This is a genomic window from Niveispirillum sp. FG148 (assembly GCF_057809655.1).
On record NZ_JBMDKJ010000040.1, the window covers coordinates 1 to 44,606 of the forward strand.

General features: G+C 65.4%; 30 protein-coding genes and 1 rRNA gene. 15 read left to right on the forward strand and 16 right to left on the reverse strand.

All coding sequences use genetic code 11. From position 1 onward, the window contains the following. Nucleotides 1-285, reverse strand: a 16S ribosomal RNA gene (locus ACODTW_RS25700); the annotation flags it as partial. 804 nt (nucleotides 286-1,089) lie between these two features. Here ACODTW_RS25700 and ACODTW_RS25705 point away from each other — a divergent pair. The 3 genes from ACODTW_RS25705 (at nucleotide 1,090) to ACODTW_RS25715 (ending at nucleotide 4,161) form a co-directional block, all read left to right on the forward strand. After that, a complete protein-coding gene (locus tag ACODTW_RS25705) occupies nucleotides 1,090-3,105 on the forward strand; it encodes an oxidoreductase (protein ID WP_488948997.1) in 2,016 nt (671 codons plus the stop codon). 23 nt (nucleotides 3,106-3,128) lie between these two features. Then, nucleotides 3,129-3,566: a nuclear transport factor 2 family protein gene (locus ACODTW_RS25710; RefSeq protein WP_488948998.1), complete on the forward strand. Its 438-nt coding sequence runs from the start codon at nucleotides 3,129-3,131 to the stop codon at nucleotides 3,564-3,566. Between the two features lie 64 nt (nucleotides 3,567-3,630). Beyond that, nucleotides 3,631-4,161: a PadR family transcriptional regulator gene (locus tag ACODTW_RS25715; RefSeq protein WP_488948999.1), complete on the forward strand. Its 531-nt coding sequence runs from the start codon at nucleotides 3,631-3,633 to the stop codon at nucleotides 4,159-4,161. A 58-nt stretch (nucleotides 4,162-4,219) separates the two neighbouring features. On the opposite strand, the gene ACODTW_RS25720 is transcribed toward ACODTW_RS25715, so the two are convergent. The 7 genes from ACODTW_RS25720 to purT form a co-directional block, all read right to left on the reverse strand. Further along, nucleotides 4,220-5,842 carry a fumarate hydratase gene (locus tag ACODTW_RS25720; RefSeq protein ID WP_488949000.1) on the reverse strand — a complete coding sequence of 541 codons (1,623 nt, stop codon included), beginning with the start codon at nucleotides 5,840-5,842 and terminating at the stop codon, nucleotides 4,220-4,222. Nucleotides 5,843-5,995: 153 nt separating this feature from the next. Beyond that, nucleotides 5,996-6,343 (reverse strand): RidA family protein, encoded by a 348-nt coding sequence (locus ACODTW_RS25725; protein ID WP_488949001.1) that lies wholly within the window; start codon nucleotides 6,341-6,343, stop codon nucleotides 5,996-5,998. Between the two features lie 234 nt (nucleotides 6,344-6,577). Next, entirely contained in the window at nucleotides 6,578-9,667 is a 3,090-nt protein-coding gene (locus ACODTW_RS25730) for an efflux RND transporter permease subunit (RefSeq protein ID WP_488949002.1), read from the reverse strand. A 28-nt stretch (nucleotides 9,668-9,695) separates the two neighbouring features. Beyond that, the gene (locus ACODTW_RS25735) at nucleotides 9,696-10,973 is read right to left on the reverse strand and encodes an efflux RND transporter periplasmic adaptor subunit (protein WP_488949003.1); all 1,278 of its coding nucleotides are present in this window, start codon (nucleotides 10,971-10,973) and stop codon (nucleotides 9,696-9,698) included. Nucleotides 10,974-11,186: 213 nt separating this feature from the next. Continuing rightward, a complete protein-coding gene (locus tag ACODTW_RS25740) occupies nucleotides 11,187-12,128 on the reverse strand; it encodes an AEC family transporter (RefSeq protein WP_488949004.1) in 942 nt (313 codons plus the stop codon). A 1-nt stretch (nucleotide 12,129) separates the two neighbouring features. Beyond that, nucleotides 12,130-13,344 carry an MFS transporter gene (locus ACODTW_RS25745; RefSeq protein WP_488949005.1) on the reverse strand — a complete coding sequence of 405 codons (1,215 nt, stop codon included), beginning with the start codon at nucleotides 13,342-13,344 and terminating at the stop codon, nucleotides 12,130-12,132. Beyond that, the gene (purT, locus tag ACODTW_RS25750; protein ID WP_488949006.1) at nucleotides 13,341-14,513 is read right to left on the reverse strand and encodes a formate-dependent phosphoribosylglycinamide formyltransferase; all 1,173 of its coding nucleotides are present in this window, start codon (nucleotides 14,511-14,513) and stop codon (nucleotides 13,341-13,343) included. The genes ACODTW_RS25745 and purT overlap by 4 nt, the downstream gene beginning before the upstream one ends. A gap of 261 nt (nucleotides 14,514-14,774) precedes the next feature. On the opposite strand from purT, the gene ACODTW_RS25755 reads away from it, so the two are divergent. The 4 genes from ACODTW_RS25755 to ACODTW_RS25770 all read left to right on the forward strand — a co-directional run bounded on the left by ACODTW_RS25755 (nucleotide 14,775) and on the right by ACODTW_RS25770 (nucleotide 21,923). Then, on the forward strand, nucleotides 14,775-16,688 hold the full coding sequence (locus ACODTW_RS25755; protein ID WP_488949007.1) for a hypothetical protein: 1,914 nt from the start codon (nucleotides 14,775-14,777) through the stop codon (nucleotides 16,686-16,688). Between the two features lie 183 nt (nucleotides 16,689-16,871). After that, a complete protein-coding gene (locus tag ACODTW_RS25760) occupies nucleotides 16,872-19,121 on the forward strand; it encodes a TonB-dependent receptor (RefSeq protein WP_488949008.1) in 2,250 nt (749 codons plus the stop codon). A 16-nt stretch (nucleotides 19,122-19,137) separates the two neighbouring features. Beyond that, a complete protein-coding gene (locus tag ACODTW_RS25765; protein WP_488949009.1) occupies nucleotides 19,138-21,228 on the forward strand; it encodes an alkaline phosphatase D family protein in 2,091 nt (696 codons plus the stop codon). A 65-nt stretch (nucleotides 21,229-21,293) separates the two neighbouring features. Beyond that, nucleotides 21,294-21,923: a TIGR02466 family protein gene (locus ACODTW_RS25770; protein ID WP_488949010.1), complete on the forward strand. Its 630-nt coding sequence runs from the start codon at nucleotides 21,294-21,296 to the stop codon at nucleotides 21,921-21,923. Between the two features lie 8 nt (nucleotides 21,924-21,931). On the opposite strand, the gene ACODTW_RS25775 is transcribed toward ACODTW_RS25770, so the two are convergent. Next, nucleotides 21,932-28,642: a tetratricopeptide repeat protein gene (locus tag ACODTW_RS25775; protein WP_488949011.1), complete on the reverse strand. Its 6,711-nt coding sequence runs from the start codon at nucleotides 28,640-28,642 to the stop codon at nucleotides 21,932-21,934. Nucleotides 28,643-28,814: 172 nt separating this feature from the next. Between ACODTW_RS25775 and pseB the strand changes: the two genes are divergently transcribed. The 6 genes from pseB to ACODTW_RS25805 are packed head-to-tail and all read left to right on the forward strand — an operon-like array spanning nucleotide 28,815 to nucleotide 33,737. Then, nucleotides 28,815-29,840: a UDP-N-acetylglucosamine 4,6-dehydratase (inverting) gene (pseB, locus tag ACODTW_RS25780; protein ID WP_488949012.1), complete on the forward strand. Its 1,026-nt coding sequence runs from the start codon at nucleotides 28,815-28,817 to the stop codon at nucleotides 29,838-29,840. Next, a complete protein-coding gene (pseC, locus tag ACODTW_RS25785) occupies nucleotides 29,837-31,054 on the forward strand; it encodes a UDP-4-amino-4,6-dideoxy-N-acetyl-beta-L-altrosamine transaminase (protein WP_488949013.1) in 1,218 nt (405 codons plus the stop codon). Before pseB ends, pseC begins: the two co-directional genes overlap by 4 nt. Nucleotides 31,055-31,058: 4 nt before the next feature. Further along, nucleotides 31,059-31,823, forward strand: coding sequence for an SDR family NAD(P)-dependent oxidoreductase (locus tag ACODTW_RS25790; RefSeq protein ID WP_488949014.1), 765 nt, complete (start codon nucleotides 31,059-31,061; stop codon nucleotides 31,821-31,823). After that, nucleotides 31,820-32,299 carry an aromatic ring-hydroxylating oxygenase subunit alpha gene (locus ACODTW_RS25795; RefSeq protein ID WP_488949015.1) on the forward strand — a complete coding sequence of 160 codons (480 nt, stop codon included), beginning with the start codon at nucleotides 31,820-31,822 and terminating at the stop codon, nucleotides 32,297-32,299. The genes ACODTW_RS25790 and ACODTW_RS25795 overlap by 4 nt, the downstream gene beginning before the upstream one ends. Next, nucleotides 32,293-33,180, forward strand: a complete 888-nt coding sequence (locus ACODTW_RS25800; RefSeq protein WP_488949016.1) for an RHO alpha subunit C-terminal catalytic domain-containing protein — start codon at nucleotides 32,293-32,295, stop codon at nucleotides 33,178-33,180. Before ACODTW_RS25795 ends, ACODTW_RS25800 begins: the two co-directional genes overlap by 7 nt. Next, nucleotides 33,177-33,737, forward strand: a complete 561-nt coding sequence (locus ACODTW_RS25805; RefSeq protein ID WP_488949017.1) for a GNAT family N-acetyltransferase — start codon at nucleotides 33,177-33,179, stop codon at nucleotides 33,735-33,737. The genes ACODTW_RS25800 and ACODTW_RS25805 overlap by 4 nt, the downstream gene beginning before the upstream one ends. A 2-nt stretch (nucleotides 33,738-33,739) precedes the next feature. Here the strand turns inward: ACODTW_RS25805 and ACODTW_RS25810 are convergent, their stop codons facing one another. Beyond that, a complete protein-coding gene (locus ACODTW_RS25810) occupies nucleotides 33,740-34,627 on the reverse strand; it encodes a heme-dependent oxidative N-demethylase family protein (RefSeq protein WP_488949018.1) in 888 nt (295 codons plus the stop codon). 135 nt (nucleotides 34,628-34,762) lie between these two features. Between ACODTW_RS25810 and ACODTW_RS25815 the strand changes: the two genes are divergently transcribed. After that, complete coding sequence (locus tag ACODTW_RS25815) at nucleotides 34,763-35,416, forward strand: flavin reductase family protein (protein ID WP_488949019.1); 654 nt, start codon at nucleotides 34,763-34,765, stop codon at nucleotides 35,414-35,416. 1 nt (nucleotide 35,417) lies between these two features. Here ACODTW_RS25815 and ACODTW_RS25820 read toward each other — a convergent pair whose 3' ends face one another. Genes ACODTW_RS25820 through ACODTW_RS25835 form a run of 4 tightly spaced genes read right to left on the reverse strand, consistent with a single transcriptional unit; the run spans nucleotide 35,418 to nucleotide 42,645 of the window. Next, entirely contained in the window at nucleotides 35,418-36,323 is a 906-nt protein-coding gene (locus ACODTW_RS25820; protein ID WP_488949020.1) for a LysR family transcriptional regulator, read from the reverse strand. Between the two features lie 15 nt (nucleotides 36,324-36,338). Continuing rightward, on the reverse strand, nucleotides 36,339-38,192 hold the full coding sequence (locus ACODTW_RS25825) for a CocE/NonD family hydrolase (RefSeq protein WP_488949021.1): 1,854 nt from the start codon (nucleotides 38,190-38,192) through the stop codon (nucleotides 36,339-36,341). Then, the gene (locus ACODTW_RS25830) at nucleotides 38,189-39,745 is read right to left on the reverse strand and encodes an AbgT family transporter (RefSeq protein ID WP_488949022.1); all 1,557 of its coding nucleotides are present in this window, start codon (nucleotides 39,743-39,745) and stop codon (nucleotides 38,189-38,191) included. Before ACODTW_RS25830 ends, ACODTW_RS25825 begins: the two co-directional genes overlap by 4 nt. Nucleotides 39,746-39,804: 59 nt before the next feature. Next, nucleotides 39,805-42,645: a TonB-dependent receptor gene (locus ACODTW_RS25835; protein ID WP_488949023.1), complete on the reverse strand. Its 2,841-nt coding sequence runs from the start codon at nucleotides 42,643-42,645 to the stop codon at nucleotides 39,805-39,807. 129 nt (nucleotides 42,646-42,774) lie between these two features. On the opposite strand from ACODTW_RS25835, the gene ACODTW_RS25840 reads away from it, so the two are divergent. Further along, nucleotides 42,775-42,948 carry a hypothetical protein gene (locus tag ACODTW_RS25840; RefSeq protein ID WP_488949024.1) on the forward strand — a complete coding sequence of 58 codons (174 nt, stop codon included), beginning with the start codon at nucleotides 42,775-42,777 and terminating at the stop codon, nucleotides 42,946-42,948. Between the two features lie 10 nt (nucleotides 42,949-42,958). Here the strand turns inward: ACODTW_RS25840 and ACODTW_RS25845 are convergent, their stop codons facing one another. Both ACODTW_RS25845 and ACODTW_RS25850 read right to left on the reverse strand, forming a co-directional pair. Then, on the reverse strand, nucleotides 42,959-43,504 hold the full coding sequence (locus tag ACODTW_RS25845) for a DUF1697 domain-containing protein (protein WP_488949025.1): 546 nt from the start codon (nucleotides 43,502-43,504) through the stop codon (nucleotides 42,959-42,961). A 20-nt stretch (nucleotides 43,505-43,524) separates the two neighbouring features. Further along, nucleotides 43,525-44,373, reverse strand: coding sequence for an EamA family transporter (locus ACODTW_RS25850; protein WP_488949026.1), 849 nt, complete (start codon nucleotides 44,371-44,373; stop codon nucleotides 43,525-43,527). Between the last annotated feature and the right edge of the window lie 233 nt (nucleotides 44,374-44,606).

The window sequence follows — 44,606 nt, forward strand, 5'->3', positions numbered from 1 at the left end:
CCAGTGTGGCTGATCATCCTCTCAGACCAGCTACTGATCGTCGCCTTGGTAGGCCCTTACCCCACCAACTAGCTAATCAGACGCGGGCTGCTCCTTTGGCGATAAATCTTTCCCCCGCAGGGCTCATCCGGTATTAGCGTTCGTTTCCAAACGTTATTCCGAACCAAAGGGTACATTCCCACGTGTTACTCACCCGTGCGCCACTCACCTTGCGGTGCGTTCGACTTGCATGTGTTAGGCCTGCCGCCAGCGTTCGTTCTGAGCCAGGATCAAACTCTCAGGTTTTTTGCGGAATGCTCACTCACGTGAACAAACCTCTTTGACGGATACGAAAAAACGCCAAACTTCCCAATCGTCTGCCCTAACCCATCCACCATCCAGAGACCCGTGAAGGTCAATAGCGTGGATGGCGTATAGAGCAACATGTACCAGGATGCTCACGCCAACGTATCCTCACGAACCAGACCCTCCGGCTCAGCAAGATCCGCCGCCTGCGCATCCCTTCTCAACAGATTCACTTGTCAAAGATCCAGGGCCAAAAGGCCAAACGATACACCATCACCCGGTTTTAAACCCCGGGTCCAGAACAGCCAGACCGCAAAGCCAGGCTATTTCAGGGATCGTTCCACCATCGCCGCCGGAGCGTGTCCGGCGCGTCGGTGGGGCGCTTTCTAATCGCTCCACCAAACCCTGTCAACCGCTTTTTTCACCGCCCCATCTTTTTTTCCAGACCCGCCAGAAACAAGGCAAACCCAAAAAGACAAAGCCAAAAACCGACCAACAGCGGCAGGACCAACCCCGCCAAACGATGATGTCTATCCAACAATGTCAGAGGCTTATCACCCCAAGACCCACCACAACGCCACAACCACAAGGGCCGCCTCGCTGCGGGAGCCGGGATATAGACCCCCGCTCACACACAACGCAACCAGATTCTTCACAGCATCGTCACTTTCTTGAAATCAGACGGAACAGCCACCCCATGTGGGGAGCGCAGGCACGGCCACGGCACGCATGTTCTGAACCTGGTTGCATCTGGTCGGACCAGAGGGCATGCTTTATTCAACCCGTTGCATAAAGGATAATCACATGACGGCCTATCCCCACCTGTTGCAGCCGCTCGACCTTGGTTTCACCACCCTGCGCAACCGCGTGCTGATGGGGTCGATGCATGTGGGATTGGAGGAGGCGCCGAATGGGTTCGAACGGATGGCCGCCTTCTACGCCGAACGGGCGCGCGGCGAGGTCGGGCTGATCGTCACCGGCGGCATCGCCCCCAATGAGCGCGGCCGCCCCGCCCCGTTCGGCGCCGTGCTGGCGACGGAAGAGGAAGCGGCACATCACCGCGTCATCACCGACGCCGTTCATCAGGCGGGCGGCAAGATCGCGATGCAGATCCTGCATTTCGGCCGTTACTCCTATCAGCAGGATCTGGTGGCCCCGTCGGCGGTGCAGGCCCCCATCAATCCCTTCGTGCCCCATGCCCTGACGGGGGAGGAGGTGGAGGAGACCATCGGCGATTTCGTGCGCTGTGCCGCGCTGGCCCAGGCTGCCGGCTATGACGGTGTGGAGGTGATGGGGTCCGAGGGCTATCTGATCAACGAGTTCATTGCCGCCCGCACCAATCATCGCGACGATGAATGGGGCGGGTCTTACGAGAACCGCATCCGCCTGCCCGTGGAGATCGTCCGCCGCATCCGCGCGAAAGTTGGCCCCAACTTCATCATCATCTATCGCCTGTCCATGCTGGATCTGGTGGAAGGCGGATCGACGCTGGCGGAGGTGGTGCAGCTGGGTCAGGCCATTGAGGCCGCCGGCGCCACCATCCTGAATACCGGCATCGGCTGGCACGAGGCGCGCATCCCCACCATCGCCACCTCCGTCCCCCGTGCCGCCTTTGCCTGGGTGACCCGGGAGATGAAGGGCAAGGTGTCGATCCCGCTGATCGCCACCAACCGCATCAACACGCCCGAGGTGGCCGAAGGCCTGCTGGCCGAGGGTTATTGCGACATGGTGTCGATGGCCCGTCCCTTCCTGGCCGATGCGCAGTTTGTGCAGAAAGCGCGCGAGAACCGGGCCGACGAGATCAATAGCTGCATCGCCTGCAACCAGGCCTGCCTGGATCACACATTCAGCGGCAAGATCACCTCCTGTCTGGTCAACCCACGCGCCTGCCATGAGACCAAGCTGGTGATCGCCCCCACGGCGGCGCCCAAGAGCATCGCCGTGGTCGGGGCCGGCCCGGCCGGGCTGTCCTTCGCCGTGACGGCAGCGGAGCGCGGGCACAGGGTCACCCTGTTCGAGGCCTCCTCCCAGATCGGTGGGCAGTTCAACATCGCCCGCAAGATCCCCGGCAAGGAGGAGTTCAACGAGACCCTGCGCTATTTCCGCCGGCAACTGGAGTTGAAGGGGGTGACGGTGCGGCTCAATACCCGCGCCGATGCCGCGACGCTGGCCGAGGGCGGGTTTGATGAGGTGGTGCTGGCTACCGGCGTCGTGCCGCGCAAGCCGGCCATCGAGGGGATCGACCATCCCAAGGTGCTGGGTTATCTGGACGTGCTGCGCGATGAAGTGCCCGTGGGGCAGAAGGTGGCCGTCATCGGGGCCGGCGGCATCGGCTTTGATGTCAGCACCTATCTGGTGGAGCAGCACGCGGCGCCGTCGGCCGACCGCTTCTTCAAGCAATGGGGCGTCGATCCTGAGTACCGCCGGCCCGGCGGCTGTGCCAAGCCGGAGGTGGAGCATAATGGCAGGCAGGTCTTCCTGCTGCAGCGTACGGAGGGCAAGCTGGGCGAGAATCTGGGGAAGACGACCGGCTGGATCCATCGCAGCGTGCTGAAGATGCATGGCGTCGCCACCATCGGCGGCGTCACCTATCGCCGCATTGATGATGCCGGTCTGCATGTGACCATCGGCGGTCAGGAGAAGCTGCTGGAGGTCGACAATGTCGTCATCTGTGCCGGGCAGGAACCGCTGCGCGCCTTGCAGGCCGATCTGGAGACGCGCGGCGTCCGTGTCCACCTGATCGGCGGCGCCGATGTCGCGGCCGAACTGGACGCCAAGCGCGCCATCAACCAGGGCACGCGCCTGGCTGCCGCTCTCTGATGCCAATCAATAGGGAACACGCCATGAGCCCCCATCCCGGCCTGCACCCGGCCGCCGCCGCCTCTCTGACCGCTTGGCACGCCATCGTCGCCGACCGGTCCATCGCCGCCCTGCGCGCCATCACCCATGATGAGGCCGTGTTCCGGTCGCCCGTGGCCCATACGCCCTATCAGGGGGCCGATGCCCTGCTGATGGCGATTGGGGCCGTCATGCAGGTGTTCGGCGATTTCACCTATCACCGCACGACCGTGACGGCGGACGGGCTGAATGTCGTGCTGGAATTCAGTGCGACGGTGGAAGGCAAGGCGGTGAAGGGGATCGATTTCATCCGCTTCGACGAACAGGGCCTGATCCGGGAATTCGAGGTGATGATCCGGCCCTTGAGCGGCCTGCAGGCCCTGGCGGCGGAAATGGGTCGGCGCGTCGGTCAGGAGATGACGGCGTTCAAGGCGAAAGCCTGATCTGGCATTGCCGGCGGGGGTTCCTTATGAAGGCCCCTGCCCACCGCTGAAACGGATGCCCCGCATGTCCCTGCCGCACGCCCTGCTGACCGCCCTGATCGAACGCCCCGGCGCCGGTTCGGAACTGGCGGGGCGGTTCGACCGGTCGATCGGCTATTTCTGGCAGGCCACGCATCAGCAGATCTATCGGGAGCTGGCACGGCTGGAGGCTGCCGGATTGATCGAAGGCAGGCAGGTGGATGGGGCCCGGGGACGTAAACGCACCTATCGGGTGTTACCGGCGGGCCGCGATGAACTGGCCCGCTGGACGGCCGAGCGCCAGGAGCCGTTACCCATCCGCGACGAGATGATGGTGCGGCTGCGGGCCGAGGCCGTGGTCGGCCCGACCACCTTGCCGGACAATCTGGCCGAACTGGCGCGGCACCATCGCCAGCGGCTGGAAACCTATCAGGCTATCGAGAGGCGAGATTTCACGCCCGCCCCGACCGATCGGGCGCAACAGTTGCGTCATCTGGTACTGAAGGCGGGTATCGAATATGAGCGGCAACGGGCGGCGTTCTGTGAGCAGGCCATGGCGTTGCTGACGCCGCCTTGATCAAACTGAACCCCTGAGAAAAAAGCGCCCCATCCAGCTGGACGGGGCGCTTCTGTTGTCACTTGGTGGCTTCGAAGAAGTCGTTGCCCTTGTCATCGGTGATGATAAAGGCGGGGAAATCCTCCACCTCAATGCGCCAGATGGCTTCCATGCCCAGTTCGGGATAGGCGATGCATTCCACCTTCTTGATGCAATCCTGGGCCAGACGGGCGGCGGCACCGCCGATGGAGCCCAGATAGAAGCCACCATGCTTCTGGCAGGCATTCTTCACGGAAGGCGAGCGGTTGCCCTTGGCCAGCATGACGAAGGAACCGCCCGCTGCCTGGAACTGGTCGACAAAGCTGTCCATGCGGCCGGCCGTCGTCGGGCCGAAGGAACCGGAAGCATAGCCTTCCGGCGTCTTGGCCGGACCCGCATAATAGATCGGGTGGTTCTTGAAATAGTCAGGCAGTGGTTGGCCGGCATCCAGCAGCGCACGCAGCTTGGCATGGGCGCTGTCGCGGGCCACGATCAGCGGTCCGGTCAGCGACACGCGGGTGCGGATCGGATACTGGCTCAGGGTCTTGCGGATGTCGTCCATGGGCTGGGTCAGGTCGATCTTCACCACCTCACCCGACAGCGCCGCCTCGTCCACTTCCGGCAGGAAGCGGGCGGGATCGGTTTCCAGCTGTTCCAGATAGATGCCGTCCTTGGTGATCTTGGCCAGCGCCTGACGGTCGGCCGAGCAGGAAACGCCGATGCCGATGGGCATGGAGGCGCCATGGCGCGGCAGGCGGATGACGCGGACATCGTGGCAAAAATACTTGCCGCCGAACTGCGCCCCGATGCCCAGGCCCTGGGCCGCCTTGAACAGGGCCTGTTCCATGTCCAGGTCGCGATAGGCGTGGCCGCTTTCCGACCCTTCGGTCGGCAGGCTGTCATAATAGCGGGCCGAGGCCAGCTTCACCGTCTTCAGGTTCTGTTCGGCCGACAGGCCGCCGATGACCACCGACAGGTGATAGGGCGGGCAGGCGGACGTGCCAAGGGACGCCATCTTCTCCTCAATGAAGGGGATCAGACGATCGGGCGCCAGCACCGACGGCGTGGCCTGGAACAGGAAGGTCTTGTTGGCCGACCCGCCGCCCTTGGCCATGAACAGGAACTTGTAGGCATCCTCGCCCTCGGCGAAGATTTCGATCTGGCCCGGCAGATTGGTGCGGGTGTTCTTTTCCTCATACATGGACAAGGGCGCCACCTGACTGTAGCGCAGGTTGCGCTTCCGATAGGCGTCGGCCACGCCCTCGGACAGGGCCGCCTCGTCGGCACCCTTGGTCCAGACCTTGCGGCCCTTCTTGCCCATGATGATGGCCGTACCGGTATCCTGGCACATGGGCAGGATGCCACCGGCGGCGATGGAGGCGTTCTTCAGCAGGTCCAGCGCCACGAACCGGTCGTTAGGCGACGCCTCCGGATCTTCCAGGATGGCGCGCAACTGGCCCAGATGGCCGGGGCGCAGGAAATGGTTGATGTCCATGAAGGCGGCTTCGGCCAGCAGGCGCAGCCCCTCGGGCTCCACCTTCAACACCGTCTCGCCGTCGAATTCGACCGTGGAGACGTAATCGCTGGTCAGCTTGCGATAGGGCGTGGTGTCGGGGCCCAGGGGGAACAGGCTGAAGCTCTGCTTCACAACATCATCGGGCATTTCTGGCTCCGGGGCTTTTCGGGGGCGGCGGGCCGGGGTCCGCCGTTCAAGGCCGTTCAGATAGCGCAAGGCACGGCCCACCGCCAGGGGGCCGTTGGTCGCGTGCTGCCGGCGACCCGGGACTGGTCACCGGCAGCTTGCGATGCACGTCGATCAGACAGCAGCGACGCAGACGATTTCCACCAGATAGCCGGGGGCGGCCAGACGGGCTTCGACCGTGGCGCGGGCCGGCGGGTTGGACTGGTCCACCCAGGCGTCCCAAACCTCGTTCATGGCGGCGAAATTGCCGATGGCGGACAGATAGATGGTCGTGGACAGGATCTTCGACTTGTCGCTGCCGGCTTCGGCCAGCAGGGCGTCGATCTGGGCCAGCACCTGGGCCGTCTGGCCCTTGATATCGGCGGTCGGGTCGGTGGCCACCTGGCCCGCCAGATAGACGGTGCCGGCATGGATGGCGGCCTCGCTCATGCGGCGGCCGGGATGCAGACGGTTGATGCTCACCGGGAATTCCTTTCAAAGGCGGAACCGGCCGCCGACCATGGCGGCCATCACCCGTGGGGATAAGGCCCAACCCTATCCGCCCGCAAGCCCCGGCGACAGCAGGGACGCAAATGCCAGTCATGCATGCGCCGCCGCTTAATTACCGGCCGGCCCGCAATCCCGGTAATAAGATTACGCCCGGATGGCAGAACCATCCGGGCGTCAGTTCAACAGCGGGTATGGCAGAACCTGGCCTTATTCCCCATCCACCGCATGCGGACGCAGCGGCAGCTCGGGTTCCTTCGGGGTCAGCAGCCGGCCCAGTTTCGGGGACACCCAGCGCTGGATATCATCCATCAGGGTGAACATGGTCGGCACGAAGACCAGCGACAGCAGGGTGGACGTCACCAGGCCACCGATCACGGCCACGGCCATGGGCTGACGGAACTCCGTATCCGCACCCCAGCCGGCGGCGATGGGCACCATGCCGGCCACCATGGCGATGGTGGTCATGACGATGGGGCGGGCACGCTTGGCGCCTGCATCCAGCAGGGCATCGCGCCGGCTCATCCCATGGTCGCGCATGGCGACGATGGCATATTCCACCAGCAGGATGGAGTTCTTCGTGACGATACCCATCAGCATCAGGATGCCGATCAATGCCGGCAGTGACAGCGCCATGTCGCCCATCAGCAGCCCCACGACCGCCCCACCCAGCGACAGCGGCAGTGCCGTCATGATCGTGATCGGCTGGAAGAAGTTGTGGAACAGCAGCACCAGCACCGCAATGATCAGCAGGAAGGCCGTTCCCAGCGCCACGGCGAAGCCCATGAACAGGATCGCCATCTGCTCCGACCCGCCATAGTTCGGCTTGGAAATGCCGGCCGGCAGGTGGGCCATGGCGGGCAGGTTGTTGATGGCCTTCATGGCCTCGCCCAGTTCCGCCCCGTTCAGGTCAGCCTGCACCGACACGCGGCGGGCACGGTCGAAGCGGTCGATCTGCACGGCACCGGAGCCCAGCGACAGCTGCGCCACGGCCGACAGGGGCACGGTGCTGCCATTGCTGGTGCGGACGCGCAGGTTGGAGATGACATCGATATCGCCACGCGCCCCCTTGTCCAGTTGCACCCGGATCGGCACCAGACGGTCGCCCAGGTTGAACTTGGCGGAGTTGGTGTCGATCTCGCCCAGCGTCGCCACTTTGGCGACCTGACCGATGGTGAAGACGGACACCCCCTGCTCGGCCGCACGGTCGAACATCGGCTTGATCTGGATTTCCGGCCGCTGCATGGGGGCGGTGGAGCTGACATTCTTGATGATGGACAGAGTCCGCATCTCGTCCAGCACCTTGTTGGCGTGGGTGTCCAGCAGCGGGCCGTTTTCCGACGTCAGCATGATGGAAACGTCGCGGTTGGAGAAGCCACCCGTGGCGTTGAAGCTGAACCGCACGCCGGGGATCTTCTGCAACTCGCTCAGGACGCGAGTCTCGAAATCCTTCTGGTGGACACGTTCGGACCGCTCCTTCAGCAGGACGATGATCGAGCCCTTGCGCACCTGGCCGCCGCGACCGGCGCGGGCCCAGGTCGTCTCCACCTCGGGCTGGGCCTTCAGGATGGTGGCGGCGCGCTGCACCATCGCGTCCATCTGTTCCAGGTTCACGCCCGGCGCCATCTCCATCTGCAGGTTGGAGAAGCCGATATCCTGGGCCGGAACGAAGCCCGACGGCAGCAGGGTGGCAAGACCGACCGACGCGAAGAAGAACAGGGTGCCGGCGATCAGCGTCGTCTTGCGGCGCCTCATGCACCAGTCCAGCATGTGCATGTAACGCTGCACCCAGGGGCCGGCCTCATGCTCGTCCTTCTGCGACGGCTTCAGGAAATAGGCGGCCATCAGGGGCGTGAGCAGACGCGCAACCAGCAGCGAGAACAGCACGGCCACGGCCACGGTCACGCCGAATGACTTGAAGAACTGGCCGGCGATACCCGGCATGAAGGAGACGGGCAGGAACACGACGACGATGGTCATGGTCGTGGCCACCACGGCCAGGCCGATCTCGTCCGCGGCTTCCAAAGCGGCGGCGAAGGGCCGTTTACCCTGTCGGATATGGCGTACGATATTTTCGATTTCCACGATCGCGTCATCGACCAGGATACCGACCACCAGCGCCATCGCCAGCATGGTGATGCCGTTCAGCGTGAAACCGAACCAGTCCATGATCAGGAAGGTCGGGATGGTCGACAGCGGCATGGCGATGGCGGAAATCAGCGTGGCCCGCATGTCGCGCAGGAACCACCAGACCACACCGACCGCCAGCAGGGCGCCGATGACCAGCGCCTCGATGGAGGCGTGATAGCTGTCGATGGTGAACTTCACATTGTTGATGATCAGCTTGAAGGTCAGGTCCGGATAGTCCTTCTCCAGCTGCTTCACCGCCTCCAGCACGCCCTTGTAGACGGTCACTTCCGAGGAATTGGGCGAACGACCGATGGCGAAACCGACCGTGGGCACGCCGTCCAGCCGGGACACGCCGCGCAGTTCCGACGTACCGTCGACCACATTGGCGATGTCCGACAGACGGACCTTGCGCCCACCGGATACCGAAATCTCGATCTTGCGCAGGTCATCCACGCTTTCGGCGCGGCCCAGAGTGCGGATCGATTGCTCGGCATCACCGATCTCACCCCGGCCGCCCGGCAGGTCGACATTCAGGGCCTGAAGCTGCTGGTTCACCTCGCCCGCCGTGACGCCCAGCGCCATCATGCGCTCCGGGTCCAGGTTGACGCGGATTTCACGGCTGAGACCGCCCAGGCGCTCCACCTCGCCCACGCCGTTCACGCGCTTCAGCGAACGGGAGATGTCGCTGTCGATCAGCCAGGAAAGCTGCTCAACCGAGCGGTAGGTAGAGGTGACGCCATAATAAAGGATGCTGTCGCCCGTCACTTCCAGGCGCTGCACCTGCGGTTCATAGATATCCTGCGGCAGATCGGAGCGGATGCGGGCCACGGCGTCGCGCACGTCAGACACGGCGCGGTCGGTGTCGTAGCCGATCTTGAACTCGATCGTGGTGTTGGAATAACCGTCGGTGATGTTGGACGACACATGATCGATGCCGGTGACATTCGACACCGCGTCCTCAATCTTCTTCGTCACTTCCTGTTCCAGTTCCGACGGCGCGGCACCCGGACGGCTGACGCCGACATTAACGACGGGAAAGTCGATGTCGGGATTGTTGGTGATGTCCATCGTCATGAAGGACACCAGACCCGCCAGCGTCAGGATGATGAACAGCACAATGGGTGGAACGGGATGGCGGATAGCGACCGCCGAAATATTGCCACGGCTCATGTCCGGTGCCTTTCCTTGCAAGCGGCGGTCAGTTGGACGGCAGCGGGTTGACCGGGGTGGACGGCAGATCGGCGACGATCACCTTGTCACCGGTGCGCAGATAACCCGCACCGGTCACCACCACTTCCTCCCCGGCATTCAGGCCGGACAGGATGGCAACCTTGTCGCCCACGCGCGCGCCGGTGCGCACTTCCCGCGCCGTGACGGCGTGATGGCCCTTGTCATCCACCGCCTTTTCCACGGCCAGGATCCAGCTTTTGGCATCGCGATAGACGACGGCATTGTCAGGAACGATGGGGGCGGTCTGCGTGCCCGTGCGGACCTTGGCCGTCACGAACATGCCGGGGCGCAGACCCGGATCGTGCGGCACTTCCACCTTCACGGTGCCGATGCGCGACTTGATATCGACGACGGGGGAAATCAGGCGAACCTGCCCGATGAAGGGCTTGCCATGGATGTCGACGGCCGACAGCTCGGCCGGCTGGCCGGGCTCCAACTGGCGCAGGTCGATCTCCGGCACCTCGGCCAGCAGCTCAACCCGGTCGTCGCGGATGATGCGGAACAGTTCCGTGCCGCCGCCCGACATGACGGCACCCAGCCGCGCATTGCGCTTGGACACGGTGCCGTCGGTGGGGCTGCGCACTTCCGTCTGGGCCAGACGGGCGACCGCCTGGGCACGGGCGGCTTCGGCCACGCCGACGCGGGCCTTGGTGGTCAGCGCCGTCGCCCGGCGGGAGTCCAGATCGCGGCTGGAAATGGCCCCGGTGCGGGCCAGATCCTCAGCGCGGCGGATATTGGCATCGGCTTCCGCGGCCAGGGCCTGCGCCTCGCGCAGCGACGCTTCGCGCGAGACCAGATCGGCGCGCAGCACCTTGTCATCGAAGCGCGCCAGCAGTTGCCCCGCCTTCACCTTGTCGCCTTCGTCAACCAGCACCTCGGTGATGGCCAGGCCGGAGGTCTGGGTACCGATGGGCAGTTCGTCCCATGCCGCCAGCGACCCGGTGACCATCAGGTGACGCGGCACCTCGGCGGCTTCCGCCTTGATGGTGGTGACGGACATGATGCTGGATGTGTCCTTGCCGCCATCCGCCGCGGCGACGGGCTTGCCGTCGGCACCGCTTTTGGGCTTCAGGGCCACATAGGCACCTGCGCCAGCAATGGCGACGACCACCGTGCCCAGCAGGATCCATTTCAGCTTCGACGGCCGCTTGCCGCCGGGCGGAGTCCAGCGCTGGCCACCCGGCATCTGCGGCCGGCTTTCGTTGCTGTCGTTACCAGGGCGGGAGTGGAGAGGCTGCACCGTCATATCAATCACCATCATCGGGCCGCGGCGTCGGGCGCGGTATCCGGGCGAGGGTGATTGTTCACGGGAGACCGCCCCCGCGATCACCCATGTCCCCCCGTCCTAATCGCGGACATTACATGCGGAAGATTGTGGCGGAAAGTCACACATGGTTTCCGGAGTGTAACGATTCATTGCCGGTAACAATGGTCACAGGCGCCGAAAAACCCCAGGCATTCAGCCATTTCTGAAGATATCGATGATAAGGCCTGTCGTCAGGGCCGAAAACAGCGTGGTTAACAGAGTGGCACTGGCCGTGCGGGCCACATGCGTTTCGTAACGCTGGGCAAAAAGAAATACGTTCATGCCGCTGGGCATGGACGCCGTTGTCACCGCAATCGCCAGCGTCAGGGGCGGCAGGTCGAACAGGAACCGGCCCGACAGATAGACCAGGGCCGGCAGGGCCAGCAGCTTGACCAGCACCATCAGCAGGGTCCGCCCCACCAGATCGGTGACTTGCAACCCGACCAGACTGGCCCCCAGCGCAAACAGCGAACAGGGCACCGCCGCCTCGCCCAGCATGCGCACGATGCTGTCGATGGGCCCAGGGATGGTGCCGCCCAGCGACCCGAAGGCCAGTCCCGCCAGGATAGCGATGATGACCGGGTTCTTCACCAGGGCGACGCTGGTCTTGGCCGCCACCCGCAGGGCGCCGCCGCCCTGCCCGGCCCGCGATGCCTCCGCCAGCACGGTGGCCAACCCGACCAGATAGGCGGAATGGCAGGTGGTCAGCAGCAGCATCTGCTGCAATCCCGGCTGGCCATAGGCAGCCAAGGTCAGCGGCACGCCGATCAGCACCGTGTTGGAAAAACACGCCCCCAGCATCAGGGTCGCCGCCCCGCCCAGGCTTTCCCGGTAGATGATACGGGCATAAAGGAAGCTGAACAGCATGATGACGGTCAGCGCCAGATAATAGGCGGCCATCAGGTTCAGCTCATCCCCATGCGGCAGGCCGCGTGCGGCCATGGACCGGAACAGCAGGGCCGGCAGGGCCAGATAGAAGATGAAATTGGATAAGGAACGCGCGAAGTCCGCCGGGAACAGCGGCGGCCGGCCCACAAAGAAGCCGATGGCGACAAGGCCGAAGACAGGCAGGATGATGGTCAGGATGGTATCCATGCTAACCCCGCCGCGACAGCCAGCCTATGAGGGCCAGGGACAGGGCCAGCATGGCACACACCGTTCCCGCCAGCCCGCCCCAACCCAGGGAAGCCCAGATGATCCCGCCGCCGGCACCGACCAGGCTGGACCCCATATAATAGAAGAAAAGGTACAGGGAAGACGCCTGGGCCTTGCCCGTAGCAGGCGCCAGCGCGCCGACCCAGCCGCTGGCCAATGAATGGGCCCCGAAGAAGCCCAGCGTCATCAACCCGATCCCCGGCACGATGGCATAAAGACTGCCGGCCAGGGTCAGCAGGACGCCCGTCGCCATGACCAGCACGGCGCCTGCCATGGTGCGCGGCCGGCCCCAGCGCGCCGTCAGCCGCCCGATGCCCGATGACGACCCCATGCCCAGCAGATAGGCGCTGAAGATCAGCCCGACCACGGACTGCGGCAGGTCGAAGGGCGGCTGCAGCAGGCGGAAACCCATGTAATTGAAGATGGTGATGAAGCCGCCCATCAACAGAAAGCCCTGCAGGAACAGCAGGCGCAGGCCGCTGTCGGTCAGTGGTGCTACCAGCGCCCGGACCATGGCGCCCAGCCGCGCCGGCCGGCGCTGAAACCCGGCCGATACCGGCAGGAACCGCCAGACGGCAACCGCCGCCGCCCCGCCCATCAGGCCGATACCGACAGTGGCGGCCTGCCAGGGCAGGAAGTCGACGACGACGCCCATGACCAGCCGCCCCGCCATGCCCCCCATAGCCGACCCGGCGATATAAAGCCCCATGGCCCGGTCCAAGGCGCGGGGCTGCATCTCTTCCCCCAGATAGGCCATGGCGACAGCCGGCAGGCCTGCCAGCGTCACCCCGAACAGGGCACGGGCCAGCAGCAGCCCGTGCCAGGACGGGATGATGGCCGTAACCAGGGTCAGCAGGGACGATGCGGCAAGCGACGCCACCATCACCGGCTTGCGCCCGAACACATCGGCCATGGCCCCCGACAGCAGCAGCGATACCGACAGCAGGCCTGTGGCAAAGGACAGGGCAAGGGCCGCCTCCGCCGGGGCGACGTGAAAATTCTCCGCCAGCAGGGGCAGCAGCGGCTGTACATGGTACAGCAGCGCGAAGGTGGCGAAGCCCGCCGCGAACAGGGCCAAGCTGACCCGGCGGAAGGCCGGGGTGCCGGCCCCGATTCCGGTCAGACCGGAATCGGGCGGGATGTCACCGGGTCTCAATTGTAATCGATGCGGATCTTGGCCGCCGCGGCCTGCGCCGTGGCCCGCGCTTCATCCGTGTCGGTGCCGCGCGCCAGCGCCACGCCCATGCGGCGATAGGGGCGCGTTGTCGGCTTGCCGAACAGGCGCACATCCACGGCCTGGTCGGGGCGGCCCGTGAACAGGGCAGCAGCCAGACCGGTAAAGCCAAATTCCTTGGCATCGCGGTCAGCCAGGATCACGGCGCTGGCCGACGGGCCGTACAGTTCCACCACCGGAATGGGCAGGCCCAGGATGGCGCGGGCATGCAGGTCGAATTCCGACAGGTTCTGCGACGCCAGCGTCACCATGCCCGTATCATGCGGGCGGGGGCTCAGTTCGGAGAAGATGACCTCGTCCTTGGTGACGAAGAATTCCACACCGAAAATGCCGTGACCGCCCAGATCATTGACGACCTTGGCCGCCATGGCCTGGGCATCGACCAGCAGGTCGGGCCGCATGCCCATCGGCTGCCAGCTTTCCTGATAATCGCCGCGTTCCTGCCGGTGGCCGATGGGCGGGCAGAAGATGATGCCGTCCTTGGTGCGTACCGTCAGCAGGGTGATCTCGTACTCGAACGGGATGAATTCCTCGACAATCACCTTGGCCCGGTCGCCGCGCATATTGGCAACGGCATAGTTCCAGGCGGTCTCCAGCGCCCCTTCCTCCTTCACCGTGCTCTGCCCCTTGCCGGAGGAGGACATGACCGGCTTGATCACACAGGGCAGACCGGTATGGGCGACGGCGGCCATCACCTCGTCCAGGCTTTCGGCATAGCGGTACTTGCTGGTGCGCAGGCCCAGATCGACGGCCGCCAGCTCGCGGATGCGGTCGCGGTTCATGGTCATCTGGGTGGCGCGGGCCGAGGGCACGACGGTGAAGCCCTCCGCCTCCAGTTCGGCCAGCATCTCCGTGCGGATGGCTTCCACCTCCGGCACGATGAAGTCGGGCTGGTGCTTCTCCACGGCGGCGCGCAGCTTCTCCCCGTCCAGCATGGGAAACACTTCCCGCCCGTCCGCCACCTGCATGGCCGGGGCATTGTCATAGGCATCGCAGGCGATGACCTGTGCGCCCAGACGCTTTGCGGAAATGACGAACTCGCGGCCCAGTTCGCCGGAGCCAAGCAGAAGGATCTTCGCCGTGAAGGCCATGGCCCACCTCTTTGTCTGCGGGCCACCCGTCCGCCGGTCGCCCTTTGGGCAGTGACCCTAGGGCGAGACCCCTGGTTTCGCAACGGGCGCCGGGCGCGCGGGTGTCATGTCGTGGAATGCGGGTCCCGCGCTGATTGTGTTGGCAACCGGCATATGACGGCTTCCGGATTCAATCCGACGCACAAGCCCGATAGAATACATCCATTGACAAACACTATCGCCAAAATGCATACCTATAATGGATTAATATGAGGCGATAGCATGTTCAAAGACATATTCTATGATGCCGTCAGTAAAATGGGTGGTGTTTTTCTTGAAAGAAAGACTATTGAGAAAATTGTCGAATATTTTCTCAGCATATGTCAAATGGCGAGAATTGAATCTCCAGATAAGGTCGTTATATCAGTCAACAGGCTGAGTGGTGATGAGACAGGCACCGCTACGCAGCAATTCGCCACACGCTTGCAGCATCTGATACCACAAATCAAGGTCATCAGCGTTAATCTGGCTATTGAGATGGCCAATATCGGGGACGTTGATGTAAATGCCAACAGGCTAGTAAACTCACTGCGGGGGCATATATCTGGGAAATTGCAAAGATATGTGATCGGCGGAAGCATCAATGGTTCCTCTGGTGCCGATCTTTATATAATCTCTAGCGACAATGCAGAATATGTGGAGATTGCCGACAGAAATTCATTACACGATGATTTATTATTTAAGGAGGCAATTGCCAAGGTGATCAGCGGCGGTCTCGAAAAAGCCAGGAAGATGACCCTGGATGGCCCGTTCTCCGAAATCAATCGCGGCGCAGTCCTGGTCAATTTAAACGCGGCACAGCAGTTATCCTCGATCCGTGCCGAAGCCGTGATGCAGCCGATTGTCAGTCAGGCGCGTTTTCTCGCAAAATCATGCCTCAATGAACTCCACAAGACAAACACCATACCGGCCCAGGCGGTCGCGGTGACGCCCGCGCAGGTGATGGAAGCCCTCCAGACAAGTGCCCATTGGAGCGGGCCGCAATTGACCGTCCGCTATTTTCTTGGAAGACTTCATGGCGCCGTGCATAGTCAGAGCATGTCGAAAATATCAAAAATAATTGACGAGATCGATGCCAGGAAAAATAGGCGTGGCGGACTCTCGAATTGGGACATCACGAATATAGAATCCCTCGATATAATAACGGCAAAATGCTTCTATTATCTTGGTCACTATGCAATGAAAGCTAATGATCTTAATCATGCGATAGAGATAATAAGGGAAACAAACCTTTCTCAAGAAAGGAACGTGGAGATGTATTGTCATGGGATGATCGTAAAATGGAAATCCCTGATAGATCTTTGTTATATAGGAATTAATAACGAATATCTGATTCAGGTTCGTTCTAATTGTGATTGGTGGGGACGGAACCGCGACAGATATAGCCGCCTCTCCCACAACACTATAGCAGAGCTGGACATGTGCTACGCGATGTCGATGAAGCGCATGTGCCTCAGTTCAAATTTTGCCGCCTCGATCGATCAGGCCTTGATATACCTGAAATATATCTACGACAACGAAATGGTCAGGATAGAGCTGCGCGCTGAGGCGCTGGTGGAAGCCGGTATCATTCAAAGCCGTGTCTTCGTCATGATCTCCAGTGCTGAATTCAAGGAGCATGGTGCCGCCGCCGTTCAAAATGTTCGACGCGGCCTGTCAATGATATCCAATATGCGCGCTTCATCCGCTACAATTAAGGCGAACATGGCAATTGGTGTTTTGCTATCGATTATGGGATACGAGAATAAGGATTTATCAACAATCAGCGATGGCGTTGAAATCATCAGGAAAATACCGGGAATTTCGACGGGGAAGCCGCTTTATTACGTGATTTCCATGAACTATATTGGCGTCTCCTACATGTACATGTACAGAATGACGAAGGATCCAAGGCATCATGCCGATTCAAAAGAAATATTCGGCAAGGCGCTGAACAGCTCCAAGGATTCAATGTTGATGATTTATCGCTGCATATCCACGATCAATTCAATATTCCTGAACATGCAACAGGCAAGGGCCCTCGGCTCCCATAAGCAATTGCAGGCCTTGCGCGACGAGCTGTTCGAGATGAAGGCGTTTCTGGAGGAAACAAATCTGCGGGAGTATCTGCGCCTGCTTCGGCAAGCCGCAGCCTGACTATGCAGATACGCTAATCCCCTGACCGTCAGCACCCGACGGCATTCATCGCACCAAACGCCCAATTGAAACAATAGTTTCACCGTGTCATCACGCGCCTGACACGCCCCTTCATATGCTGCGAGCCATGGAAGTGCGGATGCCAGTCGGCACCGCCTTCGGTTTCATATGAAGGGGCTACCCATGCGTTCCACGTCTCTGCGCGCCTGCCTGCTGGCCGGCGGCGCCCTGGCCTTCCTTGGTTTCACGCCGGCCCATGCCGTCACGGACGTGATGCTGGAAGAGATCGTCGTCACCGCCCAGAAGCGCACGCAGAGCGCCAATGACGTTCCCATCTCCCTGACCGCCTATAGCGGGGAGAAGCTGCAGCAGCTGGGCCTGCAGGAGCTGGACGACCTGTCCAATTTCGTGCCCGGCCTGCAGGTACAGCTGCAAAGCCCCAACAATCCCGGCTTCGTCATCCGTGGCATCACGTCGGACAGCGGGTCCGCCCAGCAGGAAGCGCGCGTGTCCGTGTTCGCGGACGGTGTGCCGGCCAGCCGCGCCCGCGGCGCGGTGGTGGAGCTATACGATGTGGAACGGGTGGAGGTGCTGAAGGGTCCGCAGGGCACCCTGTTCGGCCGTGGTGCCCAGATCGGCGCTGTCCATATCATCTCTGCCAAGCCCGACCTGGATAAGTTCGGCTTCACCGGCCGTGTGGCCATCGGTGACTATAACCAGCGTCTGTACGAGACGTCGGTGAATGTGCCCGTCTCCGACATCCTGGCCGTGCGTGTGGCCGGCATCAGCCGCAAGCGCGACGGATATGTACCCAATCTGGCCGGCGGCCCGGCGTTGAACGGCGTGGGCGTGGATGCCGCGCGCGGGTCCTTCCTGCTGAAGCCGAACGATGATTTCAGCCTGACCGGTATCGTCAATTACCAGCATGACGACTATTCAGGCACTTCCTTCAAGAACAAGCGCTTCGCCCCGGCCGGCGGTACCACCAGCCCCTTCACGGCCGCGCAGTTGAACCGTGGTTCCGAACTGGGCATCGACCGTGAACTGTTCAATGCCAACCTGACGGCTGAATACAAGCTCAATGACAGCTTCACCCTGACCTCCATCACCGGCTACCGCAAGTTCGACGCGGTGGAGGAATTCGATGCCGACGGCACCCAGGCCTATCTGCTGGAATTCGCCGAGGATGCGGAAGGCGATCAGTGGAGCCAGGAATTCCGCGTCAATTACGACAGCGGTGACCGCTTCCAGGGCTTCGCCGGCGTCAGCTACTTCTACGAAGACGGGTTCCAGCGTGTGCCGCTGCGCACGAACGAGCGCTCTCTGGCCCTGCTGACCGTGCCGGCGCTGGCCGCCGCCGTGGGCCAGCCGATCCTGCCCAACGGCACGGTCAATCCCGGCATCCCCGCCCTGCCCACGGGTCTGGCGCTGCGCACCCTGGCGTTGGGCGAGTTCACCAATTACGGCACCAACCGCGCCTATGAGGCGTTCGCCGACGGCACCTACCATCTGACGCCGGAACTGTCGCTGACGGCCGGCATCCGTCTGACGCACGAAAAGCAGGAATCGGCCTTCGTCCAGTGGAATGACAAGGCCGCCAGCCTGTTCGGCAGCATCTTCCCCAATGTCGCCCGCAAGCAGGCGGAGGATGATTTCGACAGCGCCGTCGGCCGCGTCGTGGCCAGCTACAAGCCATCCGACGACGCGATGCTGTATGCCAGTGTCTCACGCGGGCGCCGCCCGGCGGTGGTGCAGGTGAATGCCACCCTCTCCAACGTGCTGAGCGCGGAGACGGTGTGGAGCTATGAGGCTGGCGGCAAGGCCACCCTGCTGGACAACCGGGTCCAGATCGAAGGTGCGGCCTATTATTACGACTACAGCCATTTCCAGACCTCCACGCGCGTGCCCAATTCCGCCACGACCATCACCCTGGACAGTGGCACCGCCTCTTCCTACGGGCTGGAAGCGTCGGTGACGGCACAGGCCACCGACTGGGCATCGCTGTTCGCCACCTATGGCTATGTGCATGCCGAATTCGACGATAAGGACAGCAACGGCAATGCCCAGGTCCTGGCCGGCAACACCTTCCGCCTGACGCCGCGCCATGTCGTGACCCTGGGCGCCAATCTGGAGCAGCCGCTGGACAGCCTGAACATGGTGCTGTTCGCGACCCCGACCTGGGCCTGGAAGTCGCGCGTCTATTTCGAGGAGACGAACCTGCCGGCGATCAGCCAGGGCGCCTATGGCATCGCCAATCTGCGCCTGGGCGTGAAGTCGGCGGACAACAAATGGACCGTGGCACTGTACGGCCAGAACCTGTTCGACAAGGAATACATCATCGATGCGGGCAACACGGGCGGCTCCTTCGGTCTGCCCACCTTCATCGCCGGCACGCCCCGCTTCCTGGGCGTCGAAGTTTCCGTGAAATATTGATCCAGTGAGGCCGGCCATGACCGACAGCAAGACTTTCTCCCGCCGGTCCTTTCTGGACCTGATGCTGGCCAGCGGCGCCATCGCCGCGGCCACGGCCGGCCTGCCCTTCGCCCCGCTGCTGCGCCCCGCCGCGGCGGGCCAGGGTGCCTATCATTTCCCGCAAGGGCTGGCGTCCGCCGACCCGCAGCCCGACGGCGTCATGCTGTGGACGCGGGTTGAAGCCCGCAGTGGCACCACCCCGGCCGAGGTCGGGTTGACAGTGCAGGTGTCAGAGACGGCTGACTTCCGCAAGCTGGTGGTGGAACGGACGGTCACCGCGACGGCCGACCGCGACCATACGGTGCGGGTCCTGGTGGGTGGACTGAAGCCGGACTGGACCTATCATTACCGCTTCCTGGCCGCCGATGGCAGCGTGGGCGACCTGACCGGCCGCACGCGCACGGCCCCGGCACGCAATGCCGACCGGGCCGTCACCCTGGCCTTTGTCACCTGCCAGAATTATGAGGACGGGTTCTATGGCGCCTACCGCACCCTGATCAACCAGGACAGGGCGGCCAAGCCGGGGCAGGAGATCGACTTCGTCCTGCACCTGGGCGATCAGATCTATGAAACGGTGGGCTATGGCGGCAAGCTGCGCGACCTGCCCGCCTTCGCATCGGGCGGCGGGGAGACGAAATGGGGCAAGGCACGGCACGCCCTGACGCTGGCCGATTTTCGCCAGCTTTACCGCGCCTACCTGTCCGATCCGGATTATCGGGAGGCGCGGGCGCGCTTCCCCTTCGTCTCGATCTGGGACGACCATGAATTCGTGAATGATTACTGGCAGACCATCGTCACCTTCGCGCCAGAGGGGCGGTCGCTACCCAGCGGCAAGCTGGCGGCCAACCAGGCCTGGTTCGAATATATCCCGGCGCTGCTGACGGGCAGCGTCGGCGTGGCGGGTGTGGCCGCCGCCGCCCACGACTTGGCGCCCACCAGCGTCAGCGATGTCGATGCCCGCAATGCCCCCGTCGATGATGGCGGTCTGTTGCAGGAGGAAAACAACCTCAAGGCGCTCGCCTCGCTCACCATCTACCGCTCGCTGCGCTTCGGCCGGCATGTGGAACTGGTGCTGACCGACACCCGCTCCTACCGGTCCGACCATGCCGTGCCGGACGAACTGGGCATCGCCATTTCGGGCCAGGCCACCTATATGCTGCCGCAGAAGCTGGTGGCGCTGATGGATGCCGGCCGCACGGCCAATGGCGGCAACCCGCCGGCCATGATCCCGGTGGGTGACAAGCAGATCCCCAACCCGCGCAAGGATCATCCGCCCGGCACCCTGTTCGGGCCCGCACAGAAGGACTGGCTGAAGCGCACGCTGGCAGGGACGGATGCCACCTGGAAGCTGCTGGCCACCTCGGTGCCCTTCCTGCCCATGCGCATCGACATGGATCAGGTGGACCCCAAGGCGACCACCCTGGTGTTGACGGCCGACGCCTGGGATGGCTTTCCGGCTGAACGGCGCGAGGTCATGGAATGGGCCCGCGAGGCCGGGATCAACAACCTGATCAGCCTGTCCGGCGACCATCATCAGAGCTTTGCCGGCCTGGTCTATGAGGATTTCGAGGCGGCCGAGCCCCGCCCCGTGGCCGTGGAATTCTCCGTCACCGGCATCAGCAGCACGCCCGTCTTCCGCTCCTTCGCCGGCTATGCCAAGCCGGAAAGCCCGCTCTACCCGCTGCTGATCGCCGATGGCAGCCGCTTTGGCAAGCCGGGGGAAAAACTGGCCAACCTGAACGTCACCCTGCGCCGCGGTACCCGTGCGGCCGTGACGGTGGCGAAGACGGGCGATCTGGCCGCCGGCCTGGCCGCTGCCAATCCCAGGCAGAACAGCCATCTGCGCTATGTCGATACCGACAGCAACGGCTATGGCCTGCTGCGCGTGGACGGGAATGGCGTGCTGGCGGAACTGGTGACGGTGGCCCCGGCCAAGAAGGCCTATGGCAAGGCGGGTGCCCCCATCCGCCGCACGGCCCGTTTCACCATTGCCCCCTGGGCGAAGAACGCCATGCCGACGCTGGCCGAGCCGACGGTGGAGGGCGAAAAGCCCTTTGGACTGCTGTAACCCGCCCCCTGCGACAAGCCCGGCCCTTGACGGGGCCGGGCACCCGCCCTTAAGCCTTGGGGATCATGACAGATCCCACCGCCCCCATCATCAAAACCCTGTTCGCCACCCGTCTGTACCGCGCCGATCTGGACGGGATGGAGGCGTTGAATGCGGAACTGGCCGCCTGTTGCCGGTCTGCCGCAGAGGATGATGGCGCCGGCCAGAAATGGTCGGAAAAGAACGGCTATACGGGCTACACCTCATATTCCTCGCTGAACGACCTGCCCTGGCGCTTCCCGGCGGTGAAGACCCTGAAGGCAATGCTGGACAAGCATGCCAAGAATTTCGCCAAGGTCCAGGAATGGGCCTTGGGCGACAAGAAGCTGGAACTGGACAATATCTGGATCAATGTGCTGGACCCCGGCGGCTTCCATGGCTCGCACATCCATCCCAACAGCGTGATTTCCGGCACCTATTACGTGGAAATCCCGGATGGCGCCTCGTCGATCCGCTACGAAGATCCGCGCCTTCCCCTGATGATGGCCGCCCCGCCGCGCAAGCCCAAGGCCGCGCGCGAGCTTCAGGCGTCCATTCCCTTTGCCCCGCGCGCCGGCACCCTGCTGATGTGGGAAAGCTGGCTGCGGCACGAGGTGACGCTGAACCAGGCTGACAGCGAACGCATCTCCATCAGCTTCAATTACGCCTGGCGCTGACGCGGGGATCACACCGGCCGCAACCGCGCCAGGTCCCGGGCCGCATTTTCCAGGGCCGCGCGCATGCCCCCCCGGCCATCGATCAGTCGCATGGACGGGAACCAGGGCCGTACGCCGGTGCCAAGGCTGGTCCAGTCCGGGGGGCCCAGCCGCCAGACCGGCACGCCCAGCGCGCCCGCCAGTTCACCCACGGCCGTGGGCGCGGTGACCACCAGATCCAGGGCCGCCATCAGCGCCGCCTGACCTTCCAGATCGTCCGTCAGGTCCAGGTCCGGGAAGTGCGCCACGGTGAAGCCCGCGCCGTCCCATTCTGCCGCCGTGGCTCTCCGTTGCAGATCGATCAGCGTCAGGCCGGGGATCGCCGCCAGCGGGGCGAAATCGGCCAGGTCCGCATAGGCGGCGCGGCGTTCCGCCGTCACCAGTCCCGATCGCCAGCAGATGCCGACCTTCAGCCCCGGCCCCAATGCCGCCAGCCGGTCACGCCAACGGGCCAGCAGGTCACCCCGCGGCGACAGATAGGACCGCGGCTCCTGGTCGCCCAGCTGGCGCCACAAAAGGCCGGCCACGTCACCGGCTGCCACGGCCAGATCGGCATCACGCGGATCATCGGTGGCACCGCGTACCGTCGCAGCAGGCATGGCACGGGCGAGCAGGCTGGACAGGCGCGGATCGCCTTCGATCACCAGCTGACCGCAGGCAGCCATCAAGGCGGGGTAGAGGGCGCCGAACATGATCTCGTCACCCAATCCCTGCTCACCCCAGACCAGCAGGCGTTTGCCCGCCAGATCGGCCCCATCCCAGGCCGGCAGCGACAGGCGCCGCCCGCGGATGCTGTCCTCCGCCCGGAAGCGCGCGGCATAACCGTCCCATCCGGCCCCCAGCACCCCATCATTCAGGTCCAGTCGGCCGCGATTGTAGCAGGCGGTTGCCAGACCGGGGGACAGGTCCAGGGCCCGGTCATAATCACGCCGGGCGGCGCCGGCATCACCCGCCACTTCCGCCACCCGTCCCAGATTGTTCCAGGCCTCGGCATTGCCGGAATCCAAATCCAGGGCGCGTGACAGTTCGCGCCGAGCACCGGGCAGATCGCCCTGGATGCGCAGCACATCGCCCAGCCCGGCGCGCAGGTGCGTATCGTCCCCGCCCAGATCCAGGGCCTGGCGATATTCCGCCGCCGCCCGGGCGGGGCGGTCCATCTCCTTCCACACGACGGCCAGATTGCCATGGGCCACCGCCGAGGTGGGATCGAAGCCGATGGCCCGTTCATGCGCCTTGGCAGCGGCATCAAACCGCCGCTGGGTCCGCAGGGCATTGCCCAGGTTGGTCCAGGTGCCGGGGTCGCGGGGGCGCAGTGACAGCGCCTGGCGATAGGCCGCTTCAGCCTGGTCCGGCCGGTCCAGCGCCTGGCGCAGATTGCCCAGATTGGCCCAGGCGGCGGCATAATCGGGTGCAGCGGCAACCGCCCGTTCCATATAGGCTTCGCCATCCTGGGTCCGGCCTGTCTGCTGCAAGGCCAATCCCAGCAGGTGCAGGGCGACCGGCTGTTCCCCTTCCCGCCCGATCACGGCGCGGTAGAAGGGCATGGCAGCGGTCGCATCGCCCGCCCGTTGCAGGTCGATGCCACGTTCCAGCCAGCCCGCCGGATCGCCATCCGGCACAAGGTCGGGACACAGCGCCACCAGCCGGCGGACCAGATCGGGCACCTGCTGGGCGGGGGTCCGGCCCACCGGCACATCGATGACCTGCATGGAGGCGAACCAGGGCCGCACCCCGGTGCCCAGCCGTGTCCAGTCGATCTGACCGGACAGGCGCCAGACCGGCACGCCCAGCGCACCCGCCATCTCTCCCACGGCCGTGGCCACGCTGATGACCAGATCAAGCCCGGCGGTCAGGGCCAGTGCAGTTTCCAGATCGTCGCGCAGATCGACACCGTCCCATCGGTGCAGCCGCACGCCATGCGCCGCTTCCATCGCCGCGATTTCGGCCAGGGCACCGTCATATTGCAGGCTGACCACCTGGACGCCCGGCAATGCCAGCAGGGGCAGCCAGTCCGACAGGCTGGTATAGGCGGCGTCCCGATCGGCGCTATTCAGCTGGCTGCGCCAGCACAGGCCGACGCGCAGGCCGGGCGGCAACGCTGCCAGCCGGGCCCGCCACAGCCGGGCCAGATCGGCTGCGGGCCGCAGGAACCCTGCCCCGTCCCAGCCGGCGATATCGGGCGCCATCAGATGCGGCAGGCTGCCGGCCGGCACATGGCAATCAGCCGCCACCAATGTCCCCTCCGCCACCACATGGGCAAAGGGCAATGCCCGCGACAGTGCCGGGACCAGCCTTGGATCGGCCCAGATGCTGACCGGTCCCCCCAGTCCCGCCAGCCGGTGATAATGGCTGGCAAACATCGTCTCGTCGCCCAGCCCCTGTTCCCGCCAGACCAGCAGGTGGCGGCCCGCCAAAGGTTCCCCCTGCCAGCGGGCGACAGCCGGCGGGTTTCCCCAGACGACCTCGCCACTGTCGAAACGCGCCTCCTGACCGATCCAGCCATGATCCAGATCGCCGGCACCCAGGGCCAGCAGACCTTCATTATAAAGCGCGCGGGCATAGCCGGGGCGGATTACCAGCGCCCGGCCCAGATCGGCCCGGGCATCGGTGATATCGCCTTGGCGGGCCAGCAGCAGGGCGCGGTTGACGGCCGCCTCCGCATAGGTCGGATCAACCTGCAGGGCGCGGTTCTGGCTGGCCAGTCCCTCCGTCTGGCCGCCCAGCGCCGCCTGGCACAGGCCCAGATCGCTCCAGGCATCCGCCATGCCGGGGGCGGTCTCCAGCGCCCGCCTGTGCCAATCCACGGCTTCCGCATACCGGCCCAGATGGCGCAGAGCCACACCCAGATTGACCTGCGCACGGGGGTAGCCGGCGCGCTGGGCCAGGGCGCGGCGATGCGCCTTCTCCGCGTCGGCGGGGCGCTTCAGATCCACCAGCACGGCGCCCAGGTTCGTCCAGGCCTCCGCATAGGCCGGGCGCAGGGTCAGCGCCTGGCGGAATGCCTTCTCCGCCGCCGGAAACCGCTCCAGACACTTCAACAGGCTGCCGCGCGTGTTGTGGGCGGGTGCAAAATCCGGATCGATGGACAGGACCCGGTCGACCAGCGACAATCCTTCCACCGCGCGGTCGGTGCGCAGCAGGACCTGCGACAGCAGGTGCAGGGCATCCACCTCACCCGGATCACCGTCCAGAATGCGGCGATAGGCCATCTCCGCCGCCTGCAGGTCTCCCGCCTGCTGCCGTTCCATCGCCTGCGCCAGCGTCAATGGCAATGGCGCAGGCGGTGGGGGCGGTGCCGAACCACCGACCGGGGGCACGCAAAGCAAACGCAGCAATTCCCCGCGCATGGTCGCCACCGCATCGACCACCGGCGTGGTCGCGAACAGGCGCATCCACGGGTACCAGGGGCGAATGCCGGTGCCCAGCCCGCTCCAGTCCTGGGTGCCCTGGAAGCGCCAGACAGGCACACCCAGCGCCGCCGCCATCTCCCCCACCGCCGTGGGCGCCGAAATCACCAGATCCAGGCCGGCGGTCAGGGCGGCAGCCGCCTCCAGATCGTCCTTCAGGTCGATATCCGGAAAGCGATGGATTGTAACGGCATGCTCACGGGCCAGCGCCTCAATCTCCGCCACCGCCCCGTCATATTGCAGGCTGACGGGCACGATGCCCGGCAGGGTCAACAGCGGCAGCATCTGCGCCAGCGACAGATAGCCATGGGCCCGGTCACCATCCAGTTTCTGCGACCGCCAGCAGAAGCCGACACGCAGACCGGGCGGCAATCCCTGAAGCCGCGCGGCCATACTCTCCGCCAAGGCCGGATCCGGACGCAACCAGGCCGCACTGTCCGCAAAATCCTGATAGTGCCCGCGCAGCCGGGCCGGCAGGTCACCCAGTGCGCAATGGAAATCGGCATCGCGCGGATCGTCGGTCTGTGCCCGCACCGCCGCCGTGGGAAAGGAGCGCGCCAGCAGCCCGACCAGCCGCGGATCGCATTCGATGACGACCCGGGCACCCTGGGAAAGCAGGTCCTGTATCTGGCTCAGGAACAGGATTTCGTCACCCAGCCCCTGCTCCCGCCAGACCAGCAGACGCTTGCCTTCCAGCACCTCCCCCCGCCAGGGCGGGATGGCAAAGCGGCGGTCGGGCACCACCTCGCCCACCGCGAAACGCACGGCGTAATCGTTCCACCCGCGGGTCAGGCGCCCCTCATTCAGGTCCAGCAGCGCGCGGTTCCAGCGCGCCAGCAGATTGCCGGGATCGCCCGAAAGGACCCGGTCCAGAAGCATCACCGCCTGGTCCCGCCGGTTCTGCGCCGACCGGATCTGCGCCAGATCGATCAGGGCCGGGGCATAATCGGGTGCCAGGGACAGGGCCCGATCCAGGGCCCCCTGCGCGCCCGCAACGTCACCCTGCCGATAGAGTGCGTAACCCAGGCTGGCCCATCCTTCCACCCGGTCAGGCGCCAGGTCGCACGCCACCCGCAAGGCATGCACCGCGTCGGCAAAGCGGTAGGCGGTCTTGCACGCCGCCGCCAGATTGACCCAGCCGGACAGCAGGCCGGGGTCGGCCGTGACGGCCGCGCGATGGGCCGCCATGGCCCCGGCGGTATCGCCCGCCTGCATCCGCACCAGCCCCAGCGCATCCTGGGCGGGGGCCAGACCCGGATGGGTCCGGACCAGGGCCGACAAGGTCGCCTGCGCCCCCGGCAGATCGCCCTGATCCATCTGGCAAAGGCCGACATTCACACCGATCAGCGGATTGTCCGGCGCGTAGCGGGCGGCCTGACGATACCGGGCCAGCGCGTCACCGGGCCGGCCCAGCCCTCGCAGTGCCGCCCCCAGATTGGCCAGTGCCGGGACATAATCGGGCTGCAACGTCACAGCCCGTTCCAGAAAGGGTACGCCGTCAGCCGCTTGCCCGGACTGGACCAGGGCGTGGCCCAGCAGATGAAGGGCCACCGGCTCGTCCGGCTGCGCCGCCAGAACGGCCCTGTACAGCGCCATGGCCTGATCCAGCCGACCGGCCTTGTGCAGGGCCATGGCGCGGGGCAGCGCATCGGCGGGCAGCGGCGGGGTGAGTGCCAATGATGCCGACGCCGGCAGCAGGGCCCGCAGATCACAAGCCATCCCGGCCAGCACGAGTGTAAATCCCCGCCCCGGACCGGTCTGGAAACAGCGGGTCGTGGGGTACCAGGGACGCACACCCGTGCCCAGGCGGGTCCAGTCATCGTCGCTACCGATGCGCCAGACCGGCACGCCCAGCGCGCCGGCCAGCTCCGACACGGCGGTGCCGGCGCTGATCACCAGATCCAGGGCCGAGGTCAGGGCCGCCACCCCGTCCAGATCGTCGCGCAGGTCGATGTCGGGGCGGTACAGGTCCGCCCCGGCCGGAAAGCCCGCCGCCAGTTCCGCCGCCGTCGCCACGTCGGCCAGATCATATTGCAGCGGCACCCAGCGGATGCCCGGAAGGGCGAACAGCGGGGCGAAATCGGCCAATGTCGGATATAGCCCCCTGCGCTCCCCGCTTTTTAGTCCGCTGCGCCAGCAGAAACCAACCGTCAGCGCCGGCCCCCCGGCCGACAGCGCGCCCCGCCAGCGGGCAGCAGCCCCGGCATCCGGCGACAGCCAGGAACGGCCGGGAAACCGCGACAGGTCCCGCCGGGCCAGGCGGGGCAGGCTGCCGGCCGGGATCTGGTAATCGGCGGCCTTCGTCGTACCCGACGCGGCCACGCGCAGATGCGGGAAGGACCGCGCGAACAGCCCGACCAGCCGCGCCTCGCATTCCACCGTCACCGGCCCGTCCAGACCTTCCAGGTCGGGGAAGATGCTGGCGAACATGATTTCGTCCCCCAGCCCCTGTTCGGGCCAGATCAGCAGATGCCGGCCTTCCAGCATGTCGCCTTCCCAGGCGGGGGCGTCCAGCCCCCGGCGCGACTGGCGCTGACGGGCGCGGAACCTTTCCTCGTAATCCTCCCACCCCGCCGCCAGCCGCCCTTCGGCCAGATGGTCCAGCGACAGGTTGAAGCGGGCGACGGGCTGCTGCGGGTCCAGTTCCACGGCGCGGCGGAACAGCGGCACAGCCTCACCCGCCAGGCCCTTGCGCCGCAGCAGCGTGCCCAGGTTGGCATGGGCCACGGCCAGACCGGGGTCCAGCGCCAGCGCTTTGCGCTGGCATTTCTCCGCCTCCTCAAACCGACCCAGTTCCAGCAAGGCCACACCCCGGTTGGACCAGGCGTCGGCCCGGTTGGGCGCCACGGCCAGAGCCTGTCGCGCAGCCTTTTCCGCTTCTGCCGGCCGGTTCAGTTCCAGCAGCACCGCCGACAGGTTGGACAGGGCGTCGACATGGTCGGACTTCACGGCCAGCGCAGCGCGGAACGCCGCCTCAGCGTCCGCGAATTCCCGGATCGACATCAGCATGCCGCCCAGATTGTTCTGGATGGCGACCGATTTGGGTGCTGCCTTGGCGGCGGCGATGACCCGGTCCAGCCCCTCCGCCATCTCCCCCGACTGCCACAGCGCCAGACCCAGCAGATGTGCGGTATCGATATTGCCGGGCACTCTTTCCAGCACCGAACGGTAACCGGTCACGGCCCCGGCAAGATCGCCCCGCTGATGGCGGGTGATGGCGTCGTCCAGCAACTTGGCGGGCGAGTCGGCGGCGGGCGGCTTTTTCCGGTCCATTTCGGGTCCGTTACGGGCGGGCTGGCGCCACCTTAGCCCATGCGCACGGCGGCGACCAAGCCGGTTGACAAGGGGCGGAACCGTCAAGCTGCAGAAATACTTAACCCGGTCCGCCAAACTGGCTAGCATGGGTCATCGCCTGCCTGCCTGTCCCCGCGGACCCGGATCACCGATGACCACAGAACCCACCCGCGCCCCCGCCCTATTCAAGGGGGCGTCCGTCCTGATCACCGGTGGCACCGGTTCGTTCGGCCGTCAGTTCACGCGCTTTCTGCTGAAACATGGCAAGCCGCGTCGGCTGGTCATCTTCTCCCGCGATGAATTCAAGCAATATGAGATGCAGCAGCAATTCGCGGACATGGATAACCGCGATGTGCTGCGCTTCTTCATCGGCGATGTCCGCGACCAGCAGCGGCTGGCCATGGCCATGCGGGAAATCGATTATTGCGTCCATGCCGCAGCCCTGAAGCATGTGCCGACGGCCGAATACAATCCCATCGAATGTATCCGCACCAACATCAATGGCGCGGAAAATGTCGTGCAGGCCGCCATCGCCAACAAGGTGAAGAAGGTGGTCGCCCTGTCCACGGACAAGGCGGCGAACCCCGTCAACCTCTATGGCGCGTCCAAGCTGGCATCCGACAAGATCTTCGTGGCCGCCAACAACCTGTCGGGCTCCGTCGGCACGCGTTTCGCCGCCGTGCGCTATGGCAATGTCGTGGGATCGCGCGGGTCCGTGGTGCCCTTCTTCCGCAAACTGATTGAGGATGGTGCGAAGGAACTGCCCATCACCGACGAGCGGATGACCCGGTTCTGGATCACCTTGAACAAGGGCGTGGATTTCGTCGCCTCCTCCTTCGCCATGATGCAGGGGGGGGAGATTTTTGTGCCCAAGATCCCCTCCATGCGCATCACCGATCTGGCCCGCACCATGGCCCCGCACCTGCCCCACCGCGTCGTCGGCATCCGGCCGGGTGAAAAGCTGCATGAGATCATGATCACGGAAGATGATGCCCGCCAGACGGTGGAGCTGGCCGACCGGTTCATCATCGAACCCGCTTTCAAATGGTGGGATCGCGGTCCCTACAGCAAGCAGGGCGCCACCCCCGTGGCCGACGGGTTCAGCTATCGCAGCGACACCAATCCGGAATGGCTGTCGGATGAGGCGATGCGCGGCCTGCTGGAGCGCAATTCGTGAGCAAGGGGCCGTTCCTGCCCTATGGGCGGCAATGGATCGATGAAGCCGATATCGCCGCCGTGGAAAGGGTGCTGCGCGGCGACTGGCTGACACAAGGCCCCTCCATCGGCTGGTTCGAGCGGTCATTCGCCGAAAAGGTCGGTGCCCGCCATGCCATCGCCTGTGCCAATGCCACGGCGGCGCTGCATGTGTCGATGCTGGCCCTGGATCTGGGGCCCGATGATGCCGTGATCGTGCCCAGCGTCACCTTCCTGGCCACGGCCAATGCCGTTCGCTATGTGGGCGCACAGGTGGCCTTCGCCGATGTCGATCCCGATACGGGCCTGATGGGCCGTGACCATGCCGAAGAGGCGATCCGCCGGGCCGAAGCCCGCGGCTGGCGTGTGCGGGCCCTGGCACCGGTCCATCTGGCCGGACAGACGGCGGATATGGCGGGCCTGTCGGCCCTGGCGCGGGAACGGGGCTTGAGGATCGTGGAGGATGCGGCCCATGCCGTGGGCACGCGCCTGACGGGTGCGGATGGGGCCATGGTCGCCGTCGGTGCCTGCGACCGATCCGATCTGGCCTGTTTTTCCTTCCACCCGGTCAAGACCATGGCGACGGGCGAAGGCGGCATGGTCACCACCAATGATGACGCGCTGGCCAAACGCGTGCGCGCCGCCGTCAGCCACGGCATGACCCGCGACCCGGCGGATTTCACCGATCCGGACGCCGCCCTGGCCGCCGATGGCAAGCCCAACCCCTGGTATTATGAAATGCCGGAGCCCGGCTTCAATTACCGGATGACGGACATGCAGGCGGCCCTGGGCCTGTCGCAATTGTCCAAGCTGGATGCCTTTGTGCGCACAAGGGCGAAGCTGGTCGATGCCTATGATGCCGCCCTGGCCCCGCTGGCGCCCATCCTACGCCCGGCCGGGCGGATGCCGGGGGTGCAGGCGGGATGGCATCTCTATGTCGCGCTGATCGACTTCGCCGCCGTGGGCTTGGACCGCGCCGCCTTCATGGGCGCCTTACGGGCGGACGGGATCGGCAGCCAGGTGCATTACATCCCCGTCCATACCCAGCCCTATTACCACCGGCTCTATGGCGACCTGGCCTTGCCGGGGGCGGCGGGATGGTATGATCGCTGCCTGTCACTGCCGCTTTATCCCGCCATGTCCATGGTCGACCAGGACCGTGTCGTGGCCAGCCTGACCCGCATCATCAAGGGGTGATCCCATGCCCGCCATCATCAACCCCATGGACCTGTCGGGCCGCCATATCCTGGTCACCGGCGCGTCGGCCGGCATTGGCCGGGCCACCGCCATCCTCGCGGCCAGGCTGGGGGCCCGTGTCACCGTCACCGGCCGCGATGCCGGCCGGCTGGCCGCCACGCTGGCCGATCTGCCGGGGGACGGGCACCGGGCCGACGCCTTCGACCTGTCGGCCATCGACGCCATTCCCGCTTGGATGAAGGCGGCGGCCGCGACCAATGGCCCGTTCGACGGGCTGGCCCATTGCGCCGGCATCCAGACCCTGCGCCCCATCCGCATTTTCCAGGCCGATTTCTTTGACGACGTGATGCGCACCAACCTGGGCGCGTCACTGGCCCTGGCCAAGGGTTTGCGGCAGAAGGGGGTGAAGGCGGACAAGGCCAGCCTGGTCTATATCTCCTCCACCGCCGCCACGGCCGCCTCGCCGGCCAATGTCGTCTATGCCGCCGCCAAGGGCGGGATCATCGCCGCAACCAAGGGCCTGTCGGCCGAATTGCTGCCCGATGCCATCCGCGTCAATTGCGTGGTGCCCAGCATCGTCATGACCGAACTGATCGAACGCGGCTTTGAAAAGCTGAATGCCGACCAGATCGACCATCTGGAAAAGCTGCAGCCGCTGGGCTTCGGCCATCCCGATGACGTCGCCAATGCCATCTGCTTCCTGCTGTCCGACGCGGCACGCTGGATCACCGGCACTTCCATGGTGGTGGATGGGGGCCGCACGGCATGAGTGGCTGGGCGCTGCTGGGACGGGCATTGGACCTGGCCGACCATGGGCAGTGGATCACCGGATGGATCGGGTCCGTGCCCGTGCTGGTGCGCAATGTCGGCGGGGACCTGCGCGGTTTCCGCAATGTCTGTTCCCACCGCTTCGCCCTGATGCTGACGGAACCGACGGGCAAGGGGCCGCTGCGCTGCCCTTACCACGCCTGGGTCTATGATGGGGACGGTGTGCCCAAGGCCATTCCCTTCAATGACAGTGATTTCCATCTGGACGAAGCAGGCCGCCGCGCCCTTGCCCTGCCACGCGTGGGCGTGGCGGTCGCAGGCGGACTGGTCTTCGCGCATCCGGACCCCAGCGCCGATCCCGCCATCCCCGCCGGCTGGCTGCGGGATGGCCTGGCCCCTCTGCCCGATGGGTCGATCATCAACGCCGATGGCAGCATTCGACACCGGTCGACGGCGAAGCGGGAGGGGACATGCTGAATTACGACCAACCGCCCCCGCCCCGTCCCCTGCTGCCGCCCCGCTGGTTCCACGATCCGGCAGCGTTCGCCGCCGAACAGCGGGCGCTCGCCACCCGCCTGCCCTGGCGCTATGCCGGTCTGGCGGGCGACGGGATCGACGGGGCGGATATCGCCGCCTGCGGTTCCTTCCTGTTTCGCCGGCAACGGGACGATGCCCCGCCGCTTTCCGACTGGCTGGGCCCGTTCGCGGCCGATCTGATGGCCCGGTCGGGCGCCCTGGACAGCCCCGTCGTCCGCGATGCCACGGACTTCGCCGCCAACTGGAAAATCCTGGTGGAAAACACGCTGGATGATTTCCACGGCTCCACGGTGCATCCGCAGACCATCCACCCTGCCGTCGATGCCGATTGGCGCCAGCACCTGTCCACGCAGCGCGCGGGGCCGCACAGCCGGTCAAGCTGGAAGCTGGCCGACGGCACGGCCGATTGGTGGGGCAAGCTGGTGGCACGCGGCAATCTGCGCCGTTTCGCGACGCAGGACCGCTATGACCACGTCTTCATCTTTCCCGACCTGTATGTCGCCAGCTTCTTTGGCACCATGGTCATCGTCCACCATGTTTTGCCCCTGGCGGTGGACCAGTCCCGGCTGGAATGGCGGACCTTCCTGCCGGCACAAAGCCCGGACAATGCCAAGGCCGCCAGTTTCCGGCGCGGTCTGGTCAGCATGCTGTCGGACAGCGCACGGGCGGTGGTCGCGGAAGACCGGCCCCTGTGCGAACAGGTACAGCAGGCCCGATACGCCGCCCCCGGCCCCGGCATCCTGGGCTGGCGTGAACAGCGCATCGGCGACGTGCATGCGGCCCTGTCAGCCTTATTGACCGGCCCGGAGGGGGCAACATGACCCAATCCCTGCGCTTCCGCCTGCCGACCGCCGATGACGCCGCGCTGCTGCTGGCCTGGCGCCGCCTGCCGGAGATTGCGGCGCAATCCTTCAGCGAAGTGCCGGACGATATCGACCGGCAGCGGGCCTGGATCGAGAAATCCAACGCCCGCACCGACTATATCCACCGCATCATCCAGGTGGATGGGGTGGATGTCGGCTATGGCAGCATCACCATCACCCATGCCGACTGGAAGATCGGCACCATCGGCCTCTATATGGGTGACCGGCGCGGCCGCATCGGCATCGGCGCCCTGAATTTCGCGCCCATGCTGAACCATTGCTTCTACACCTCGGGCCTGCGCAAGCTGGTCAATCAGGTATTCGACAGCAATGAACGCGTGCTGAAGGGCCAGACGATGCTGGGTTACCGCCATGTCGGCGTGTTGAAGGAACAGGCGCTGAAGGACGGGGTGCCCAGGGACGTGCATCTGTTTGAGATGCTGGCCGCCGACTGGGCCGCCATCCGCCACCGTTTCGGCCTGTTCTGCGACATGGACGGCCGGCAGGTGGGATAAACCTACCCCCGTTCCAGATACCCCAGCGCCGGCGGCCCCGTCCGCCGCAGGCCCTTGTAGGTGGCAATCTCTTCCGGCACGCTGCGCAGGATGGCGGCGAAATGGCACTGCTGTTCGGCAGACAGGGCGACCAGCGGCCTCTGATGGGTGCGGATGCTGAACAGCACGGCCCCGCTGTCGGGCAGCTTGAACAGGGTCTGCCGTTCCACACGCAGATACAGCCGCTGTCCGGCATTGGCGGCGGTGATGGCCACTTCCGGTGGGGTATGGGCCTTCAGACCCGGTTGGAACAGTTCGGGATCGTCCGACAGCGACCAGTTGGCGCGCCAGGCGATGCGGCCGGGCGCAAGCTTGTCGAAGAAAGTATCGACCGGCACAGCCAGCTTCGCGTCATAGCCGGGCACGGGCCGGTGAATGCCCGGCAGCGGCTTGCCCAGCTTGTTGGGCAGATACCAGTGGGACGGGAAACAGACCACCCCGCCCGTCAGCCGCCATCCCCCCGCCGACGGGGTCAGCAGGCACAGATCATCGGGCAGCAGATGCCCCAGCAGATGCAGGGGATGGTCGAACAGATCCGGGTCCAGGACATCCCCCGTCACCCGGCTTTCGATCCCCGCGCCTGCGATGTCGAACCAGTCGGGGAAAAGGCTGGTCAGGTGCCGCCGCAGGTAAAGATACAGTTCCTCGGCCGCGGCATAAGCCTCCGGCATCAGGGCCATCACGTCCCATTTGCGGTCGCGCAGGCTGGCCCCCCGTTGGGCCAATTGCGCGGGCCAACCGGCATCGGGGGCGAACCATTGCTCCGGCGCCAGCGTGCGCAAACCCATGGCCATGCGATAATGGTCGGCATCGAACGGCCAGGGATAGGGTTCGGGGGGCAACAGGGACATGGGCGACCGGCGGATCAGGAAAAGGACGCAGCAGCATGCCCCGCCGCTTTCCCCTTGCCAATGGCCGCGGATCGTACCAACCGTCGCACCATCCGACCAACGGTGCCCGGCAGCGGGTTTAAGGGAAAGCAACAGATGCAGTTCGACATGCGCGCCCTGCCCCTGCAGGCGCGATACAAGATCATCAATTCCACCATCACGCCTCGACCCATTGCCTGGGTGACGACGCTGTCCACTGACGGGGTGCGCAATGCCGCCCCCTACAGCTTCTTCAACGCCGTGGGCGACGATCCGCCGCTGATCGTGCTGGGGTTGATGAAACATCCCCGCCATGGCGGGATGAAGGACACCGCCACCAACATCATGGCCACGGGCGAATTCGTCGTGAACCTAGTGTGCGAGGCCGATGCCGAGCGCATGAGCCTATGCAGCGTTGACGCCCCGCCGGAGGTGGACGAGATCGACTATGCGGGGATCGCGACGGCGCCCGCCAGCATCGTCAAGCCGCCCCTGATCGCCACAGCCCCGGTCAGTTTCGAATGCCGCAAGGTCGCCGCCCTGGATATCGGCCCGCGTCAGACGGTGGTCCTGGGCGAAATCCTGATGGCCCATGTGAAGGACGAATTCGTCATCGACGCCGCCCAGGCCTATCTGGACAATCCGGCCATGAAGCTGATCGGCCGCACCCATGGCAGCGGCTGGTATGTGCGCAACAGCGACGCCTTCCAGATGGACCGGCCCGCCTATGATCCGGACTGGCGGGAAAAGTGGGGGAAGGACAAGGCCTGACCTATCCGCCGATGCCGAAATGGCGCCGCGTCTCCTGCAGGAACTCCAGCGCCAGCCGGGACGGCGTGACCATGGAGGAGGTCACGAAGGCGTAATCATGTCGCAGATCCGGCCGGAAGGGGCGCAGCACCAGCCCGTCGGAGAGATAGGAGCGGGCCAGCATCTCATTGACGATGGAAATGCCGATGCCACGCGCCGACAGGGCGCAGGCCGACCCGATCGTGTGTGTTTCCACCCTGACTTCCGGCCGCACGCCCGCCTTGGCAAAGGCGGCGTCGATATGGGCGCGGGACAGCCGGCCCAGGCCCAGCAGGACCAGCGGCACCCCCCGCAGTGCCACCGGGTCCAGCCAGGGGCGGTCGGCCAGCGGATGGGCCGCCGGCAGGACACAGACGGTGCCGCTGCTGATCACCGGCACGGACGTCAGATCAGGCCGATCCAGCGGCAGCTTGATGAAGCCGCCATCAACGGCGCGGGTGGCGACCAGGGTCTTGGCCGTTTCCACGCTGCGGCTGTCGATGGTCAGATGGACCTTGGGAAAGCGGGTCAGGAAACGGTCGATGATGTCGGGCAGCACGCCTTCGGCGAAGCTGGGCGGGGCGACCAGACGCAACTGCCCCACGCGGAAATCGGCAATGTCGCGGACCAGGGCGCGCACCCGCTCCACATTGCCCAGTGCCAGGTCCACCTCTTCAAACAACAGCAGCCCGTCGGGCGTGGGCACCAGCCGGCCCTTGTCGCGGTAGAACAGCTCGAAGCCGATCGTCGCCTCGAACTGCGCCAGCAGGCGGCTGACGGCGGGCTGGGTCAGACCCATCTGCGCCGCCGACGCCGTGACGGAGCCGGTCTTGACGATCAGATGGAAGGCACGCAGGGCCTTCAGCCCGAAATCGGCCCCGCCGCTCATGCCCACCCCCTTCCGTCAGGCATCGTCCGGCAGGATGGGCAGCAGGATGTGCGACGGGTGCGACGGCCCCATATGCAGGCGGTTTTCCGCAATGACGGGGATGCCGGGATCCTGTCCGGCCGGGGTGCCGGTCCCGGGATTGACGTCGAAATGCGGGAAATGGCTGCTGGCCACATCCAGGCGGAGACGGTGGCCCGGCATGAAGCGGTTGGCGGTGGGAAACATCTCGATATCGAAGGCATAAACCTGTCCCGGCTGCATCGGCTGCGGCCGTTCAAACCCGTCGCGGAACCGCGCGCGGATGATGCCATGACACAGGTTCAGGGCAAAGCCGGCACTGCCATCGGGGCCGGGCGGATATTCATCCACCAGTTTCACGACGATGTCGGTGTCGACTGCGCTGGAGGACAGGTGGATGCGGGCCCGCACGGGGCCGGCCAGCGTAACCGGCCGTTCCAGTGGTGCGCTGCGGAATGACAGCACGTCCGGCCGGTCAGCCAGCGCCCGGCCGGGCCGGGGACAGGCCATCCAGCCATCGCGTTCCCGCTGGTCGAAGGCACCGGCAGGAATGATGTCGCCGCCGCTGGCTACGGCCCCGCCGATGCTGGGCACCGGCTGCCGCGGATCGTGCTGCCAGGACAGCACCCCCGCCGGGACCGGGTCCGGTGTCAGGGCCTGGTCCGGTGACAGGTGGAATGGGGTGGGTATCACCTCCCGCGGGGGCCAATGGCTGAAATGCCGCCACTGCCCCCCATGGCACAGCCGCCCGGCTCCGTCCTGACCGCCGGGCCCACCCCCCATGATAAACAGGCTGACCGGATGCGGCAGCGGGTCGCCCGCATCCGGCATGTGCCGCAGATGATGGTCGAAGAAGGCCATGCGCAGGGTCGTGTAGTCGGTCGCCAGATTGCCGTCCAGCGGGGCGGCCGGGCCGAAATCCACCTCTCCCGCATGGCTGACGGATCGCTGCCCGTGGGTCCAGGGCCCCATGATCAGCCGCACCGGCGCCTGCCGACCCGGTCCCGTCAGACCCTGAAAATTTTCCGGCATGGCCAGGGCATAGGGATCATACCAGCTGCTGATCAGCAGCGTCGGCACATCCGGAAAGGCCTGATAATGGCCGCGTGCATAGAGACCCGGCCGCTGCCAGCCCGCGTTGAAACATTCATAGGCCCATTGGCTGACGACATATTCCTCATATTCCGGCGCGGCGGTCAGGGGGGAATGGCCCAGCCGCCAGGGATTGACGGCCATCCAGGCCCGCAGATCCTGCGTCGCCAGGCCCTCGCGACGGACAGGGTCGGCCGCGGTCAGCGGCGACAGGCGGGCATGTTTGAAGGCCCAGGTCAGCTGCTTCAGTTCGAACGCCCCGCCCTGACGGATACCGCTGTGATAAGCGCTGGAAAATCCACCGGAATCCATGACCATGGCCCCGACGCCGGGCGCGCCCAGGCTGGCCATCGCTGCCTGCGCATGCGCGCAGTAGGACAGGCCCAGCGTCCCGATGCGCCCGTCACTCCAGGGTTGGCGCCGCAGCCAGTCCAGCGTGTCGATGCCGTCATCGGCCTCGTTCACATATTTGGTGAACCTGCCCTCCGATCCAAAACGCCCCCGGCAATCCTGCAGGACATAGGCATAGCCCGCGGCCACAAAGGCTGCCGCCATCTCCGGCTTGGAGCATGGCATTGGATCGGCCAGGGTGCGGTCGGCATGGTTGGTGCCGCGCTTGTTGTAAGGCGTGCGTTCCAGCAGCAAAGGCCAGGGCCCCGTCCCTGTGCCCGGCAGGTAGATGTCGGTTGCCAGACGCACGCCATCGCGCATCGGCACCATGATGTCGCACAGCACCACCATGTCGCTGGATCCCGTCATGGCGCGGCACCCGGCACCTGATAGACCACGGCCGCCCCCGGCCCGACCGGCAGTTCGAATGCGACCCAGCCCATGACCAGCAGACAGCCGGCCGTCAGGAACGCCAGCCCATAGGGTAGCATCAGGGCCAGGACGGAACCGACACCCGCCCCGCGGTTCCAGCGCTGGCAGATGACCAGCACCAGCGGGAAATTGGACATCAGCGGCGTCAGGATATTGGTGACACTGTCACCCATGCGATAGGCAGCCGTGGTCATTTCCGGTGAAATGCCCAGCAGCATCAACATGGGCACGACCACGGGGGCCATGGCGCTCCACTTGGCGGAGGCAGAGCCGATGAACAGGTCGAAGCCCGACGACATCAACAGCAGCGCCACCAGCAGCAGCGGCCGCGGAATATCCAGCGTACGCAGCGCCTCCGCCCCCTTGATGGCGATGACCGGGCCCAGGTTGGACCAGTTGAACAGCGCCACGAAATGGGCGGCGAAGAAGACGATGACCAGATAGGGGGCCATGGTGCGCATGCCCTGGCCCATCATGGCCACGATATCGCGGTGGGACTTCACGGTCCCCACGGCCCGGCCATAGGCCCAGCCCGTGGCCAGGAACAGCAGCATGAAGCCGCCGATCAACGCCTTGTAGAAGGGCGTGGTGCGCTGCGGCCCGTCGGCAGTGCGATCCAGCAGGGGCGTGAAATCCGGCCACAGGGCGAAGGCGGCATAAAGGGCGACCACGGCCAGCGCCGCCAGCCCGGCATGACGCAGGCCGCGCCGCTGCGCCGCGTTCAGCCCGTGCCGCGGCACGACCAGGGCGGCCGCTTCGGCATCGGGACGCCAGGTGCCCAGGCGCGGTTCCACCACCCGATCAGTGATGAACCAGGCCACAGGCGTGAAGGCCAGACAGATGCCGATGCTGAACCACCAGTTGCCCAGCGGGTTCATGGTGAAATGCGGATCGATCAGACGCGCCGCCGGTTCCGTGATGCCCAGCAGCAGCACATCCACCTGCCCCGGCACGACATTGCCGGCGAACCCGCCGGATATGGCGGCGAAGGCTGTGGCAATACCGGCCATGGGATGTCGGCCCGCCTCGGCATAGACCAGGGCCGCAAGCGGGATGAACACGACATAGGCGGCGTCCGATGCGTGATGCGACAACAGCCCGATGATGAAGACGGACGGGGTCAGGCCCCAGCGCGGAACCTTGCCGATCGGACCGGACAGAAGCGCCGTGAACAGACCCGACCCCTCCGCCACGGCAGCCCCCAGCATGACCACCAGCACCAGACCCAGCGGCGGAAAGCCGGTAAACGTTGTCTGCATGCCGACCAGCAGCCGGCGCAGGTTCGCCTCCGTCAGCAGGCTTTCCACCTGCAGCGGCTTGCCGCTGACGGGGTTGACGGCGCTCCAGCCGACGCCGGCCGCGATGACCGACAGCACAACCGCCAGCAGGATGAAGGCCAGGAAAATGAAGACCGGGTCCGGCAGGGCATTGCCCCAGCGTTCCACCCGGTCCAGCCAGCCGGGACGATCATGCGCGTGCGTGGATGTCATGACAGGACCTTTGCGGGAAGGACGGCGCCGGCCCGGACGATGTCGGCGCCTTCAGCTTCTCAGAACTTCGTCGACAGGGTGGCGTAGAAATAGCGGCCCCGGATGTCATACGTGTACATGTCGAAATTGATGGGATTGTTCGCCGCGGATGCCGGCGGCTGCCGGTCCAGGACATTATCGACGCCCAGCGCCACCCGCGTCTCGCTGTCGGGCAGCGTGTAACCCACCTGCAGGTCCTGATAGACGATGCTCTTGGTCCGGCCGCCATTGACGGCATTGTTGGCGATGTCGCTGGACGACCCGATATAGCGGGCCTTCCAGCCCAGATCGATGCTGTCCGCCTTGTAGCGGGCCGAGGCCTGCCCCTTCCAGCGCGGGAAGGTGGAACGCGGCTGGTCGGCCTTGCCCGCGCGGTCATCGACACTGATGCTGCCGTCGGGCTGCGGCACGAAGGTGCGGTACTTCTCCAGATAGGATACGTCCAGACCCAGCTCGACATCACCGACGCCGATGGCGAAGGTGTAGCGGGCGGTGGCATCGATGCCTTCCACCTCAATCCGCGACAAGTTCACCACGGCCTGTGTCAGGCGCGTGATCTCCCCCGTGGCAGCGCGGGTGATCAGATCGCAGAAGGCGCCGGTATTGGCACAGGCCGTCAGAATCTGCGTCGCCGTCTGGGTGGCGATGGCGTCTTTGACCTTGATCTCGAACCAATCGGCCGTCAGCGTCAGGCCCGGCAGCACCGACGGGGTCAGGGCCATGCCGGCGCTGTAGGTGTCGGCCGTTTCGGGCGACAGATTGGCATTGCCGGACGTGACGCCCGCAATCAGACCGCCACTATACTGGCTTTGATTATAGCCCGTGGGCACGCCCGTGCAGCCGGGCTTGCCGCTGCCGCCGCCATTGCAGGGATCAACACCCTGGAAGTTCGTCTGGCGCTGCCCCTGATACAGTTCCAGGATGGAGGGTGCCCGGAAGCCCTGGGAATAGGTGGACCGGACCAGCAGATCCTCCACAGGGCGATAGGACAGGCCGAACTTCGTCGTGGCCTTGCCGCCCACGGTGGAATAGTCGGAATAGCGCATGGCCGCATCCACATCCAGGCGATGCACCCCCGGCAGATCGGCCAGCAGGGGCACATTCACCTCCGCATAGACCTCGTGCAGGTCATAGGCGCCGCGCGTGGCGTCACGCGACTGGGCCGTGGTCGGCGACTGCCGGGCGCCCGACACCAGGGGCAGCACCGTCGACAGGCTGGCCGCGAAGGCGTCAGGCAGATCATAGGCCTTTTCCTTGCGGTATTCGTAACCGGCGGCAAATCCCAGCGGACCCGCCGGCAGTTCCCATAGCTCCCGCGACACGTTGACGGCCAGATCGTACTGGCTGGCCCCGTTCTCATCATGGGCGTTGTAGCGGATATAGTCGGCCATCTGCGGCGTGATGGTGCCGAAAATGTTCAGCGGTACGCAACCAGCGGCGGCCGCGCAGATGGCAGGCGAAGCCAGGGCGCGATAGACATTTTCCAGGTTGATCTGGTTCTCGGCGTCGAAACTGGCCTTGTTCCTGGCATAGGAGGCAAAGGCGTCCCAGCGCCATTCACCCGCCAGATCGAAGGTGCCTTCCAGACCGCCGGCCACCCGGTAGGTGTCCACATCCTGAAGATTGTCGCGGTTGCCCACCTCCACCGGCACCCGCTGGATACGGAAGCTGGAACCGGAAAAGGCCAGGGCGTTGGCCAGCGGCACTCCATTGGCCGTGCCGAAAGGATTGTGGGCTTGATCGCGGGAGATGCTGAAGCCGTTGGACCCGCGGACATCCAGCGGGAACGGCGCGAAACGCTGGCTGGACTTGCGCTTGTTGTACAGCGCCTCCACCCGCGCCGTGACATTGTCGGTCAGGTCATAGGTCAGCCGCCCGAACAGACCCGCCCGCTCCGCCGGGCCGGTGGCATAGAGGCCCTGGGTCATGGGGTTGTAATCGTCGGCGGCCAGGGTGGCGACGCGGAAGCTGGCATCCGCCGCGGCACCGCTGCCAATGCTGGTCGTTCCGGGGACCAGGGTAATGGCGTTGGCCGCATTGTTGGCGAAGCCGGCCGGCGTACCGAAATAGGCATTGTTGGCCAGACCCGGCAGCACGAACAGGCCCCGCGGGCTGGTCGGTGCCGCCGTCAGCGGCGTGAAGGCACGACGCGTGATCTTGCGGTCGCTGGTCAGGATCGGCTCGGACTTGGTGTAGCTGGCCGACAGCAGCACAGTGCCCCGGTCAAACCCGTGCCCAACATTGACATAGGCGCTGACATTCTCGCTGTCGCCGCGGTCGGTAATGCCGCCGCGGACATTCGCCTCCACCCCTTCCAGCTTAGTCTTGGTGTGGATATTCACCACCCCGGCGATGGCGTCCGCGCCATAGATGGCGGACGCCCCGTCCTTCAACACCTCGATCCGGTCGACGATGCCCAGCGGAATGGTGTTCAGGTCGACGAAGTCACGGAAGCCGCGCCCACCGACGGCATTGACCCAGCGGTGCCCGTCCACCAGCACCAGCGTGCGGTTGCCGCTGCCTTCGGCACTGCCCAGGTAGCGCAGATTGATGGAACTGACCCCGAACGACGTGCCCTGGGTGCCATTGGAATTCAGCGAGACACCGACGCTGGGCAGGCTTTGCAGCAGATCACCGACGGAGGTCGGGGCGGCATAGACCATGTCCTCTGCCGTCATCGTCGTGATGGGACCCACAGCCGTGGCGTCCCGCCGGGCAATGCGCGAGCCGGTGACCACGATCTCTTCAAGCTGGCCCGCATCCGACAAGCCACCATTCTGCGCCAAGGCGACCGGCGCCACCCCGGTCAGCAGCAGCGCCGCCGTGACCGACGCCACGGAAATCCCACGATTGACACGCATAAGCCACCCCCTTCCATTCTTGGCCGGCGACAGTTGAACCCGCTGTCATCCGTTGTCGCGGAGGCTATCGGCTATGGTCGAACGCATACAACATGATGGGTAATTCGCATCATTCCATAAAAATTTGGCATGGGTTCGGGTGCCGCCGATCGGCCGCCGCCCGACCATTATATTTGTCATTGGATGCCGGACACGGGCGCGGAGTATGACCATTCCGGCAACATCCTGCTGGAAGGCCTGCTGCTTGACCCGGTCTATACCGGCAGGATAATGGCCGGCGCGATCGACCTGACCCTGGCCTGACAGTCCGACCCTATGCCGCCACCAGGGCCGCCAGCTTGCCCAGTGTTGTCCAATTGCGCGAGGTGCCGGTGACGCCGGCCGCGCGCAACACCTTCACCGGGTCCAGCACCGCCTTTCCCACCCCGTCCTGGAAATGCATGTAGAGCGTGTCGCCCGACAAATGCAGACGGTCGGCGCCACCCTTCAGCGCCTCCAGCTTCGCCACGCCTGCCGCATCCGGGACACCGGACAGGAAAAAGACCAGCAGGTGATTGGGCGCGCTTTCCGCAGCGTCGGGAAAGGGGTTGTCGCGGATGGCGGCGGCCAGTTCCGCCCCGTCGCGCAGCATGTGGTCGGCCTGGAAGCCAAACCGGTCCGTAAAGGCCCTTTCCAGCCGCGCCAGCAGGTCGGCGCGCGTTCCTGCGCCATCCCAGTCGAAAACCAGGTTGCCGCTTTGCAGCAGGGTGCGCACGCGGCCATAGCCCATCTCCTCGTACAACTGCTTCCAGGCGGCCATCTTCACGATCTTGTTGCCGCCGACATTGATGCCGCGCAGCAGACAGGCACAGGTGAGCATGGGACAGGTTCCTCGGCGTTTCAGGCCAGACGCAGGGTGGCGATGCCGGCCACGACAAGCAAGGCCGATCCGGCCCGCCAGCGCCCCACCGGCTCCTTCAGCCACAGCCGCGCGATCAGCAGGGCGAAGATCACGCTGGTTTCGCGCAGGGCCGCCACCAGGGCGATGGGTGCGTGCGTCATGGCCCAGATGGCCGTGGCATAGCCGGCGAGCGCCATGACCCCGCCCACCAGATCCCGGCGCCAGCCCGCGCGCACCGCCTGCCACAGCCCCGCCCCGCCGCGCCGGGCCCAGGCCAGCGCCACCATGGGCGGGGCGTTCAGGATGAACAGCCAGACCGTATAGGCCAGGCTGTCCCCGCTGACCCGCGCGCCCAACCCATCCACACTGGTATAGGCCGCGATGAACATGCCCGTGACCAGCGCCATCAGCACGGGCCGCGGGTCGGCGCGCAGGCCCAGCCCGCCGCGCAGGGCCAATGCCGCGATGCCGCCGGCAATCAGCAGGATGGCCACCGTCTCCGCCGGGTGCAGCGGATCGGCACCCAGCACCAGCCCGATCAGCGCCACCATGGGCGGCGCCACCCCGCGTGCCACAGGATAGACCTGTGACAGATCGCCCACGCGGTAGGAGCGCACCAGAAACACCTGATAGCCCAGATGGAAGGCCAGGGAGAGCGCCAGATAGGGCCAGGCCTCTGCCGACAGGCCGCCCGTGAGGGGCAGCAGGGCCGCCCCCGCGACGGCGCACCAGACATTCAGCATGGTGATCCCCACCAGCCGGTCGCCCCCGCCCTTCAGCAGGCTGTTCCAGCCCGCATGCATCACCGCCGCCAGCAGCACCAGCGGCACCACCCACTCTTCCATCATCCCCCTCGAAAACCCGCATCCCGCAGAACCGGACCGCGTTTGTTCGGCAGCGGAATGATAGGCATGGCCGCAGGCACACGGGCCCCAGCGATAACAAACGGCCCCCCGGCGAAAATTCCATGTTGCCAAGCGGGGGGGCCTTTGCTAGAAGCACGCCCACTTCACCGTGCGGCGCCCCGATAGCTCAGCGGTAGAGCAACCGCTTCGTAAGCGGTAGGCCGTTGGTTCAAATC

Bases quoted from the DNA above. Each gene is read 5' to 3' on its own strand.
- ACODTW_RS25775 (WP_488949011.1), bottom strand. From the start codon at position 28,642: ATGGACCGGAAAAAGCCGCCCGCCGCCGACTCGCCCGCCAAGTTGCTG.
- purT (WP_488949006.1), bottom strand. From the start codon at position 14,513: ATGGCCTTCACGGCGAAGATCCTTCTGCTTGGCTCCGGCGAACTGGGC.
- ACODTW_RS25820 (WP_488949020.1), bottom strand. From the start codon at position 36,323: ATGAGCGGCGGGGCCGATTTCGGGCTGAAGGCCCTGCGTGCCTTCCAT.
- ACODTW_RS25705 (WP_488948997.1), top strand. From the start codon at position 1,090: ATGACGGCCTATCCCCACCTGTTGCAGCCGCTCGACCTTGGTTTCACC.
- ACODTW_RS25710 (WP_488948998.1), top strand. From the start codon at position 3,129: ATGAGCCCCCATCCCGGCCTGCACCCGGCCGCCGCCGCCTCTCTGACC.
- ACODTW_RS25770 (WP_488949010.1), top strand. From the start codon at position 21,294: ATGACAGATCCCACCGCCCCCATCATCAAAACCCTGTTCGCCACCCGT.
- ACODTW_RS25720 (WP_488949000.1), bottom strand. From the start codon at position 5,842: ATGCCCGATGATGTTGTGAAGCAGAGCTTCAGCCTGTTCCCCCTGGGC.
- ACODTW_RS25840 (WP_488949024.1), top strand. From the start codon at position 42,775: ATGGGTTCGGGTGCCGCCGATCGGCCGCCGCCCGACCATTATATTTGT.
- ACODTW_RS25760 (WP_488949008.1), top strand. From the start codon at position 16,872: ATGCGTTCCACGTCTCTGCGCGCCTGCCTGCTGGCCGGCGGCGCCCTG.
- ACODTW_RS25835 (WP_488949023.1), bottom strand. From the start codon at position 42,645: ATGCGTGTCAATCGTGGGATTTCCGTGGCGTCGGTCACGGCGGCGCTG.
- ACODTW_RS25790 (WP_488949014.1), top strand. From the start codon at position 31,059: ATGCCCGCCATCATCAACCCCATGGACCTGTCGGGCCGCCATATCCTG.
- ACODTW_RS25795 (WP_488949015.1), top strand. From the start codon at position 31,820: ATGAGTGGCTGGGCGCTGCTGGGACGGGCATTGGACCTGGCCGACCAT.
- ACODTW_RS25735 (WP_488949003.1), bottom strand. From the start codon at position 10,973: ATGACGGTGCAGCCTCTCCACTCCCGCCCTGGTAACGACAGCAACGAA.
- ACODTW_RS25755 (WP_488949007.1), top strand. From the start codon at position 14,775: ATGTTCAAAGACATATTCTATGATGCCGTCAGTAAAATGGGTGGTGTT.
- ACODTW_RS25800 (WP_488949016.1), top strand. From the start codon at position 32,293: ATGCTGAATTACGACCAACCGCCCCCGCCCCGTCCCCTGCTGCCGCCC.
- pseB (WP_488949012.1), top strand. From the start codon at position 28,815: ATGACCACAGAACCCACCCGCGCCCCCGCCCTATTCAAGGGGGCGTCC.
- ACODTW_RS25730 (WP_488949002.1), bottom strand. From the start codon at position 9,667: ATGAGCCGTGGCAATATTTCGGCGGTCGCTATCCGCCATCCCGTTCCA.
- ACODTW_RS25845 (WP_488949025.1), bottom strand. From the start codon at position 43,504: ATGCTCACCTGTGCCTGTCTGCTGCGCGGCATCAATGTCGGCGGCAAC.
- ACODTW_RS25740 (WP_488949004.1), bottom strand. From the start codon at position 12,128: ATGGATACCATCCTGACCATCATCCTGCCTGTCTTCGGCCTTGTCGCC.
- ACODTW_RS25715 (WP_488948999.1), top strand. From the start codon at position 3,631: ATGTCCCTGCCGCACGCCCTGCTGACCGCCCTGATCGAACGCCCCGGC.
- ACODTW_RS25830 (WP_488949022.1), bottom strand. From the start codon at position 39,745: ATGACATCCACGCACGCGCATGATCGTCCCGGCTGGCTGGACCGGGTG.
- ACODTW_RS25850 (WP_488949026.1), bottom strand. From the start codon at position 44,373: ATGATGGAAGAGTGGGTGGTGCCGCTGGTGCTGCTGGCGGCGGTGATG.
- ACODTW_RS25815 (WP_488949019.1), top strand. From the start codon at position 34,763: ATGCAGTTCGACATGCGCGCCCTGCCCCTGCAGGCGCGATACAAGATC.
- ACODTW_RS25805 (WP_488949017.1), top strand. From the start codon at position 33,177: ATGACCCAATCCCTGCGCTTCCGCCTGCCGACCGCCGATGACGCCGCG.
- ACODTW_RS25825 (WP_488949021.1), bottom strand. From the start codon at position 38,192: ATGACGGGATCCAGCGACATGGTGGTGCTGTGCGACATCATGGTGCCG.
- ACODTW_RS25810 (WP_488949018.1), bottom strand. From the start codon at position 34,627: ATGTCCCTGTTGCCCCCCGAACCCTATCCCTGGCCGTTCGATGCCGAC.
- ACODTW_RS25765 (WP_488949009.1), top strand. From the start codon at position 19,138: ATGACCGACAGCAAGACTTTCTCCCGCCGGTCCTTTCTGGACCTGATG.